The following is a 57,671-nucleotide window of genomic DNA, read 5'->3' as shown; positions in this document are numbered from 1 at the left end:
GGTACGATTTCAGTGGTAAAGCCTTGGTCTTTTAGCGAGGTGCCCGCCATACAACGCGCGGCGATTTGCGCTAGTGATGTACCGATGCATTTAGACACAAACGGTACGGTACGCGCAGCGCGTGGGTTGACTTCAAGGATATAAACGGTTTCACCTTTTACAGCAAATTGCACGTTCATTAGACCGACAACACCAAGCTCTTTTGCCATGGCAATCGTTTGCGCGCGCATGACGTCACACAATTCATCAGACAACGAGTAGGGTGGCAATGAGCATGCTGAGTCACCAGAGTGTACGCCTGCTTGTTCGATATGCTGCATGATACCGCCAATCACGACGTCTGTACCGTCGCTAACACAGTCCACATCGACTTCGATCGCGTCATCTAAAAAGCGGTCTAACAATACTGGCGCTTCGTTTGATGCTTGTACGGCGGTGCGCAGATAATGTCTTAACTCGTCTTCGTTGTAGACGATTTCCATCGCGCGACCACCGAGTACGTAAGAGGGGCGTACGACCAATGGATAACCCACGTCTTTTGCTTTTATCAAGCCGTCTTCTAAGCTCGTGGCCAAGGCATTGGTTGGTTGAATAAGGTTTAATTGTTGAATCATATGTTGGAAGCGTTCGCGATCTTCTGCGCGGTCAATCGCATCAGGGCTAGTACCGATTATTTTGACCCCAGCAGATTCTAAAGCGCGCGCCAGTTTCAATGGTGTTTGACCACCAAACTGCACAATCACCCCATCAGGATTTTCGATACGCACAATTTCTAATACGTCTTCAAGCGTAATTGGCTCAAAATATAGACGGTCAGAGGTGTCATAATCGGTTGAAACGGTTTCAGGGTTACAGTTGACCATGATGGTCTCATAACCGTCTTCGCGCATCGCAAGTGCCGCGTGGACACAGCAATAGTCAAACTCGATACCTTGACCGATACGGTTAGGACCACCACCGATAACCATGATTTTTTTGTTATCCGTTGGGTTGGCTTCACATTCGCTATCATACGTTGAGTACATATAAGCGGTACTGGTGGCAAATTCTGCGGCACAAGTGTCGACGCGCTTATAAACGGGATAAACGTTTAAGTCCCAGCGTTTTTTACGTAGCTGCTTTTGTGACACACCAAGCAACTTCGCCAAACGTAGGTCAGATAAGCCTTTACGCTTAAAGCTACGTAATTTTTTCTCGTTCAAACCGCCAAAGCCTAGTGCTTTAACCGTTGCTTCAGTGTTAACGATATCTTCGATTTGCACCAAGAACCATGGGTCGATTTTGGTTAAGTTAAACACCTCATCGACGCTCATACCAATACGGAAAGCATCAGCAATATAATAAATGCGTTCAGGCGTTGGGATGGTCAAGCGATTGGTAATCTCGCTACGGGCCTTTTCAATACTTACTTTTGATAAGTCAATTTGCTCATCAAAACCATCATTGCCGGTTTCCATACCACGCAGTGCTTTTTGCATGGATTCTTGGAAGTTACGACCAATCGCCATCACTTCACCAACCGACTTCATTTGTGTTGATAATACACTATCGGCTTGTGGAAATTTTTCAAAGTTAAAACGAGGTATTTTAGTGACGACATAATCAAGCGCAGGCTCGAAGCTGGCTGGCGTTTTGCCACCAGTGATATCATTTTGCAATTCATCTAACGTATACCCAATGGCCAGTTTGGCAGCGATTTTGGCAATCGGGAAGCCAGTGGCTTTTGACGCCAATGCTGATGAACGTGAGACGCGTGGATTCATTTCGATAACGACCATGCGACCGGTCTCAGGGTTGATACCAAACTGGACGTTTGAGCCGCCCGTTTCGACACCAATTTCACGCAGTACAGCTAATGAAGCATTACGCATGATTTGGTATTCTTTATCGGTCAAAGTTTGTGCTGGGGCAACCGTGATTGAGTCGCCGGTATGCACGCCCATTGGGTCAAAGTTTTCGATGGCACAAATGATGATGCAGTTGTCGTTTTTATCACGAACTACTTCCATCTCATACTCTTTCCAACCGATTAATGATTCATCGATAAGGAGTTGATGGTTTGGTGATAAATCAAAGCCTCGCTCACAAATCTCGATAAATTCATCACGGTTATACGCGATACCGCCACCGGAGCCGCCCATGGTGAATGACGGACGAATGATACACGGATAGCCCATTTTTTCTTGGGTAATAAACGCTTCTTCCATGGTTTCAGCGGTTTCAGCGCGTGGACACTCAAGGCCGATACGCTTCATGGCTTTATCAAATAAGTTGCGGTCTTCTGCCATCTCGATTGAATCTTTGGTCGCGCCAATCAGCTCACAATTGTATTTGGTTAATACGCCGTGCTTATCCAATTCGAGCGCACAGTTTAGCGCCGTCTGTCCGCCCATCGTGGGCAAGATCGCGTCAGGACGTTCTTTGGCAATGATTTGCTCAACCGTCTGCCAAGTAATCGGCTCGATGTATGTCGCATCAGCCATGACAGGGTCGGTCATGATGGTCGCTGGGTTTGAGTTGACCAAGATGACGCGGTAACCTTCTTCTTTTAGCGCTTTACAGGCTTGGGCACCTGAATAATCAAATTCACACGCTTGACCGATGACGATAGGGCCTGCGCCAATGATAAGAATGCTTTTTATGTCGGTACGTTTTGGCATAGTTAGGGCTACCTTCGTTAGTATGATGTTTTAATTGATTGATAATTCGGATAAAAATGTGTTTGAACAGTGCTATATTTTAATAAGGCTATATCTTAATCAAACAATGTTGTTTTGCGTGGGTCAGCTTAAACCATCGTTTGTGATCTAAGCTGTATAACGAATATCTATTTATTACTAATGACTTATACTTAAAAGCTACTTAACAATTTATACTTTAGCCGCTGCCATCAACTCTGCAAATTTATCAAACAGTGGTGCGGCATCATGCGGTCCCGGACTGGCTTCTGGATGACCTTGGAAGCTAAAGACTGGCTTGTTGGTCAGCTCGATACCTTGGTTAGTACCGTCAAACAACGAGCGATGGGTCGACTTAACGTTGTCTGGCAAGGTGTCTTCATCAACCGCAAAACCATGATTTTGACTGGTAATCATAACCGTACCAGCAGCTAAATCCTGTACTGGATGGTTGGCACCATGATGACCGGTTTTCATTTTGATGGTTTTTGCGCCGCTGGCAAGACCAATTAATTGATGACCTAAGCAGATACCAAAGGTTGGAATATTGGTTTCTTCAATGATATGACGTACCGCATCGATAGCATAGTCACAAGCAGCAGGGTCGCCAGGACCATTTGATAAGAAGATACCGTCTGGATTCATTTTGATAACGTCAGCAATAGGCGTTTGCGCTGGTACCACTGTTACATGACAGCCGCGGTCCACAAGCATACGTAGAATGTTGGTTTTGCTGCCAAAGTCATAAGCGACTACATTGTATTTTGCTTCAACATGGCTGCCAAGCTGTTTAAAGAAGCCGCCCGTACCGCTATCATGGCTGCCAGGTATATCACGGTTAAGCAGCGTATCTGATAAATCCCAGCTACCGGCTGTCCACTCAAACGTCGTTGGCGTACAGCATTCTTTTGCTAAGTCCATGCCTTCTATGCCAGCGAATTCTTGCGCCAGTTTAATCGCTTGTTGCTCATCGTCGCTGCTAATCGTTTCACCATTAGAAGCAGTCATGATACAACCGTTTTGCGCCCCTTTATCACGTAGCAAGCGAGTCAGCTGACGTGTATCGATATCAGCGATAGCGACCGTGTTATGATTTTGTAGGTAATCGCTCAGTGATTCTGAGTTGCGGAAGTTTGAGGTGACCATCGTCGCATCACGGATGATAAGGCCGTCAGCCCATACTTTATGACCGTTGCCAGACTCTGTGTCTTCAGTGTTGGTACCGGTATTACCTATGTGCGGATAGGTGAGGGTGACGAGCTGACGTGCGTAACTTGGGTCGGTGAGAATCTCTTGATACCCTGTCATGGCTGTATTAAAAACCACCTCACCGACACGATGACCGAGACTGCCGATACTCAAACCATGAAAAATCGTACCGTCTGCTAGTGCCAAAATTGCTTGTATTTCTGTCGATGAATTCAAGGGTTGTTGCCTCCGCTGTTATTAGTGAGTGCCATGATTTTAATGATGAAAATTTTGCGCTAAAATAGCCTTTTATCTCTATTTAACTGCTGCTAAATAACAATAAAAAAAGAGCCAGAGCCAAAATTTTTCCACAAAAAAGCGAGAAGACATTATTGATGGAAACTACAAAACCCACTAGATAGTGAATAGGTAACTTGCATCATGTCCGCTCGCTTTGGCACAGATTTTGCGCATTATACTAGAGTTTTGCGTTAAGGGCTAGCATCTTAACTAGAGATAGGCTAATAAAATGCATATACAACCTAAAGCTTGCTTATTTATTCATAATACCTGTTATTTATTAAAAAATTGCCTCAGTTATTAATAGCATTTCTAAACGAATAAAAACTATAGAACGAATAAAAATCAGTAACAGCTTTAAAAATTATAATGAACCGATAAGCCGTAGTAATCTGGAGATAGGTTAGTGGCGATATGCAGTTGATCATCATAATAGCTTTTTGTTAAATACATGCTACTGGCAACCCCTAGGGCTGCACCAGCCAATACATCAACCGTATCATGTTCATCGGCTTCGACACGGCTATAGGCAACAAAGCCTGCGCTGATATAAGCAGGAATGCTATATTCTAAACCATAGCGTTTATGAATAAAGCTAGCACCTTGAAAAGCCCTTGAGGTATGACCAGAGGGAAAAGATTTATCATCGCTGCCATCAGGTCGTTCTTTATCAATCATCGTCTTTAAGGCATAAGTAGCGGCAACATTGGTAGCAAATGAGTAGTAAAATTGCTGTCGACCCTCTTTATCATCCATATAATAAGTGCTACCGTAAGCAACGGCAGGTATGGCAAAGGATAGAATGTCTCCTGCTTGTTCAATACCAGAGCTATTGGCTGCATGAGCAGGGGTAGCGACAATGATGCTACTGGATAACAATATAATCGCTGAATGTTTTTTGCTGATCATGGCGGCGAGCCTAAATAGGGTTTATTGGCGGCATTATACTATAGTCAGTTCCATGTAAAAACGACACAGTAGGGCTGGAATGAATTTTTCATAGCCTCTGTCGGCGTAAGCACAGCAAGCTAGAAAAATTTATAGCAGTCGTACGTTATCACCTAATGTATCTGTTTTTATCGAGTATCGACTATACAGAACAGAGCTTTTATTTTTGAATGTTCAACACGGCCTAAGCTTTACGATTATCGGGCTTTACAACATATTTTTATAAAAAATAACGACTAAGGATAGATTATGATTTATCAATATTTAGATAAGGTGCCTGAATTTGCAGTACCTTTTAATGGTTGGGTGGCAGATTCCGCGCAAGTCATGGGTGATGTATATTTGGGTCATCAAGCCAGTATTTGGTTTGGCGCGGTGCTGCGTGGCGATAACGAGCGTATCCATATCGGTGATTATAGTAACGTCCAAGAAAACAGCGTGATTCATACCGACGCAGGGATTGAGGTTAAAATCGGCAACTATGTGACGATTGGTCATTTAGCGATGCTGCATGGCTGTGAAGTCGGTGATAATAGCTTGATTGGAATTGGTGCTGTGGTTTTAAATAACGCCAAAATCGGTAAAAACTGTATCATTGGTGCCAAAGCCTTGGTTACAGAAGGCAAAGAGATTCCAGATAATTCGCTGGTGATGGGTGCCCCTGCAAAAGTGGTTAAGACATTAACCGACGAGCAAGCAGCGATGTTAAAGCTATCAGCCATGCATTATGCGGAGCGTTGTCAGCAGTTTAAAACAGGCTTAACAGAGATAGCGATGCCTGATTAATTGTTAGCGCAGTAAGAAGGGTTTTATCAAAACAATAGGATAGTATGATAATAGCCTATCCTCTTTATGTCTTTTATAGCGCTTTATAGTTGTACGTCATGGTGATAAATGCACCGAGTTTTATACCATAAGCATCATAATCAGCCAAATAATTGCAAAGATAATAATACCGATGATAAGTCCGCGAAATATATCATGGCGTATAGAGTGGTCACTAAGATAAGTGTTGTTGCCTGTTTTGTCGATGTTTAAAGCATTGACGCTCTCAGCACCAGCGCTTTTACCAACGATGAAACCTATTAACGCGCCAAGCACTAACATAAATGGGGTAAATAGCCAAAATATATCGCCATTGCCCATACCGGCTATTGAGCGAATGACCACGATGGCAAGGTCGATAAGTAGGCCGCCAAAACCGTACAGTAGTGCATTTAAGAGCGCATACAGTATGCGGTCTAAAGGCGACTGATAGCTCTTACCTAATTGACGTCGTCTGATTTCTCTGATTGAGCGAGCAGGGCGTCGTGGTCTATTAAGCGAAGCGGTTTTATCATTAGACGCTTTCATGAAATTCTCTATTTTTATTATTAAGTAGATTAAAGGCATGCTAAAGCAAATAATTTACCATAGTTTTGTTCGGTGAACAGTAGTGTTCTCGAAAAGTATTTATATTAAAGTCTATTCAGAAACTATCAACATCAAAGATTATAATTTTACACCACAATAATAAGGCTCCACTATGCAAGCGACACAAGCACAGAACTCGCAAAAAGAACTGGCGTTATTTGATTTAGACCATACTTTACTCGATGTCGATAGCGACTATCTATGGGGCGAGTATATCGTCAAGCACAACCTCGTCGATGAAGCTGAGTATCGCACGGCCAATCAGAAGTTTTATCAAGATTATATCGAAGGCACGCTTGATGCGACGGAATATAATGAATTTGTGGCGCAGTTCTTGAGTAGCTTACCAATGGACAAGCTCCATGCGCTGCGAGAAGACTATATTAAAAGTGAAATTGAGCCACATATTCGCCCAAAAGCGATGGAAGTGCTGTGTCAGCATATCGAAAAAGGTCATAATGTGGTGATTATTTCGGCAACCAATGACTTTGTGGTTTCGGCGATTGCCAAGCGCTTTGGTGTAGCAGATGCCAATGTGTTATCGACCCCACTTGAGATACAAAATGAGCGCTATACGGGCAAGTTAACTGATAAGCCAAATTTTAAAGAAGGGAAGATTTACCATTTAGATAAGTGGCTCAATAAACAGCAATTGGCTGGTATTACCTTTGATAAGACTTATGCCTATTCAGATTCCAAGAATGATATTCCGCTGCTCGAATGGGCAGATGTGGCTATCTGCGTGTCACCCGATGAGGCGCTACAGGCGCATGCGTTAGCCCATCGCTGGGCAGTTGAAGATTGGTCAATTTAGGCTGTTTTAATGATGAGCAATAAGAAATAATCAACCATTTAACCTCAATCTCATTTAAAATAGCACCAGATTCGTTGGCTATTTATCTTAAAAACACAGGAACCTTTATGGAAATTAATCCGTATCAAGAACAAATCAAAGATTTATCAGAGCGTGGGCAGGACTTGCGGAGGTATCTTTGACTTCGATGGTAAGCAAGAACGCTTGGAAGAAGTCAACCTAGAGCTAGAAAATCCTGAGCTATGGAACGATCCAGAGCGCGCGACCAAAATTAATAAAGAAAAAAGCCAGCTTGACGGTGTTATCGACGTCGTAGTGTCGCTTGAGACCACCTTAGAAGATGCGTCTGCGATGCTAGAGTTAGCCGAAGAAGCAGAAGACGAATCACTGCTTGCTGATGTGCAAGCCGAGCTCGACAATGCTGAGAAACGCGTGGCTGATTTAGAATTCCGCCGCATGTTTAGCGGTGAGATGGATCCGAACAACTGCTACTTAGATATTCAATCGGGCAGTGGCGGCACAGAAGCGCAAGACTGGGCAGAAATGCTGCTGCGCATGTATACACGCTGGGCAGAAGCGCACGGTTTTAAAGTTGATGTGATTGAAGTGTCATCTGGCGGTGTCGCTGGCATTAAATCAGCGACGATTGAGATTAAAGGCGATTATGCTTTTGGTTGGTTGCGTACCGAAATCGGCGTCCATCGCCTCGTACGTAAATCCCCATTTGATAGTAATAACGGTCGCCATACGTCATTTGCTGCCGTATTTGTCTCACCTGAAGTCGATGATAATGTCGAGATTGATATCAATCCGGCTGACTTACGCACGGACACTTACCGCTCATCAGGTGCAGGCGGTCAGCACGTCAATACCACGGATTCTGCGGTTCGTATCACTCATGAGCCAACGGGTGTGGTGGTGACCTGCCAAAACGAGCGTAGCCAACACGGTAACAAAGCCACGGCAATGAAAATGCTGCGTGCCAAGTTATATGAGCTTGAGATGCAAAAACGCATGGAATCACAGCAAGCGGTCGAAGACAATAAATCTGACGTCGGCTGGGGCAGTCAAATTCGCTCTTATGTACTGGATGATTCACGTATCAAAGACTTACGCACGGGCGTTGAAACCTTTAATACGGGTGCTGTACTGGATGGTGATTTGGATCAATTTATCGAAGCCAGTTTAAAGGCTGGATTGTAGTTGACACTATTAATATTGAAAGCAAGTGACATACATAAATTATGTCATGCATGATGTAATAAAGAACACTCAACTCCGTTGTTCGCAAGCTCTCAAAGTCGTTCGCTTAGCTTTATTAAATCAAGCCTAAAAAGGGTGTGCTGTACTTATATAAAGCTAAATTTAGTTTATTCTCTGAAATAAATATAGTTTAAGGAAAATTATGCCAAGCGTTAATCATTATTTTGATAATAAAGTCACTTCTATTGCCTTTCAAACGGCTACTAGGCCTGCGACCGTTGGTGTTATGGAGATTGGTGAATATGAATTTGACACCAGTGAGTTTGAAACCATGAGTGTAGTCAGCGGTGCATTAACAGTAAAGCTGCCAGAAAGCGATGAGTGGCAGACTTTTAATGCTGGCGAGCAATTTACCGTTGAAGCCAATCAGAAGTTCAACGTTAAAATTGATGTCGAAAGCGCTTATCTATGTGTATATGGTAAATAGCTACTTCTCACGCTAGGGCGTGTACTCAATTCAAGCGATTGTATCTAAATGGGCTAAAAATGGCTAAATTTTGCCAAATATCGTCAAATAGCTGATTAATATCCCGATATTATTTGCGCTATTTTCCTCGTTTGACTGCAATTTATCTCATTTTTATAACCATTTTTAAAATGAGGACACGCCCTAGTGTAATCGTTAAAAAAACGCCAAGTTTATGCTTGGCGTTTTTTTTGTATTTTACACATCGATTACATTTTGGCCGTGGCAAACACATAGCAAATACTGCTGTAGTTAACTATGCTAAAACAACTATTTTATTAAATGAGTGTTTTTATGGCGACGTTAAATGAACAGATAAATACGCCAGATGTGCGCCATGATTATGAGCATTTAGCGCGCTTGGCGAATTTGCGCTACGTTAGCGATGATGAGCTTGGGTTTACGCGCAGACGTTGGGGGCGCGGTTTTACGTATCGAGATGCGACTGGTAAAACGGTCAAAGACAAGGCACTGCGTCAGCGTTTTGATGCGTTAGTAATACCGCCCATGTGGTCAGAGGTTTGGATATGCCAAGATGAAAAAGGACATCTACAATCGACAGGTCGTGATGACAAAGCCCGTAAGCAGTATCTGTATCATCCAGAATGGAATCGCGTGCGTGATCAGGCTAAGTTCGATGCGATGATAGGTTTTGCCGAGGCGCTGCCTAATCTACGAGCGCAAGTTGAAAAAGACTTAGAAGCAGAAGAGTTATCCCATGATAATGTGCTAGCAGCAGTGGTTAAATTATTAGAGACGACGTTAATTCGTATTGGAAATAGCCGCTATGCAAAACTCAATAAAAGCTACGGTTTGAGTACGTTACGCAGTAAACATGTGAGTGAGACAAATACGGGCTTGGCGTTTGATTTTGTCGGTAAAAGTGCCAAAGCACATCATATAGAGCTGCAAGATGAGCGTTTGATTGAGATAGTACAAGCCTGTTCTGAACTACCTGGTTATCAGATTTTCAAATACTTGGATGACAATGGCGATAAGCAAGTGATTGATAGCGCCGATATCAATGATTACATACGTCAGCATACTTGCGCTACTGATTGCGAAAGTGAAGTGTATAGCGGAAATTTATACAGTGCAAAGGATTTTCGCACATGGATGGCCAGTGTGTTGGCTGCCAGTTATCTTTATGACGAGTTGCAAACGTCAGTTGGCAATGCGATATTAACCAGTGAGTCTAACAGCCCTGAGCGCCAGCAGTTGGTCATTGATATGGTCAAAGAAGTCGCAGAGGAGCTTGGCAATACGCCTGCTGTCTGCCGTGCTTCTTATATCAATCCTATGATTATTGAGTGGTTTTTGGCAGGAAAGTTTTTTGACACTTATAAACAAGCGCGGCGTGGTCGCACCAAAAAACACCAAAGCTGTGAGGAGAAGGCGTTACTTGGGTTTTTGAATGCCTTGCAGTAAAGTTTATATCCGTTAGTCATTAAATAATGATACGTTATGTATTGAAATAAGTAGAAAAGTACGTTACTAATAGACTATCTTAAATATTAGGATAGGAAATGGTCTATAGGATATGTCCGTTTTGTCTATATGGCATGTTTTCTATCACTTACTTAACATTGCTAAAGGATTAGCTTATGAACACCTCAGTTTCAAATACGACTACGCATACTGCAAGCACGCTAACGAGCTATAGCGATTATTATAATAATTTTGATATCAATGCGTTATTGACAGAAATCTTTGGTGAGCATTTAGACGATCGTTTAAATGCCTATATGGCATGCTGCGGTCGCCATGTGCGTGACGGCCGCGCGGATAAGCTTGCGTTAGTGCATGAAGATACTAATGGCAATGTGACGCGGATGAGCTTTGCTGAGCTGGATAAAGCCAGTGCGCAAGTAGCCAACTTACTACAATCTTATGGCGTAAAAGTAGGCGACCAAGTAGCGACTATGTTGCCGCGTACTCCCGAATTATTAACCATTGTATTAGCAATTTGGCGGATTGGCGCGGTATATCAACCGTTATTTACGGCTTTTGGCTATGACTCTATTAAGTACCGCATGGACAAAGCCAATACCAAGGTGGTCTTTACCAATCAAGAGAATCGTGACAAGTTTAAAGATCTAGCTGAGCAAACCAAAATGGTATTGGTAGGCAATAAAGTAGATGCGCAAAGCTGGGGGGATGATAGCTATGCTGAAATGATAGCAGGGCAGCCGCAAACCATAGAAGCGGTTACTTTGAATACTGATGCGCCATTTTTACAGATGTTTACCTCAGGCACAGTAGGTAAGGCAAAAGGTGTCAGCGTACCATTAGCCGCTTTATCAGCCTTTTATTTATATATGCGCTATGCCATTGACTTACGCGAGGATGATCATTACTGGAATATGGCCGATCCAGGCTGGGCGTATGGTTTGTATTATGCGATCACAGGTCCTTTATTATTGGGCGTCACCACTTATTTTAATGAAGCGAGTTTTGATGCTCAGAATACTCGTGACTTTATGGTACGTCACAAGATTACCAACTTAGCCTCTTCACCAACGGCATTTCGTATGATGAAGTCGAGTGGCGTTTTTGATGCATCGTCCGCAAATGATGACCATGCATTGTCTTTACGCTGCGCTAACTCGGCAGGAGAGACACTGAATACCGAAGTGGTAAGCTGGGTCGAAAATAATTTGGGCTGCCAAGTCTGCGATCAGTATGGGCAGACAGAAACCGGTATGACTTGCTGTGAGCATCATGCGCTGGCACATAAATGCCCAGTTGGATCGATGGGTATGCCACTACCAGGGCATACGCTGGTGGTATTAGATGATGATATGAATGTATTGCCAGATGGTGAGCAAGGGCAGTTGGCAGTGGTGGTCAGTCAATCGCCGGCGTTTTATTTCCGAGGTTATAGCTGGAATGAAAAACAAGCGTTCGTTGATGATTACTATTTAACCGGCGATGTGGTCGAACGTCATAGTGATGGCAGTTACTGGTTCTCAGGGCGTGATGACGACATCATTACTACTGCTGGTTATCGCGTGGGTCCAACCGATGTTGAAAACACGGTGCTCGAACACGATGCCGTTGCAGAGTCAGCCGCCGTCGGTATACCTGATGAAGTGCGTGGTCATACCATCAAATCTTATGTGGTGTTGAAGAGCGGTATCGAAGGAACTGAAGAGATTGCGAAGGAGATTAAGGACTTGGTACGTAAACGTCTATCGGCCCATGCTTATCCGCGTGAAGTTGAGTTTGTGTCTGAGTTGCCAAAGACGCCAAGTGGTAAGATTCAGCGCTTTTTACTGAGAAGTTTATCCGCTTCTTAAATACATCAAATTATTAATCAGATAACAAATTAGACAGTTAAATAATAATACCAAGGAATAGTTATGCAAATTGAACAATACAGCTTTTTGGTTACTGGCGGAGCGTCAGGTTTGGGTGAGGCAGTGGTTCGCGCTATTGTCGCTAAAGGTGGCAAAGCCGTTATCGCTGACCTTAACGAGTCAGCAGGGCAAGCATTGGTCGATGAGCTTGGTGACAATGTCCGTTTTGCACGTTGTGATATCACCAGTGGCGATGATGTGCAAGTAGCTGTCGTTATGGCTGAAAAAGAGTTTGGTGGTCTGCAAGGGTCGATTAACTGTGCTGGTATTGCGGTGGTACAAAAGCTATTAGACCGTGAAAACAATCCAGCCGATCTTGATGCTTTTAGCCGTGGGGTCAATATCAACCTCGTTGGCTCTTTCAATGTCGCGCGTCTGGTCGCAGCCAGTATCGCTAAGCGTGTGGCTGCTCAACCATCAGATGAAGCCAATGCTGATAACGGAATTATTATCAACACGGCCTCTATTGCTGCTTTTGATGGGCAAGTAGGGCAAGCCAGTTATGCTTCATCGAAAGCGGGCGTGGTCGGTCTGACTTTACCACTGGCTCGTGAGCTGGCGCGCCATGGTGTTCGGGTAATGACGATTGCACCGGGGGTTTTTGCTACTCCGATGATGGAAAGTATTCCAGAAAAAGCGCGCGAACAGTTAGAGGCAGGCGTTCCTTATCCTAAACGTTTGGGCAATCCCAATGAATTTGCCAAACTGGTCATGCATATCATTGATAACGCCTATTTAAATGGTGAAGTTATTCGTCTTGATGGGGCCATTCGTATGGTTTAGTTTAGCAACTGTCAGAACTCATTTTTATCTTATCCATAACTTTTGCACAGAGTTGAGCCACCAAACATGGCATAGTGCTTTGATATATTATGACTCATTGCTATTACGCGTTGATTATAAGGATTAAAGTCTATGTCGTTTTTTCGTCAAAATTCTAGTAAGTATTCAAGTTGGTTGTTTATCGTAATAGGGCTTAGTTTTGCTACTATTATCGGCACGAGTGCTATCGCTGCTGCTAAGGATGCCGCGAAATATCCGCAGCCTATTTCCAATGAAGACATTATCGATAAAGTCTTTGTCGATAAATCCGAGCGTCGTCTACAGTTAATGAGCGGTGACAAAGTGATTAAGTCTTACCATATTGCACTCGGTGGTAGTCCGATTGGACATAAGCAACAAGAAGGCGATCAGCGTACACCGATAGGGTCGTATACACTCGATTATAAAAACGAAAAATCTCAATATTATCGTTCTATGCACGTTAGTTATCCCAATGCTGTAGATAAGGCTAAGGCGAAATCACGCGGTGTGAGCCCAGGTGGTGCGATTATGATTCATGGACAAAAAAATGGTTTTGGTGCATTAGCAATGCTTAACCAACAACGCGATTGGACGGCAGGCTGTATGGCGGTTACCAATGATGAGATGGATGAAATCATGGCAGCCGTCAAGGTTGGTACCCCTATTGAGATTGTTGAGTAAATGGTCTTTATACAGCCCCTAGATTCATTTTAAAATAGTACAGCGCTATTGGGATTAATTATTCGTAGCCTCTATCGGCGCAGGCACAGCAAGCAAGAAAAAAATCTATCCCAGTAGTGCGTTATAATACTTTTATTTAGGACTGGCTATACCCTGTCTATACTTATCTTGTTTTTTAACCCCCGTTCCTCTTTCTTAAACCCTCATATTTCTTTCATTTATTCTCTTGAAATACTTGCCTAATGTGCCTATTAAGACTTTATAGTCGATATCATTGTTAATAGTAAGGTTTAATGTAAAAGTGTTATTTCTCATGGGCTTTTGCTCATATTGGCTTACTTCAATCAGACACTAGCTATTATTGACCACAGTTAAATTGATATTGAAATATTACTCAATAAACCCTATATAGATAACAACCAAAAGCTTGCGGTAACGTTAAATACTTATAAAAAACCGCAGCTATTACTTAATTATATAGGCTTAGTTATATAAGCAAATTATAAGAGGACACAAATATGAGGTTCGAAAAATTTACCCAAAAGTTGCAATCAGCGATTCAAGAAGCACAAAGTCTGGCGCTAGGTCGTGACCATACTGGTATCGATCCGGTGCATTTGCTTGCGGTATTACTGCAAGATGAATCCAATCTGTCTATTTGTCAGCAAGCGGGCGCGTCTATTCCAGCGTTGAAAAATGGCGTGGCAAAAGCATTAGACAATCAAGCGACGATTAGCGAGCCGACAGGTGATGTCAATCTAAATCCAAACTCGGTTAAAATTTTGAACTTGGCAGATCGTCAAGCACAAAAAGAAGGCGATGATTTTATCGCCACCGAATGGGTGATATTAGCACTTGCTGAGCAAGGTGAAACCAAAAAGATATTTGAAAGTGCTGGCGTGACCGCGACCAAATTAAAAGCGGTGATTGAGCAGTTGCGTGGTGATGACACCGTGAACAATCAAAATGCGGAAGATCAGCGTGATGCGTTGAATAAATATACCATTAACCTGACTGAACAGGCGGAACTTGGCAAGCTTGATCCGGTGATTGGTCGTGATGAAGAGATTCGCCGTACCATTCAAGTGTTGTCGCGTCGTACCAAAAATAATCCGGTGCTCATCGGTGAGCCAGGTGTGGGTAAAACCGCTATCGTCGAAGGCTTGGCGCAAAAAATTATCAACGGTGATGTGCCAGAAGGTCTACGCCGTAAAGAAGTGCTGTCGTTAGACTTGGGTGCGCTTATTGCAGGGGCAAAATTCCGCGGTGAGTTTGAAGAGCGGCTCAAAAGCGTACTGAGCGATTTGGCCAAGCAAGAAGGTAACGTCATCTTATTTATCGATGAGCTGCACACTATGGTGGGCGCTGGTAAGTCAGAAGGGGCGATGGATGCCGGTAATATGCTCAAACCTGCGCTTGCTCGCGGTGAGCTGCACTGCGTTGGTGCGACGACATTGGATGAGTATCGCCAATTTATCGAAAAAGATGCTGCGCTTGAGCGTCGTTTCCAAAAAGTATTGGTCGATGAACCGACGGTCGAAGATACCATTGCGATATTACGTGGTCTCAAAGAGCGTTATGAGCTGCATCACGGTGTCGATATCCAGGACAGCGCAATTATTGCGGCGGCGCGGATGAGTCATCGTTATATTACCGATCGCAAATTGCCTGATAAAGCGATTGACTTAATTGATGAAGCAGCCAGTCGCTTGCGTATGGAAATGGACAGTAAGCCTGAGTCGTTGGGTAAGCTTGATAGCCGTTTGATTCAGCTAAAAATGCAGCGCGAAGTACTCAAAAACGAAGAAGATGCTGGCGCGCAAGCAGAGCGTAAGGTGCTTGATAGCCAAATCGAGGAATTAGAGAAAGAATACGCGGATCTTAATGAGATTTGGCAAGCCGAAAAAGCCTTGGTTAAAGGTAGTCAGCAGCTAAAAGACGAGTTGGATAAAGCGCGTATTGCTTATGACAAAGCCAGCCGCGAAGGCGACTATGAGACCATGAGTAAGCTGCAATATGAGACTCTTCCGCAGCTTGAGCGCCGTATTCATGAATCTGATCTGGCAGAGCAAAAAGAGCAGAGCGGTGAAGATAGCGGTATAAAGCTGCTACGTAATAAAGTAACCGATAATGAAATTGCCGAAGTTGTTGCCGCAGCGACCGGTATTCCGGTCAGTAAAATGATGCAAGGCGAGCGTGACAAAATGCTAGCAATGGAAGAAAAACTCCATGAGCGCGTCATCGGTCAAGACGAAGCGGTCGAAGCCGTGGCAAATGCTGTACGCCGTAGTCGCGCTGGCTTGTCTGACCCCAACCGCCCTTCAGGTTCGTTCTTGTTCTTAGGACCTACGGGTGTGGGTAAAACAGAGCTGACCAAATCACTGGCAAACTTCTTGTTTGATAGTGAAGACGCCATTGTGCGTATCGACATGAGTGAATATATGGAGAAGCACAGCGTCAGCCGTTTGGTGGGCGCGCCTCCAGGCTATGTCGGTTATGAAGAAGGCGGTACTTTGACCGAAGCAGTACGTCGTAAGCCTTATAGCGTGCTACTGTTTGATGAAGTTGAGAAAGCGCATCCTGATGTGTTCAATATCTTATTGCAAGTATTAGACGATGGTCGTTTGACGGATTCGCAAGGTCGCGTAGTAGACTTTAAAAACACCGTTATTATCATGACCAGTAATTTAGGTTCGCATAAGATTCAAGAGATGGTCGGCGAAAGTTACGAGGATATCAAGGCTGAGGTGATGGATTCAGTTGGACAGCATTTCCGTCCAGAGTTCGTTAACCGTATTGATGAGATTGTGGTATTCCATCCGCTTGGTATGTCGCAAATGGCAGGTATTGCCGATATTCAATTGGATCGTTTACGTCAGCGTATCCAAGAGCGTGAGATGGATATCGAGCTGTCATCTGAGGCGATGAACAAACTGGTAGCGGTCGGTTATGATCCAGTATATGGTGCGCGTCCGCTAAAACGTGCTATCCAGCAAGAGATTGAAAACCCATTGTCATTAAAGCTACTAGCAGGTGACTTTGTCGCTGGCGATATCATCAAAGTCGATGTTGGCGCTGATGATAAACTAACCTTTGATAAGCTTAGAATGAGCTAATAGTAAACTTTAGCTATTATTTTAAACGTTACATTGAACCCCTTATCTGCTAAGGCAAATAAGGGGTTTTTCTATAGACAAACATAACCTGTACCAGAATAGATAAAGTCCTTGTTATATTATAAAAAAGCGCACAAGGATGGCTAGTATGACAATTATAAAAATGGCGATAGATAGGCATACCGCTCAGAACGCTAAAAATAAAATATTGAAAAAACACGTGGCACCATTATTAGCAGCAATGTCATTGTTGTTTAGCACGGCTGCTTGCTCTGACCAGTCAATCATTGACACCAATGGCGATTTGGCAAAATATCAAGAAGCAGAAGATTCAGTCGTCAATGAGTTTTTACATGCTGAGAAACCTACCTTTACCACCAAAACAGTTGCCACTTTTAATGAGCCTTGGGCGATGACTGCACTTCCTAGAGAAGGTGATGAGTCGTTAAAACTGCTTGTGACTCAAAAGACAGGAGAGTTATTTGTCGTCGATGCAGCAACAGGTAATAAGACAGCCATCACTGGTGTGCCCAAAGTGGCTTATGGCGGGCAGGGTGGTCTTGGCGATGTTATTCTGGCGCCAGATTTCGCAACGTCTAATAATATATATCTTAGCTACGTCGAAGCTGGTACAGGACCTGACAGTCGTAAATTCGGTGCTAAAGTCATCAAAGCCAAACTGTCAGGTTTGGACGTTGGTCAACCAAGCTTGCAAGCCATTAGGCCCATTTGGCAGCAAACACCAAAGATGAAAGGACAGGGTCATTACAGCCATCGATTGCTATTCTCACCTGATGGAAGGTATCTATATATCAGCTCAGGTGAGCGCCAAGAAAAAACCCCAGCGCAAGATATGAGTGTCAACTTGGGTAAAATAATCAGGTTAAAACCTGACGGTACTGTGCCAGCCGATAATCCATTTATGGATAAAAACAATGATGTCTCGGCACAATTTTGGACAATCGGTCATCGCAATGTGCTCGGTATGGCATTTGATGATAAAGGAAAGTTATGGGCGCATGAAATGGGACCACGCGGCGGCGACGAGTTTAATCTCATTGAAAAAGGCAAAAACTATGGTTGGCCACTAGTATCCAATGGGTGTAATTATACAGGGACGGACATTCCTGACCATGATACCCGTCCTGATTTTGCAGCGCCAAAAATTACTTGGACGCCTGTGGTATCGCCTTCATCGATGAGCATTTATAAATCTGGTAAACATAATGATTTTCCAGCGTGGCAAGGAGATGTACTTATCAGCGGTCTATCATCAAAAGCGCTTATTGTGGTTAATCTGGATGACAATGATAGTGATAATGACAGCGCTTCTGAGCGTTATCGTTATGATATGGGTAAGCGTATTCGTAGTGTGCTAGCAGTAGATGGTGAAGTGTGGTTATTAGAAGATGGTGATGAGGCTAGGCTGCTGCATTTATTTCCTAAGTAAATACTGATTGAATTCCAAAATAAAAGCAGTGACATATAGTGGGTTCATTTTAAACCGAGACAGTACTATTGGTGATAAAAAATAAATATTTGTACGGTTTTTACTTTAAGTTTATCTTTCTTAATATTAACCCATGAGTGCCGGTTAAAACTACAGGGTATTGAATCAGGTTTGATAGTTTGTACGTATCTTGTTAAGGTAGGCACCTTAAAAAATTGAGATGACTAAATGGATCATGTGAAAGTTGGCCGATTGGGCCCTTTTCCACGGGTAAGTAAACCTGTGTTTTTAACTTCTGCGCTGTTAATTCTTGCGTTTATTATATTCGGTGCCTTTTTTAATGATTTGGCAAGCGAAGTCTTTGGACAGGCAAAGGCATTTGTGTCTATACGCTTTGGCTGGTTCTTTATTGTTGTTGTCAATCTAGTACTGGTCATGAGTATTTACATGATCTTTAGTCGCTATGGTGACATTAGACTTGGCCATCAAACAGAAAGACCAGAGTACAATCTAGTTTCTTGGATTGGAATGTTGTTTTCAGCGGGTATTGGTATTGGACTACTATACTGGGGCACCGCCGAGCCGCTACAGCATTTTATGGCACCGCCAAACGGTGACCCCGAGACGATTGCTGCTGCCAAACAGGCAATGAATATCTCATTCTTGCATTATGGTTTGCATGTATGGGCAGTCTACGGCATGGTGGCGTTGGCATTGGCCTATTTCCACTATCGAGTCGGTTTGCCATTGGCCATTCGCTCAACGCTGTACCCTTTGATTGGTAAAAAAATCTATGGTCCTATGGGCCATACCGTTGATACGCTAGCGGTGTTCGGTACGATGTTTGGGGTGGTGACCACCTTGGGTTTGGGTGTATTGCAGATTAACTCTGGTCTTGAGACGCTGTTTGGTGTTCCAAATAACATCACCGTACAGATTATTTTAATTGCCTTTATCACCATGCTAGCAGGGTTATCTCTGTTTATGGGGCTGGATAAAGGGATTAAGCGCCTCAGTGATATTAATATACTATTTACGGTCGTATTGCTAAGCTTCGTGATTATCTTAGGGCCTACGCAGTTTATTTTTAATAGCTTTGTCGAAAATATTGGTAATTATCTGCATCAAGTCATACCATTAGGAACGTGGACCGAGTCTTATAACGGCGAAGAAAACTGGCAGTCATCGTGGACGATTTTCTATTGGGCATGGTGGATTAGCTGGTCGCCATTTGTAGGTGTATTCGTCGCACGTATTTCTCGTGGGCGTACTATCCGTGAGTTCATATTAGGCGTACTGTTGATTCCTATTACCATTTTGTTCTTATGGTTCACCGCTTTTGGTGGCTCAGCAGTACATATGGAGCTGATGGCAGCGGTTGATCCTAATATCGCAAGCCCTGGTTTAGTTGAAGCAGTCAGGGCTGATACCGGTAGTGCTATCTTTAAGCTGATGGAGTCTTATCCATTAACTTCAGCATTGAACTTGCTAATCGTGGTAATGATTGTACTTTGGTTTGTCACTTCATCGGATTCAGCCAGTTTTGTCATTGATATGTTGACCTCAGGTGGTGATACCAATCCACCAAAAATTCAGCGTTTGTTTTGGGCAGGTACTGAAGGTGTTATCGCCGCTGTATTATTAGCAGCAGGTGGCTTAGGTGCACTGCAAGCAGCGTCTATCGTGTCAGGTTTTCCTTTTGCTATTGTCATTGTTATTATGATGTACTCCTTATTGCGCGGCTTAAGTCGAGATCGGTTGATTTTATATCGTAATCAGCAGTGGTTTATCACTGAAGAATCAGCAGAGCACAACTCAGCCAATGAGTTCCGTGATGAAGAACTGCTAACAGGTCCGCCTGATTTCGAAAAATCTGATAATTAAGTATTGTTAAAGTAAAAAGTAGCAAAGCTCACCTAAAAGCCCCAGCTTATGATTAAGCTGGGGCTTTCTTTATTTAGTTCGGCAGTGTTATTTGTTTTATTGGCTTACGTTTACGTCAGGTTGTGCGCACTGTCCTTTAACGTAACCGATTGCCACCGTTGTGCCACAAGCTGAACATGCATTACCCGCCGTGCGATAGCTGATACCTGAGCGGTTTTTTATTTTGACACAGACAGGGTCATATTGCATGGTACACATCGTTTGTTCAGGATTGTAAGGTGGGCACTTAGTAAAAGGGTTGTCGTTAGATATCTGCTGGTTGTATTCAGTGGTATGCATAGGAGGCGTGTCAGGTGTATTGACGCTTTGGATATTGTTACAGCCAGCCAAAGCCACTGTTGCTGATAATCCTAATAATGACAAGCATAATCGCCATGACTGAAATAAGTGTTTCATAACAATATCTCCTTATAGGTAGCAACTGATAACTTCCTGTTATCAAAAACGATTGCTTTAATACTTATTAGCAATAGGACGGGTTAAACTCATAATAGCTTATTTCGGGGTAGTGAGCCACCAAATTATAGCCAATAAAAAACCCAAGCTTAATCGTAAGCTTGGGTTTAAGTCTTGGTGCTACAAGAACTTTTGAAAAATTAGCTAAGTCTTTTCGTCTTATTCGCTAGGCTTGTCGTCTTTATTAAGCTGGACATATTTGTCGAAATTTTGTGCGTAATCAGTCAAGTTGTCACTGAGCATTTGACGGTATTGTTTGGTATAAAACTCAACAATATCGTCTTTTTCTTTGGCGAAATCATCACCTTTTACAAAGCCAATAGAAGCAACAGATGCGCTATAACGTGCAGCAGCATAAAGTAATGAAGCACCTACTTGGCCTGAATGCGCCTCAGGACCTAGTTGGCTGTTTGCTACGCCAATAATAGCGTCGGCACGTTGGTAAAACGCCTGCATTTCAGGGGTGATTTCAAGGCTAGTGTCAATATTGTCATTTTTGTTTTGAGCGTCGTCTGGAATGTTATCTTGAGACATAAGCGACTCCTAATAATGGTAGGTAAGTTTAAAGGTCTAAATTAAATGAAAGTATATTTCACGCGAGGTTTATAAACCCGCATCTGCTTTTAAGATTTCAGCTTTGTCTGTTTTTTCCCACGTAAAGGCGGTTTCAGAACCTTGGCGACCAAAATGTCCGAAAGTAGAAGTTTGCTGATACATTGGTTGTAATAAATTCAGCATACGAGTAATACCATAAGGGCGTAGATCGAAATGGGTACGAATCAAACGAATGATTTCTTCATGACTGATTTTATTGGTGCCAAAAGTATTAACCGAAATAGACGTCGGTTCAGCAACGCCAATCGCATAACTGATTTGTACTTCACAGCGCTCAGCGATGCCAGCGGCAACCAAGTTTTTGGCCACATAACGCACAGCATAAGCGGCACTACGGTCTACTTTTGAAGGGTCTTTACCACTAAATGCACCGCCACCATGACGAGCCATACCGCCATAAGTATCAACGATAATTTTACGTCCAGTCAATCCTGCATCACCAACGGGACCGCCAATAACAAACTTGCCAGTTGGGTTGATGTGGTAACGCGTACCAGCGTGCAATAAATCTGCTGGTAATACTTGCTTGATGATAGATTCCATCACCGCTTCTTGTAAATCGGCTTGTGAGATACTTGGATCGTGCTGCGTGGATAATACCACTGCATCAATGGCAATAGGGTGGTTGCCTTCATATTTTAAGGTAACTTGCGCTTTTGCGTCTGGGCGTAGCCAAGGCAGTTCGCCTGCACGGCGTAACTCAGACTGACGCTCCATTAAACGATGAGCATATTCGATAGGCGCTGGCATTAAAACGTCGGTTTCATTACTGGCATAGCCAAACATCAGCCCTTGGTCACCAGCGCCTTGCTCTTCAGGGTCGCTACGATCGACGCCTTGGGCGATTTCAGGAGATTGTTTACCAAGCATATTGATAACAGCACAGGTCTCGCCATCAAAGCCTAAGTCTGAATGGTGATAACCGATACCGTTTACCGTATCGCGTACAATACGTTCAACATCGATATTTGCGGTCGTGGTCACTTCACCTGCTAATATCACCGCACCTGTCTTAACCAGCGTTTCGCACGCCACGCGCGCATGTAAATCTTCACGTAAGATGGCATCAAGGATAGCGTCTGATATTTGGTCAGCCATTTTATCGGGATGGCCTTCGCTCACAGATTCTGAGGTAAATAAGTTGTATTCGCGCATAATAGGATCGCTTAATTGAATCAATAAAGGTAGGGAAAAGCATAGCGTCTGGGCGCTGCTTTAATTAATATTGGCCAAACAAATCAATTGCTCGGTGATAAGGTGATAAATAGGTACTGCTCAATTCACTTGATAATAAATGCATGTATCAATTAGATATTGAAAAATATGTGGTTAAGCTTAGTCTGGTTTCATGCTTTAGTAGAAGTGCTATTTAATAATAAGCATTTGCCAACATGGTGATTGTTGCCTGATTATATGACAGTAATTAATCTGGCTTATCAGCGTTAAAATAGGCTTATTTTAACTCGAAACGTGATAAAACTCTAGTGAGCGTCGCTTGTTCTTCTATAAGTAATATTCAACAATGGCATTATAATTCTAAAAACTTAGCTTTATCTTTAAACATACATTCGTCATAAACAGGGCAAGCGCCACATTTGGGCGTGCGTGCCTGACAAGTATAGCGCCCATGCAAAATGAGATAATGATGGGCATCAACGATAAAGTCATCTGGAATACGTTCGACCAGTTTTTGCTCGACAATTAAGACGTTTTTGCCAGTCGCGAGACCAGTACGGTTACCCACTCGAAAGATATGGGTATCGACTGCCATCGTTGGTTGTCCAAAAGCAGTATTTAACACCACATTGGCCGTCTTACGGCCAACGCCCGCTAGAGACTCTAAGTCTTTGCGATTATCTGGGACAGTACTGTTAAATTTCTCTATCAAATCATGGCAGGTTTTAATGACGTTTTTGGCTTTGGCATTATATAGCCCAATGTTTTTGATATAAGATTTTAGACCGTCTTCACCCAATGCCAATATCGCCTCAGGGGTGTTCGCTACAGGATAGAGCTGATTGGTCGCAATATTGACGCTGACATCGGTTGCCTGTGCGGATAATATAACGGCGATCAGTAGCTCGAAATTACTACCATAGTTTAACTCTGTAACTGGTTCGTCAATCGTTGCTGCCAATTTTTCAAAGAACGGGCGCACGTCGCGATTGGGTAGTCGCCTCGATGGCGGGGTATCGGCAGTTTTATGTTTGACGGTTTTACTCATGGTATTTTGACTATTATTTTATCTAATGGTTATTCAAAAGCAGATGGTCGCTATTAAAATTGTGCGAGCTCAGCTTGCAACGCTTCAAGTTCTGTCTGTTTGTTCTCATTAGGGCGTACGCTAAGCTGTTTTTCTAGTTTTTTAATTTTACTGCGTAGCTTGGCGGCGGCAATGGTATTTTTTGCTTGCGCTTCGCTGATATTCAACGATTGGCTAGCAGCATTATTCAGTTTTGCTTCTACCATACTGACCACAGGCTTGCTATTGCTGCTATCAGCCAGCTGTTCGGTGACGCGCCTAAGGTGAGTATGATAGCGCTGCCTCAAATCATCTTGTTCTGCTTCACGCTCAGAGATAGACAGCTCGCGCTCGATAGTGACCAAATCAATACAGTCAACTGGGCAAGGGGCGATACATAGCTCGCAGCCTGTGCACAAATCCGTAAAGATAGTATGCATGTGCTTGCCAGTACCGACAATAGCATCAACTGGGCATGCAGGGATACATTTGGTACAGCCGATACAGTCATCTTCACGGATAACGGCGCGTACCTCGGTAGGCCTAGACGATATGGCATCTATTGGCCATTGAGAAGGCGCCGCGCTCAGTATCGATTCATCACTGTTTATATCGATAATTTGGGCGATGGCATTGGTAACAGGTTGACCACCAGGCACGCATTTATTGTATGGCTCACCGTCTAGCACGATAGCAGCTGCATACGGTAAGCAGCCATCTGGATGGTCGCATAAACCACACTGTGTTTGCGGTAGGCAAGCATCAATATCTGAAATCTTCGTTTGTATATCAGCAGGTAGTGCTTTTATGTTCAAGCTATCGAACAATATTGGCAGATTGACTAAGCGGATATTGGTGCTACTTTGCATTTAATTAGGAACCTTAACGTCAGTGGTCAGTGCTGATATTAGAATAAATATAGTGATAGTAAGGGTTAGGGTGTAAAGCGTTAAATCGTCATACCTTGCTCGTTCATAATCTGCGCAATCAGCTCGTAAGCAATACTACCTTTTGATGGTATTTTGGGCAAGTTTGAAAGGTCAAAAAAGTCGGCGTGTGACAGCTCGTCTTCTTGAATAATAAGTTCGCCACCTGCATAAGCCGCCCGAAAGCCGAGCATCAAATTAGATGGAAACGGCCATGGCTGGCTACTCACATAGCGAATATCCGTTAGGCTAATATTAACCTCTTCGGCCACTTCACGAACGACTGCATGTTCCAAGCTTTCACCGACCTCTACAAACCCTGCAATCAAACCATATTGTAGCGTTTGCTGCGGTGTCTTTTGCTGTCCGTAACGGTGGTGATGGGCCAGTAAAATCTGCATTTCACCCGTATGTGGGTTTGGTCTTGTGATGGCTGTGATGACACAAGGCTGTACGCGCGGGTATTGGCGCAATCGACAAGCTGGGCAGACCATCGAACGCTCATTTTGTTTGGCATGAACGGTTGGGGTAGCGCAGCGGCTACAAAACTGTGTGTCTGCCTGCCAGCGCAATAACTGCATGGCTTGACTAAGCTGATCTGACACAGCAACAGGCAACTGGGTAATCAGCTGGCGATACGGAACAAAAGCCTTACCGCTACTCTCAGCGATGATAGGCAGCGCAATCTCGTTTGTTATTGCATAATCATAAGTAATGGCACTGGCCGCTGGCGCAGTAAAGGTGTCATCAGTCTCAATTGACTTACCTGTATTCTTACCATTCTTATCAGCACCGTCTTGAGCAGACAACCAGTGACTCGGGGCTAGGCTTTCAAGTAGCGCGACGTGGCCAAGCTGATACGCTTGTTGATACTCGCTATGGCTTGTATTTGCATTAGATGGTGATAATTGAACCTGCAAAGGCCACCAGCCATCAGACGTTTGGCGGCACAGAACAGTATCATCACTAAATACAAAAGCGTTGGTCATATATAGAATTCCAAACTGTTTAAGGCAAGTATGCATCAGTGTTGATACAGACTTTTTTAAATTGAAATATAGTCAATCCATTATAAGTCGGATACGGTGTCCAAATTATATTAAACCAACTATATATAAATGAAGGGCGATGGCAGAAAAGCCGCCGCCATCAAGGTATCGTTGCCATTATTAAGTGTTTATTGATCGCTATGGTGGTTAAGCAGCGAGTAGATAGCTCAAGCTCTGCTGACCGACATCTAGCGCTTGTTTACTGACAGGACGATTATGTTCAAAACCATCTAAATGATGATCGACTGCCATAATGACATCAGCGATATAGGCGAGCGTACTGTCTTCAATACGTCGGCCACCTTCGATGCGCTGCTCCATATAGTTGGCCAGTTGGCTGAGCATGCTGGCAGGTGTTGGTAGCTGCAAGAAGCGTACAGCCCCTGCAACTTGGCGCATCATTTCAGGAATGTTTTGAATATTGAGCATGTCTCGCTCTGGCTCAGCCAAATAATCATTGATGGCTTGTTCGGCACTGGCAATGGCGGTACGACTTTCTTGTATCAAAGTGTCGTTGGCCGTATTGAGCTGATGCAATGAGATATGGGGATTATTCAATGGTAAATAAATCGCCCCCGGGGTATGCATTTCGGCCATCGCAATGGTGGCGTTTTCTGCATGCATCAATGCCAGCAGCAAATGGTCAAAGTCATCAGGCGAAGGTGCTTGCCAGTTTTTGACAGCATTGGCCGCTGTATCGAGGCTGTTGGCGGCATTGGATAAACCCAGCAAGCGTAGCGCCGAACTCAATGTCATGAGGTCTTCGATAATTTGCGCGGTTTGCATATCAGCAGGATTGAGCGAATCGCCACGCGCGTAGCTGTCTACATTTTCTTTGATAGTATTAATCTGGGTTTGAATGATGGTGTTCAACGTATCGGTAAGCGCTCGGTTAGGGCCTAATAAGAAACGTTTCATTTGCTCCAGCTGAGGACCTTCCAACCGATTGTTGGCATATTGCTCACGCAATATGTGCGCCGCTTCGTTATCACGCTGACAAGCAAAACTGACCAAATCGGCAAAGCGCGTATCCATCACGGGCAAATAGCTTTGGAACTGCTGCTCTAAATAAATAAGCGTATGTTTTTGGCTGAGATTGAGCGGCAAGATCGTTGCAATATCAGTAACGGCTGCAGTAGCTGCTTGCCAGAACATACTATTGCTGTTTGATGCTATCAAAGCACACGCCGCACTCATGGCGTCAAGTTTTTGCTGATCATCTGGGCTAATGGTGCCATCTTGGTTAAGCAGAGCGACACCAAGACCACTACGATATGCATAGGTCAGTAATTCACTGTCTAAATTAAGCTCGTTGAGTGGTTGGAAGTTCTGTTCAGGGTTGGCGATACTGACGCTGCTGCTACCAAACGTCGAAAAATAATCTGCTGTGATAGGAGACTCTTTCCCGTGAGCGTTGAGTTTATTGATAACCGGTAGTAATAAAATGGGCTCCACTGATTCGGTCAATAGCACAAACTCGACATAACGTTCTAGTGTCATGATGGCTTCTGATAAATCCATGATCAAGTCGACATCGTTATTATTGCCATTATCATAAAGACGCTGTAAACCATTGACGATGGTTGTGTTTAGCGTTTCCGCCCCGACTAAGGAAATCAGCTCAAAAATACAAGACAGCTGCTTTAGTACAGTGATTGAGTCCAATAATAAATGCGCCTGACTACTATCGTCATTAAACTCACTCAGATGAATCTCAGTATCTTTTAAGGTTACGATGATTTCATCATACAACAAGTGTAGAGATGGTAAGTTGAAATCAGTAACACTAAGCGTTGGGGCGGTTAACTTCATTTGCGCAGACTGGTCCATAGGTGTTTTCCATAATGTACTAATGAGAATGACGATGGTTTAAACGGTGTTTAGAAAGCATTTATTAGTATGTTTTAACGCTTAATATAACAATAATCAAGGCTATATTATACAAATGTTATTGCGCAAATGCTCGATATCATCAACGTTTTAAATGACGTTACATGTTGGCTTTTAGCTCAGGGTAGTCTTCGGCAAGTGCTGTATACCAGCTTTGACTGGCGCTCTCATTGCTGCTCGATTCTAGTAATAAAGCGGCTAAATTAGCAAGATTTGCATGAGCGGTATGTCCGCCATCGGCTTGGGTATCTTCTTCGATGGCTAGCGTAACTTGACCGCCAGTCATCGCCAGATAAACTTCAGCTAAAATTTCAGAGTCAAGTAAGGCCCCGTGAAAAGTACGGTCTTGCTTACCCACATCCAAGCGACGAACGAGAGCATCTAGGGTGTTTTTTTGCCCTGGGTATTGCTGCTTTGCCATCACCAGTGAATCGGTCACTTGTACCCGCTCGGCAAAGTCATTCATACCAACTTTGGCAAACTCCATATTTAAGAAGTTCATATCAAACGTGGCATTGTGAGCGATAATCTCAGCACCATCCATAAACTCATAGAGTGCCTGAGCGACTTGATCAAAGGTTGGTTTATCGGTTAAAAATGCTTCAGAAATACCGTGAATGCGAATAACTTCCTCGTCCATACCGCGCAGTGGGTTGATGTAGACGTGTAGCTTTTCACCGGTAAATTTACGCCCGATCATCTCTACAATACCAACTTCGATAATACGGTCGCCTTTTAGTGGATCAAGGCCTGTAGTCTCGGTATCCATAATAAGCTGACGGTCAGACTCGTGACGGTGGATAGGCTGAGGTAACAGCGGTATAAAATGCGGATTGGCTCGACTGGTATCACCATCGAATTTTGGTGTATCCGCTACCTTATTAGCTCCTATATCAGTTTCTGTCTCTGGTATTTGAGTATTTATTGTAGTATCAGTCATAAAGGTCTGTGGTTCCGGCGTATCTGTAGGATTCTTTGGGTCGCTAGCAGTATCCTGGTAGCGATTCGTGTCTACTATAGCGTTGTTATCTACCATGCTATTAGTATGGTTTTTATCGTTATCGCTTTTTGATAGCGCTGCGTCAGACTCGTTATCAGGCTCATCATCTTCTATCATATCAAGACCCAGCGGGTCGAAACTTAGCCAATCATCGCTAGCGGTTGGTTTAGTTTCTACTATTTGGTCTTTTTTTTTAGCCGCTGCTTGGGTGTCTATCACCGATAAATTGTCACTGCTGGACGTCACGCCTAGGTTTGCCAGCTCATCTGCTTTTTCATTACCAGCATGTCCCGCATGACCTTTGACCCAGTGCCAATCTACATTACGCTGTTGGCAAAGCTCATCTAATTGTTGCCAAAGGTCTTGATTGGCGACGGGTTTTTTACTGGCTGTTTTCCAGCCGCGTTTTTTCCAGCCTTCAATCCATTCGGTGATGCCTTTTTTGACATAGCTTGAGTCTGTCCAAATCTCAAGTTTCTGCTCAAGTGGACTGTGTCTCAATGCTTGTATCGCACCCATTAGCTCCATGCGATTATTGGTCGTCTCGCTATCGCCACCATATAAATCCTGCGTTTGACCATCGCTGAATATAAGATGCGCACCCCAGCCGCCAGCACCGGGATTGCCTTTACAAGCGCCGTCCGTGTAAGCAACGATCGTGTTTGCTTTAGCGGCCAACGGATTTATGGCGTTATGGGTATTGAGCTGCTGTGCTGGGGCTTGATTGTCTGACATAAAAATGTATTGACCTAATATATAAGAAGCGTAGGGTAGCGTAAAAAAGCTTCTGCTAACGTTGTTTTAACGAGAGCTAGCACTTTATATTTTAGGCTTGAGTATAGCAAATCTATGATTGATATGGGCAGTCGCAATACACAAAATCGTAAAACCAGCTATTGCCAATTCTCTGACACCTATCATCACGCTTTTCTTGTCCTAAAATGGCAACTAATAGTGAGTTCAATATAAAAGCGGTACAGCATCCGCGTCATATCATAACGTATCTTTTTTATTTAGAACCGACTATATTAAGGCGAACATGACAAGAAAAACAGACGGGGTTTCTGTTAAAATAGACGCAGTTTAAAAGAAGAGTCTACTATAAAACTGAAAACTATCGGCGTTACAGCACTGTATCGTTGTTAAAGTGAATCCACTATATTTTGAACAATAACGCGCTTAATAAAAGCCTTTCATGCACGAATGCAGGATAACCTGATTATGTCCTTACGCTCAAACATTTCTTATAAAAGACTGTCACATTTGATGGTTGGTATTGTGGTGAGTAGCGCGCTACTTTTGAGTGCTTGTAATGATAGCAACACTCAAGCCGATACTGAAATGGTTGAGCCGGCAGCGGATTTATCAATATTTGAGGGTTGCTATACCGTCAGTGATGACGAGCCGGCGCAAATCAAAGTCAGTCAACAAGATGGTGCGTGGGTGATGCAAATGAAGGAGCCTGCAAGCACCAAGCGTGTTTGGGATGATGCTGAACCGTTAGAAGGGATTGAAAAAAGCGATATTCCAACGTTTTTCTCTATTGACCCTGATAATGTTGATGCCGTCATTGGTCGCCCTGATAGGGTACTGGTATTAGCACATGTCAAACCTGTCTATGCTAATATCGATCCGTTATTAGACAGTGAGTATCTATCCTATATTTATCGCGGTGCCAACACCATTTATCGCGTGGAATGTGACGACGTTAATACCGACATCTTAGCCAATCCTCATGCCAATATTGTGATTGATAACGTTAATGATAGTGTCTAGGTAGCCGTTATAAAACAGTATTGAATAAACGTCATTTATTATAAATAACCATATCATCAGAGTCAGGCAATATGAATTTTTTTAGTTATGTAGTGTTGGGTGGGTTTTGTTATGCGGCTGGTTGGGCAATCAGAACGCGTGTATTGGACAAACAGCCTAAACCTGAGCAGCCTTATAATCTAAAGCATCCAGCAATATTGGCGTATCTCGGCGGATTTTTTATCATTATGCTAATTGTCTCGTGGCTGATCGGTCGTTACGCATTAGGGCACACTAGCATTGATTTGCCTTTTATTATCGTCAATAGCCTCGTTGGAACCTTTGTTTATTCATTTGGTCTCAATCCTGAAAAATCTAGTTATGATGTGCCAGGCTAGCGGCTGATGCTCACTGGGTATGTTAAAAAATCTTAAGACGTTAAAAAAGCCACGACTGATAAATGCTTATCGGTCGTGGCTTTTTACTATGCTCGTTTAAAACTTATAACGGGTACAAGGCTAAGCGTTTTTCTTTAAGTCAGTGGTAGATTTGGCAGTTGATTGAGCTTTCTTCCAGGTTTGATATTTTTGCAAATCCTTTTCAATCAGTTTTAAGCAAAATGCCAGTACTAGTGCGTCGTCGATATGACCGATAAAAGGGATGAAGTCTGGGATGATATCGATCGGGTTCAAGGTATAAAGCAAGCCGACGACACCGGCCGAGATGGTCTTGTAAGGAATATCGCGATAATTGCCTTTATAATAATCCTTAATTAAACTCACAAACAGCATCAAGTCTTTGGTGAAGCGTTCAAGATGGCTACTATCTTGTAGTTTTTCTTTGAGCTTTTCTTCTTCATTTATAATGTATTCAAGATCTGCATCTAGGATGTCATCTTTTTTTTGTTTGTCAGTTGCTTTATCAGCCATTGTTATTATCCTTATTTCACAGCATTCGGTATTCTTATACTATAACAAAGTTATGGCGTGTGCCAATATCGTGCCATAACGATTTGTTGGGTTTGTGGTGGTGAGTATGCAAGTTGCTTGAGCCATTTTATGCCATAAAGTAGCGAAAAAGTAAATATAGGCAAAGATTGGGCAACTTTAAACGCTGATAAACAAGCTACAATGCGATGTCTCGATGTTATAAGTCAGTTAATAATAAAGATAAAAATCACTTAAAACGATACCAAGATAAAAATTGATAGGTAGCAACAAAATATGGCTTCAAAAACACCTTCTGTACAATCATTAAAAAATAATAAAAATGAGAGTGAGCACAAAGCGGCTGAATCACCTATAAAAAGTATGGCTGGGCTGAATCGCCGCCAGTTTTTACGTCAAATGGGTGTCTCTACTGGTGTAGGGTTATTAGCGACCCAAGGTATTACTCAGGCACTAGCATCTAATAATATTGCTCAAGATAATGGCACACAGCTGACCAAAGATGATTTGCCAACGGCATTTTTTGATGAGAGTTCGGTATCCCAAGCAATACCTTCTCAGACATTACAACCGCAAATAAGCTGTATCACGCCAAGTATTGAGACGAGGCTTTTTGCCAGTTCCAACGTCGGTGGTAGTAATGAGCGCAATCAGTTGGCATTAGATCGCTTGGCCTGTGCAGGTTTTAAAGTGGACAATCCTACGATTACTAAGCGGCAGTATCTGCGTTTTGCCGGTACTGATTCACAGCGAGCAAGCGATTTACAAAACATTGCCACCGGTGCTATCGCAGCCCCTAAGCTGCTACTGGGTGTACGCGGTGGTTATGGTGCGATGCGTTTATTACCGATGGTTGATTGGTCAACGCTGGGTCGTATCATGAAAGAGCGCGGTGCTATACTCGCAGGCTTTAGCGATGTGACCGCTATCCAGTGTGCATTACTGGCAAAAGGGGATATGAGCTCGCTTGCCGCGCCGATGCTATATAGCGAGTTTGGCAAAACTAAACCCGATCAGGTCAGCTGTCGACAGTTTGCAGAAGCACTAACCAATCCCAATTTGGTGATTAATATAAATGATGCATCTTTGACCAGTCCGAATTTACCCAGTATCTTAACAACTGCAGAACCAAAAACCTTAACCGGTACTATCTGGGGTGGCAACCTAAGTATAGTATCAGCGCTGGCAGGCAGCGAGTATTTACCACGTATTGACGGCGGCATTGTGTTCTTAGAAGATGTGGGCGAGCAAACCTATCGTATTGAGCGCATGCTGTATGATTTGTATTTAGCAGGCGTGTTTAAAGGGCAGCAAGCGATTATATTTGGTGCGTTATCGGGCGCAGGTGAGGACAGTTATGACAAGCGCTACGATGTGGCTACAGTGATTCGTCAACTGCATAAACTCACAGGATTGCCGATTTATAGTGGCATGAGCTTTGGTCATATTGGGCAAAAACACAGTTTTCCACTTGGGGCGAGCTGTCAAGTTAGCCCAAATACAGTCGGTGGTTATCAATTGGCATTTAGCGATTATCCAACGATTAAGCCTGATTCTATTCATGTCGAAGGGTTATGGCAAAATCTTTAGTCATTAGAGAAATCAGCAACAAAGAAAACCTAAATAGCCAATCGCGAAAATTTATCCTGATATTCTTTTGGGGTCAGCTCGGTGGCGCGTTTAAACAGGCGAGTAAATGAGGAGATATCATCGTAGCCGACTTGATGCGCCAGCGATTTTATCGTCACATCGCCCAACTCCAATAAACGTTTTGCCTGTTCAACTCTCACCGCTTGAATATACTCAATCGGACGCATAGCGACAGCGGATTGAAAGCGTCTATTTAATGTGCGCGGTGTGATATTAACCATGGCTGCCAAACTGCTCACTTGTAGAGGCTGATTGAAGTTCTCTTCAATGAACTCTTGTACTTGCTGAACCAATTGGTCTGCATGCGGTTTATGCAAAGTCACATTGGTATAGCTGTTCTGATTACCTCTTTTGCTATCGATGATTTGAGTTTTTGCCACTTGGGTAGAAATCTCACGCCCGCAATAGCGCTCTATTAATAACAATCCCAAATCATAAAAGGCGCTTCCTCCCGCCGCACAAAAGATATTGCCCGACTGGGTTATTGAGTCACTTTTTGACTGGCTTTTTGATTGATTCTTTGATTGATTCTTTGATTGAGTGACAAACTGGTTTTCTTGCAAATCAACCAGTGGAAAGTCTGCCTTAAATTTACTCGCATAGCCCCAATGGGTGGTGGCTATTTTATTATCGAGCAATCCTGCCTTTGCTAAAAAGAAAGCACCGCTACAATTACTAGCAATATCTGCTTTGGTACTTGCCAACCGCTGTAAATGTGGAATTAACTGGCTATTTTGGCTCAATACCTTATCGATAGAATCGCCAATGGTTGGGATTAATAATAAGTCGCACTCCGTCACATCTCGAATATCGCAATGCGCTTGCATGATTAAGCGATTGCTACATCTAATATCTGCGCCGCCTAGGCTTGCTATCTGCACATTAAATCTAGGCTCTACGGCTTCACCCGAAAATCGTTGCCAACTGACACCGGTAAATGAAAACAGGTCTAACGCGCCAGCAAGCACGCTACCAAGCACCCCATCGAAGCCAAGAATAATCACTTTAAAAGGTTTGAAATAGGGCATAGTTATCTGTTTTCCTTTATCTTTTTTTAATGGCTGTTTTTTGATAACTGCGTTCTAAGATAACTTATTTCTTAGCTGTATTTACTTAGCTCGGCGGCTTATAAATGTCTTATTTGACCGTAATTATGTCATAAATGACAATACGGCAACGTGCTAAATTAGATTAATATCAATTGATAACCAAATTTAATTAGTTAGCGAGAACACTATGGCAGCAGATACGCTTATCAACGATTTTGAATTACCGTTTCAACTCTACGATGTATTGGGTACTGAACATTTAACCGAGCATCCTAAGTTTGCAGAACACAGCCGCGAAACGTTCGATGCGGTATTGGACACTGCCAATAAAATTGCGACTCAGTTATTTTTGCCGCATAACCATGTAGCGGATAAAAACGAGCCGCAGTTCGATGGCAAAAAGGTAACCATGATAGACGATGTGAAAGTCGCCTTTGATGCGTTTCGTGAGTCAGGCTTTATCGCTGGTCGTTATAGTTTCGACGATGGTGGCATGCAATTACCTGAAACCGTGATGACCGCGGTGGCAGGCTATTTTATGGCGGCCAATCCATCGACTACTGCTTATCCATTTTTAACCACGGCGGCGATTAATGTCATCTCACATTTTGCCAGTGATGAGATTAAAAACGCCTTTATGCCGCGTATGTTAACCGGTGAATTCACTGGCACCATGGCATTAACAGAGCCACATGCTGGCTCCTCACTTGCTGATATCAAAACCACTGCTATCAAACAAGACGATGGCAGCTATCGCGTAAAAGGCAGCAAAATTTACATTTCAGGTGGCGATCACGAACTGTCTGACAATATTGTGCATTTGGTTTTAGCTAAAGTGCCGGGCGGTCCCGGTGGTGTCAAAGGTATCTCTTTATTTGCCGTGCCAAAGTATCGTTTAAATGAGGATTTATCGGTTGGCGCGCGCAATGATGTGCATCTAACCGGACTGATTCATAAGCTTGGTTATCGAGGCGCGACTTCTACCGCACTGAGCTTTGGTGATAAAGGTGACTGTCAGGGTTATCTTATCGGTGAAGAGCATTTTGGTTTGCGCTATATGTTTAAAATGATGAATGAAGCGCGCATTGCGGTTGGTTTTGGCGCAGCGATGATTGGTTATCGCGGTTATCAATATTCGCTCGATTATGCCAAGGACCGCACGCAAGGTAGAATCGCACCGAATAATAAACCTGAAGATCCAGCAACCGCTATCATTCAGCATGGTGATGTGAAGCGTATGTTACTGGCGCAAAAAGCTTATAGCGAGGGCGGCATTTCCTTATGCTTATACGGCTCAAACCTGATTGACCGTATCAATACTTGTGAGGATGCGACTCTAAAAAATGAGCTTTCAGAGTTATTAGATTTGCTCACGCCCGTATTAAAAGCATGGCCGTCTGAATATGGTCCTAAAGCCAATGATTTGGGTATCCAAGTATTGGGCGGCGCAGGCTATACGCGTGAGTATCAAGCCGAGCAATTTTGGCGTGATAACCGTCTCAATCCTATCCACGAAGGCACAAATGGCGTACAGGCATTAGATTTGTCATTCCGTAAGTTATGGCAAAATAAAGGGCTTGGTATTGAAATTCTAAAACGTGAAATTACTCAGGATTTAGAAAGCACAACCACTCTAAAAACCACGCCCGAGACTGCCAAATTGGCAGGTAAATTGATACCTTATATGGCTCATTTACATGAATTGTTGGTACATTTAAGTAAAATTCTACAAACAGAAAAAGCAATCACGCTTACCGGAAATGCCCAAGCATTGATGAATATCTTTGCTTCAATCGTAGTGAGTTGGATTTGGATTCGCCAAGCCAGCAAAGCTGAGCAATTATTAAGTGATACAACCGACGTCGAAAAACAAAACTTTTATCAAGGCAAAATACAAGCGGCAAAGTACTTTATCGATTGGGAATTACCATTAATCAATCGCGATATCGAGCTGTTAAATAATGACAATGCGGTATGTATCGATATGCAAGCAGAGTGGTTTTAATCGATTTTCAGTCATGTTTGATATTAACAATTTTAGTATTAACAAAAAATACAAACTTAAAGGAATAAATAATGACAACAATGAATAAGCAGTGGCGTTTAAAAGCGAGACCCGTTGGCGAGCCGAGCGCTGATACTTGGGATTATACCGAGTCAGAACTACCGACTGTTTCAGACGGTGAGTTACTGATTAAAATCGAATATATCTCTATCGATCCAGCGATGCGTGGTTGGTTAAACGACGCCAAATCTTATATCGCACCAGTACAGATTGGCGAAGTGATGCGTGCCGGTACTGTGGGTGAGGTTATTGAAAGCAAGCATGAGAAGTTTGTAGTCGGTGACTATGTCGCAGGTCACAATGGCGTACAGTCGTATGCAATCAGTGATGGTACTGGACTACATAAAGTTGATCCAAGCCTTGCGCCGTTGTCTTATTATTTAGGCGTGCTCGGTATGCCAGGTATGACCGGCTACTTTGGCTTATTAAAAACGGGTCAGCCAAAAGCTGGCGAGACAGTTGTTATTTCTGGCGCTGCCGGTGCGGTTGGTGGTTTGGTTGGGCAAATTGCCAAAATCAAAGGCTGCCGCGTCGTTGGTATCGCAGGTGGTTCTGAGAAATGTAAATTCTTAGTCGATGAGTTAGGTTTTGATGCGGCAATCGACTATAAGAATGAAAATGTAAAAAAAGCGTTAAAAGAAACCTGTCCAAAAGGCGTCGATGTCTATTTTGACAACGTTGGCGGCGATATTTTAAATGACGTACTGACTCAAATTAATCTGCATGCGCGTATCGTGATTTGCGGGGCGATTAGCCAATACAACACCACGACAGAAGTAAAAGGGCCATCGAATTATCTGTCATTATTGGTCAATCGTGCACGGATGGAAGGCATTGTGGTCTTTGATAATATTAAAGAATACCCGACGGCGATGAAAGATATCGCAGGCTGGATTCAGTCAGGTGATATTAAAGTAAAAGATCATATCGTTGAAGGTATCGAGACTTTTCCTGATACGTTGATGATGCTCTTTAAAGGTGAAAACTTCGGAAAACTGGTACTTAAGGTAGAGGGATAAATCATGACATTAAATACAAATGGACTTGAGTCAAATAATTTAGCAAATTTACCGGCTTCAAACGTCACAGGTAAACGTATCTTAATCACAGGCGGTGCGTCTGGCATCGGTGCGGCTAGCGCGTTACTACTGGCAAGTCGCGGTGCCAAAGTAATCATTGGCGATTTGGCAGAAGAAATGGGTGCTGCTGTTGCCAAGCAAGCCCAAGACGCTGGTAATAGTATTGTCTTTCAAAAGGTCGATGTCACTAGCGGCGATGAAGTTCGTGTATTGTTTGCCTTTGCCATGGACACTTTAGGCGGTCTAGATGTGGTGATAAATAATGCTGGTATCGATCATAAGCCTGTACCGATGCATGAGCTTAGCGATGAGGATTTTGACCGTAATATCGCTGTTAACCTAAAAGGTGTCTGGCATTGTATGCGTGCCGCTGTTGCCTGTATGGCACCGAATGGCGGTGGTCATGTGATTAATGTGGCCTCGATTGCTGGCTTGCGTTCTGCGCCTTTATTGTCAGCTTATAGCGCTGCTAAGCATGGCGTGATGGGACTGACCAAATCTGCTGCTCATGAATATGCCCGCGTCAATATTCGCTTTAATGCGGTATGCCCAAGCTTTATCGATACGCCAATGGTACGCAATACTATGGCTAATATGGATGAGCGTGCGCAGCAAGCAACCATTAAAGCCAGTCCAATGCGCCGTTTAGGTAAGGTCGATGAAGTATCTGGCGCGATTGCATGGCTGGCTAGTGATGAGAGCAGCTTTATGAATGGTCATGCTTTTACCCTTGATGGCGGTATGCTGGCTTAATAGTCAAATAACTGCTAAATCATTACGGTGTTAGCCTCGCTCGATTTACTATACGTAATATCTACGCTCGGCTGCCTTGTAATGGATTTGCAGTTTTTCAACTATAATTTATTAAGTAGTTACGATAAAAAATTGAAAACTGAATAGCTAATTTAAAATATAAGGAATAATAATGAAAGATTTATTTGATTTAACCGGCAAGATTGCTTTAGTCACGGGCGCTAGCCGTGGTATTGGCGAATCTATCGCCCGTCTTTTGGCCTCAAGAGGCGCACACGTTATTGTCTCTAGCCGTAAGATTGATGCTTGCCAAGCGGTTGCCGATAGCATTGTCGCTGATGGTCATAAAGCCAGCGCCTTTGCCTGTCATGTGGGCGAGATGGAGCAGATTGACGCAATTTTTGAGCATATCAAAAGCGAATTTGGTCAAATTGACATCTTAGTCAATAATGCCGCTGCCAACCCTTATTACGGGCATATCCTAGATACGGATTTAGCCGCTTTTGATAAGACCGTCGAAGTCAATATTCGTGGTTATTTCTTTATGTCGACGGCTGCTGGCAAAATGATGCGCGAGCAGGGCGGCGGCGTTATTTTAAATACCGCCTCGGTCAATGGCTTAGTCGCGGGTGATAAGCAAGGTATTTATTCAATCACTAAAGCGGCTGTCATCAGTATGACCAAATCTTTTGCCAAAGAATGCGGACCGTTAAATATTCGCGTCAATGCGTTATTACCAGGTTTAACCGACACTAAATTTGCCTCTGCTTTGACTACCAATGATAAAGTCTTAAAAATGGCATTACATGCAATCCCGCTAGGGCGCGTGGCGGATCCAGATGAAATGGCTGGTACGGTATTATACTTAGTGTCTGACGCTTCAAGTTATACCACGGGTACAACCGTCGTTGTCGATGGTGGGATGCTTGCTTAGTTATGAATAAGTAGTTTAAAAAATAGAAACAATATTTGAAAAACCGCATGACATTGAATGTTATGCGGTTTTTCTTATTAAATGAATCTGTCTTTTAATGAGTTTGATATTTCATTTATTAATATATATCGATGCTTTTGCTAAGTTAATAAAAAAGGCGCGGTAAGACTTTCTTTTGACTTTGCCACATCCATAGGTTTGCCTTCTGCCACAATGAGACCACCTTCATCACCAGCGCCAGGACCCATATCGATAATCCAGTCGCTGTTGCTAGCAACCTGCATATCGTGTTCAACCATAATGACGGTATTGCCAGTTTCAACTAGCCCATTTAGTTGTGCCATGAGCAAGGCGATATCAGAAGGGTGTAAACCCGTCGTTGGTTCATCCAGCACATATAGCGTATTACCGCGCTGTGACCGCTGCAGTTCAGTGGCAAGTTTAATCCGTTGCGCTTCGCCACCAGACAATTCGGTTGCTGGCTGACCAAGCCTTAGATAGCCAAGTCCAACTTTTAACAGAGCATCTAGGGCGCGCATTATTGGGGCGTCATCAACAAAAAACTCAGCAGCGGCTTCGACGGTTAAATCGAGCACTTCAGCGATATTTCTACTTTGATAAGTAATCTCTAAGGTTTCGTCGTTGTAGCGTTGTCCATGGCAAACTTGGCAAGGCGAATAAACACTTGGCAGAAATAGCAGCTCAACACTGACAAAACCAACACCTTCGCAATTTGGGCAACGTCCTTTTTTAACGTTAAATGAGAAGCGTCCTGCATCATAGTGCCGTGTTTTTGCTTCTTTGGTGGCGGCAAATAATTTGCGCACATGATTGAACAGTCCAGTATAGGTCGCAAGGTTTGAGCGTGGCGTACGCCCAATGGCTTTTTGGTCAACGGTGACTAAGCGTTTGATATGCTCCATACCATCAACTATCTCTCCACCTATCGGTGTTTCTTGCTCTTGTTCCAGTAAATCAGCCTCACCCGTAGGCGCTTCAATGACGGTTTTTTGACCCAGTTGGTTATAAATTAGCTCAACCAAAGCCTGACTGACCAAGCTTGATTTACCCGAACCTGAAACCCCCGTTACTGTTGTCAATACGCCTAAAGGAAACGCTACCTCTAAACCTTGTAAGTTATTGCGCTCAATGTTAGCAAGTTTTAGCCAAGCGTTAGGTTGCCTGGATTGATGGCTTCCTGATTCGCTGTTTACTGTGGCGTCATTAGTAAAAAGATATTGTCCAGTATATGACTCCGAGATATCACGCAAGCCTTCTACAGGGCCGCTATAAATAATTTCACCACCGTGGCTGCCAGCTTTTGGTCCGACATCGACTATCCAATCGGCATGTCGAATCACACTGACATCATGCTCAACAATAAACAATGAATTGCCCGCTGCTACCAGCTCATCTAATGCCGCTAGTAGCGCTTGAGTATCCGCGGGATGTAGTCCAGCAGAAGGTTCATCGAGCACATAAACCACGCCAAATAATTTAGATCGAATTTGAGTCGCTAGCCTTAAGCGTTGTAACTCACCCGGCGATAAAGTGGGTGTGGTGCGCTCAAGCGATAAATAGCCTAAGCCAAGCTTGGTTAACGCTTCAACACGCAAGAGGATGTCGCTAGCGATACGCTGTGCGACGATGGCTTTTTCTCGGTCATGGGTAGTATCGGTGAGTTTTTTATGAGCAGCACCCTGAAGCTTAAGTGCCAATTCAGTCAGGGTTAATTGAGACAGTTCACCAATATCAAGCCCGGCAAACTTAACCGATAGTGATTCTTTTTTTAGTTTTTTACCATGGCAGCTTGGACATTCTGATATTTGCATAAACTGAGCCACGCGTTTTTTGGTGCGTGGACTTTGGGTAGTAGCAAAAGAATGTAAGACGAAGTTTTTAGCACTGGTGAATGTGCCTTTATAATTGGGTTTCTCACCTTTTTCAATCGCCGCGCGTACTTGTTCGAGGTTGTATTCTGGATAGACCGGTACTTCAGGGGTATCATCGGTAAACAGAATCCAATCGCGGGTTTTTTTTGGTAAAGTATCCCAAGGCTTATCGATATCATAGCCGAGTGTGGTGAGTATCCGGCTTAGGTTTTGTCCCTGCCATGCGGGTGGCCATGCAGCAATAGCGCGTTCGCGAATGGTTTTTGTCTTGTCAGGTACCAAGAGATCTTCTGTCACTTCAAACACTCGTCCGATACCTGAACAAGTAGGGCAAGCACCTTCAGGCGTATTTGGCGAAAACGCATCGGCATACAGCATTTCCTGTCCAGCAGGATATTCACCAGCCCGCGAATAGAGCATACGTAAGCCATTTGAAATGGTGGTCACGCTACCGACTGATGAGCGTACAGATGGTGTGCCTCGTTGTTGTTGGAGAGCAACAGCAGGCGGCAATCCTTCTATCGAATCGACATCAGGATCACCAACTTGATCGATTAACCGTCTGGCATAGGGTGATACTGAATCAAGGTAGCGACGTTGTGATTCGGCAAACAAGGTGCCAAACGCTAGTGAAGACTTGCCTGAGCCTGATATACCAGTGAAAACAACCAGCGCATTACGAGGTAAATCAACATCTACATTCTTTAAGTTATGAACCCGCGCGCCCCTTACCTGAATGCTGTTATCAGCAGGAATCTGGTAAGTCATAAAAGAAGCTTTGGGTTTTTTATTATTGTTCGTCATAAAACGCTTATTCCTATCGAATCGTCGTTTGAGTTTTAAAAGTATGAGCAAAATATTGGCTAAGAACTTTATTATTAAGTAGGTAGTAAACTAAGCAAATATAAAAGGTATCGTGACAATTTAAAATTATCCTAACATGGCAAAAAATAATCTTCGGGTAAGCTTACGCTTCACAGACAGTTGACAGACATAGTGACGTCAAACGATAACATTTATGAGGTTTAACTGACGGATTGCCACTTATCGTTTTTAAAAAATAAACTTTAAGAAATAGCCTTTAAGAAACAGTTTTTAAGAAATGCGGATTTTGAAGTTGGTAAGCTTAGAAGTGGCGAGTGAATTGATAATGGTTTATCATCGACTATACTTATTAATGATTTATAAAAGCATTTTATGATTTTTATCAGCAATACCATTAGCCTGAATGACAGCGACGTTGAGATTAGCGCGATACGGGCACAAGGTGCTGGCGGGCAAAACGTTAATAAAGTCTCGTCTGCGATTCATCTGCGTTTTGATATCCATTCGTCTAGCTTGAGTGATGTCAATAAACAGCGATTACTTGATAGTAAAGACAGCCGAATCACCAAAGAAGGTGTGCTCATTATTAAAGCGCAGCAATTTCGCACCCAAGAACGCAATAGAATTGACGCGCTTGAGCGCCTACAAAGCTTTATCAACAAAGCCACGCACATAAATAAAACCCGTAAGCCTACCAAACCAAGTAGAAATGCTAAACGTAAACGCGTCGACAAAAAAACCCAACGGGGTAAGACCAAAGCTTTACGTGGCAAGGTGGATTTTTAGATGGGCTAACTTGAAGTTTTCTCTTTTTAAGTAAACCAAAATCAAAATGCCAGCCCATGTAAGTGGCTGGCATTTTTTTACGCGTATTTAACATCAGCTTTTTAGCTAGCCAAGCCTTCTGCTTAATTCAGGAAAGCGTTTTATCATAAATAGCATTAGTAGCAGCGCCACACTGGCGATAGCCGCACCCACATAGCCCACACTTGATATTGAGATATGCGTCACCGCATAACCACCAAATAAAGCTCCTGTACCAATTCCTAAGTTAATAATCCCTGAGAACATCGACATCAGCATATCTTGCGCGTTGACATCGACCATGATAACTTTGGCTTGCATCGAGATAATAAGCAACATCAGTGCGGCGCCCCACAGTAAGGCAATCAAGCTCAGCGCCCATACCGACGTTACTGCTAATAGCAACACGAGCATAGACAGTAGCATTAATATCGTCGATATCAGCATCAATCTGGTATTAAAACGATCGCCCCAGCGACTGAATATGATACTGCCTACAATCCCTGCGACCCCAAATAATAGCAGTACAAAAGTGGCGGCGTTTTCACTAACTGAGCCAACTTGGCGCATAAAAGGCTCGATATAAGAATAAGCGGTATAGTGCGCGGTAAAGACTAACAAAATAAGTAGATACAGACAGACGAGTAATGGGTTTTTGAGCAGCTCTGGAATTTTTCTAAAAGAGCCTTCAAACATACTTGGCAGCGTTGGTAATAATCTTGCTTGTAGAATAAACACCATAAAAGCAATCACGCCAATACCGCCAAAGGTCGCGCGCCAGCCAAACCATTGACCGATTACGCGTCCCAATGGCACACCAAGTACCATCGCTAACGATGTACCGGTCGCAAGTACACTTAGCGCCAATGCCTTTTTGCCTTCAGGTGCCACGCGTATCGCAATCGCGGCGGTGATTGACCAAAATATCGCATGGGTTAGTGCAATTCCAACTCGGCTAATGAGCAGCACTTGAAAGCTCCATGCAAACACTGATAGCACATGGCTGGCAATAAATACCGCAAACAATACTAATAATAAACGTTTGCGCTCAAAGCGACTGGTCAATAGCATCAATGGCAATGACATCGCCGCAACAATCCAAGCGTATAGTGTCAACATCCAGCCGGTTTCTGCCGTGGTGATAGAAAAGTCTTGAGCAATATCACTTAATAAGGCAACTGGGACAAATTCTGTGGTATTCATAATAAAGGCGCTAACCCCCATCAAAAATACTTGGAAATACTGAGTTCGGCGAGCGTCTGAGCTCACCTCAAGATTATGTTTCATAAAGTTCAACAGTTAGAAAAGTGCTAAAAAATTAGCGTAAGAACGAGGCAGGATTATGTGGCGATATAAAAAAGGAGAGAAGATAGCAACTCAATGGCTATAGTTAAAGGAGTTTTCAGTATTTATTTTCTATCAACTGATGTGCTATCATCATTGAATCACCTATCGTGGGTTTAACAGTTTTGTTATCGCCAGCCATTATTATAATTAATGGTGGCGTACAAACCTTGCAACTTCCAGCACGATATAAAACAATTCTGGTAAAGCGCATGAGCCTGTACTCCGACATCCTCATTTGTGCCTAATTTTATTTGCCTACTTGGGCTTATTTCAACCTTTTTTGTCGGAGTTACAGGAGTCTAAGGTGTTCAACATCATGAGCCACATTGCCAACCAATCCAAATACACCCGTCATTATCATCCACGCCACCTTTTAGCACAATACGCGATTAATCAAATAGCAACACTTGAACTGCGTTCGCAAGATATTGTCAAAGCCATGGGTTACCCTCTAAAGCATACCATACCTGCCTGTGAGCGCCTGCGTCATGTACTGTCAAATAAATACCTTGGGCTTGATGGCAGCTATATCGATAAGTATTTTACAGCCGATGAGTTTTTAGCAACGCTATTTACGGTGCTGGAGTTACCTCATACACCGTTTGCAGATGACATCGCACAGATTAAAAACGACTTAGCGCATTGTCAGCGCTATGAGAAATATTTACCATATGATGGTAATATCACAGGCCATCACCTGATTTTTGAACAGAATGATGAAGTAATCGATAGAGTAGAGCATAAGCTAAAAAAATCTAAGGCATGTTGAGTGTTGAGCATTAAGTTTTAAGCAAAGCCTCACTTTTAAATTTATGAAACTTATCATCATTGCGTTTGGTACAATCTACTATTACATAGGGCTAATTCCTTCAATACTAATTATTGCTCTAAGCCCTATTTACTTTCTATTATACTTCGGCTTCTATAAAAAAGTTATTGTCTTACCTTCTCCTGTTGGAGCTCTTTGCATAATTATATCAATCTCATTATCACTTTTTATGATAGTGATATTTTTTATGGTTAGTGCTTCTATAGGAATGTGGGGTTAATTATAAAAACCTCTCTTTTAGCGTTCAAAGTCCCTGTCTTTGCTCTGTTGCCGTGCGCTAGCTCTGCTTGCTGTCTTTGCTTAGTCAGCTCTGCTCTATAGTGGGGGGGGAGGGATTCGTTGTGGAATTTAAAATTTGGCGAGTATAAATTGTCAGGTTATATAAGTAATTCTATACATTAGGCTTAGACATGGCTCGCCATAACATTACGAATAAAGCATCAAACTCTGTATTAATGGTGTATCCGTCTGACGAATAATATGCATCAAACCTAAGCGACAGCAGTTGTCGCGAGTGTTGTTTTCGACCCTTTCTTTTTGTCAGTGTTTATACTATAGTTATTGAGTCAGGCAAAAATAACGCGATATAAAGTTAATCCTCGAAGCGCAATGCTTCACTTCTTAACTGACGTATCTTAACTATTTTAAAAGGTTATTTTCGTTTATTCGTAAACCGCTGTACCTGCCAAAACCTCCTATTATCTTAAATCCAAAGCACATGATTAAAAAAGAGAGTTAGCATTTTAAAAATGCTGATAACGTACTTCTTTTTGTTAAAAATGTATTCAAGCAACCAATAAAAACACGGGTGCTTCAGCCACACTCAATCACTCATTTTACCTTTATCACGCCACTTAAAAAACTGGTGAATAGACGCGGCTGACTTAAATTTGATTTGAGAAAAAATTAAAAATGCTGCTACCAAAAAAACTAAAAAATTAAGGAAAACTTTATGACAAACACTACTGACGCTTTTGAACCAAAACGTATAGACGATATACACTGGTCAGGTGGATCAAAACTGCCTAAATCCATTCAAGATAAGGGTCAAACTAAACCAAAGGTTCCGCTGTTCTATCTGCATAACGAGTCTATCAATGACTATGAAGAAGATATTTATTTTGTGAACAACAGCGATGAGACATTAAGCTTTGTTGCTCCCTATGAGCTGATGAAGAGGGAACCAGACTGCCCTGAGGTGATTGTTGCTGTCGAGCCAAGTGAGCGCGATAAAGCCTTTACCTATACTGATGTATTACCCAAGCAAGGCGTGAAAATTGATCGCCAGCACATCATTTATGATAGTGATTATCTCAATCAAATCATTGTCTATACCATGAGTTGTGCTAGTAAGGAGATGTGGGGAGTATGGCGTTTGAGTGTGTGCGAAAAAGGTATGTTTTCGTCGTCTTATCCGTTGTTATGGGAAGAAGGGTCTAAACCTTCATTTGTTGTAAGTGCCGATAAACTAAATGATCCCAAAGATCGACCTATTTTACCGCCAGTATTGCCCATACGTCAGCAGTTATACCAGCAATGGGCTGACCATTATGACGACTCGCGTGCGAGCTTTATGACCGCTATCACAGATGTGATTTATCGTTATGATTTTGGCATGGTGGGCTGTTATTTCAACCATATGTGGGATGAATATAGTAGTGAGGCGGAGCAGACCGCCAATCGTCTCATTAAAGATAATGCCGATAGCGTAGATGATGTTTTGGTGCTGATGACTGCGGTTTATGACTCATCGTTTGGCGCTGGATATACCACAGTGCCTAAAGAGGTCGCCGAGATCATCTATGGTCTATGGCTAAGAATAGGACATAAAGATACCGTTAATAAATAAAAGAAATAATAATAAAGGAGAAAGCCATGATGTTTCCCATTGAAAATGACGACACATTTTTACTATTCTTTCACGGTCTTGATTCAAGCTGTGAGACCAATAAATACACCTGTATTAAACGTGAGCCCAAATATTGCCAAACCGTCAATTATCGAGAGGATTTCAACGAGATTTTCGATATTTATGACACACTAATACAAGAGAAAATGAGGCAGTATCCGCGAGTGGTTTTGGTAGGACATTCACTGGGCGGTTGGTTTGCCAATCACTTTGCTCATAAATATAATTTGCGTACGCTATTGATTGCGCCTTGCATTTATCCTAATGAAGTTTTGGTCGATCGCATACCACAAGTCGCTGATATGAAACTGTCATTTCCCACCTCAAATACTGAGATGGTACGGGTCATGCTTGAGGTCGAAGACGAATGTTTGGATGTGGCCGTTGCCAGACGCACGCTGGTCGATTTACCTGAGAGCTGGGAAGTGGATTACTTTGAGCGTGGTCATCATCGGATTGCCCGTGACAGTGACATTTGGTATCACTTAGTTCACCTGTGCGAAGATCCTATCGTTTGGATGGATGAGGCGACGTATCATGGTGAAGACTAAATACATTAGATACATTTTTTTGACGCGTGACTGGTATTAATTTTTCTTGCTTGCTGTGTCTACGCTGACAGAGGCTGCAAAAAACTAATACCAGTCGCACTGTATCTTTTTTACATCGAACTGACTACGTTATAAGAAAGCTATCGTGGGTTTAATGGTTTGCCAAGTTGTTCAATAAAAACTTAGGACACCTTGCAACTTCCAGTACGATATAAAATAACTCTGGTAAAGCGCATGAGCCTATTCTCCGACAAGGTTATCCATGCCTGATTTGACTCGCCTATTTGGGCTTAATCTTATTTATTGTTGTCGGGATTTAGGAGTCATTTATGTCTAATATTAACAGTAAAAATTCTGAGCAATCCAAATATAGCCGCCGTTATTCGCCGCGTCACCCGTTAGCAAAACATGCTGTCAGCCAAATAGCTAAGCTGGAGCTAAGGACGCAAGATATCGTTCAAACCATGGGCTATCCTGCAATACATACTATTCCCGCCTGTGATCGTCTGCGCCATGTCTTATCTAGTGAGATATTGGGGTTGAATGATAAGAATGTTGATAGCTATTTTACGGCTCATGAATTCTTAAAAGCGTTATTGCTGGTGCTGAATATCCCATACCAAGCTTATTCAGATGATATTGAGAAAATCGAATATGACTTGGCACATTATCCTTATCCACTACCCAAATACAGCTTGCGCGCTGACGTTGACTTTACGTGGAGTGGGGGCGCAAATTGGATGTCGCGTGGTGTCGCTAGCAGTAAGGCGAATGTTCATTTACCGCAAAATATTGCCAAGATGAATGAGACAGAGCGTGAGGCGATAGTGCAACAGTGTATCGAGGAGCATTATCAAAAGTATCATGCTCATCTACCCTATAACGGTGTGATTAAAGGTTATCGACTTGTTATTAAGCAGCGTAATGAGATTATTGATAGAGTCGAGTATGGGTTGCCAAAATCTAGCATTACCTAAGAAGCGCTCGGATATTAGACCTTTAATAATATGCCCTAATGCTCGTTTTAATCTTAAAAAGTGAATCACTTTGACTGTAACCCCCTAACCATAAGACACTGATTAAATAGAATTAATCTGCGTAGCTTAGTTTTTGCATTGATGTAGCTTTGAAAGCGAAGAGTACAACAACAAGTAAACCAGCTGATAATTATCTCTTATCGTATAATAATAACCAGAAGTCTTTGAAGGGTGATTTAGCTCTCCAAAGGCTTTTTTTATGCAGTAACCTAAAAGTCGTTTATGACAATAGTGCAGCCGCAGGAAAGTAGCTGTCTGTGAAATAGTGATATGTGAAATGTTTGTCTATTTAATAGCTGTCTGCTAAATGATTAAGGCTAAAATAGTAAGAATGAGGTAACATTAAGGTTAGGAATGAAGTGTAAATTTAGATAAAAAGGGAGTTTAAAAATGAAAGGAATCACACGCTTCTCGAATAGCTTAATGGAAAAGTATTTACCAGATCCATTTTTATTTGTCATTATTTTAACATTGGTTATTTTTGGGTTGGGCTTAGGCTTAACGGATTCCTCCCCTGTACAGATGGTGGCGTTTTGGGGTGAAGGGTTCTGGGCGTTACTGGCGTTTTCTATGCAAATGGTATTGGTGTTAGTCACCGGTTTTGTATTAGCCAGCAGCCCAATATTTAAAAAAGGCTTGGGCAAACTTGCCAGTCTTGCAAAGTCACCAAGTAGTGCGATTATCTTAGTGACTTTAGTATCCCTTGCCGCAAGCTGGATCAACTGGGGTTTTGGCTTGGTTATTGGCGCGTTATTCGCCAAAGAATTGGCGAAGCGTGTTGCAAATGTCGATTATCGCTTACTGATTGCCAGTGCGTATTCTGGCTTTATCATTTGGCACGCCGGATTTTCTGGCTCGATTCCATTGTCTATTGCGACAGAAGGCCATCCGTTCGTTGATAAAATTGGGGTAATTCCAACGAGTGCAACCATCTTTGCTAGCTACAACTTAATCATCATTGCTGCATTGGTTATTATTGTGCCTTTGTTAAACCGTCTGATGATGCCAAAAAAAGAAGATACGATTACCGTCGATCCAAAAGTTCTCGTTGATCCAGTAGTTGAAGAACTTCCAGCCAAATCGGATATGACACCAGCCGAGCGTTTAGAAAATAGCTGGGTTTTGTCAATGATTATCGGCGCACTAGGACTTGCTTTTATTGTTTATTACTTCGTCCAAAATGGATTTTCCTTAACGCTTGATTTGGTTAACTTTATGTTCTTGTTCCTTGGGATAATATTCCACGGAACGCCTCGCAAGTATCTGATTGCGGTTCAAGAGGCGGTCAAAGGAGCAGGTGGTATCATCGTCCAATTCCCGTTTTATGCAGGTATTATGGGAATGATGACTGCCTCTGGTTTGGCGGGAGTGATGTCAGAAGCCTTTGTCAGCGTTTCGACAGCGGATACGCTACCACTGTTTTGCCTTCCTAAGCGCAGGACTGGTTAACTTTTTCGTCCCTTCAGGTGGTGGACAATGGGCGGTTCAAGCGCCAATTATGCTGGAAGCGGCAGAGATGCTTGGTAGTGATCCAGCAAAAGTCGCCATGGCGGTGGCATGGGGTGATGCTTGGACAAACATGATTCAGCCGTTTTGGGCATTACCAGCACTGGCAATTGCAGGATTGAAGGCCAAAGATATCATGGGTTTTTGTGTGATTGTGCTGGTTGTCAGTGGTGTTGTGATTGGTTTAGGATTGTTGTTTTTGTAAGTAAAATCTAGGGCGTGTCCTCATTTTGAAAATGGTAATAAAAATGAGATAAATTGCTGTCAAACAAGGGAAATAGTACAGATAATATCAAGATATTAGCCAGCTATTTGACGCAGTTTGGCAAGATTTAGCCATTTTTAGCCCATTTAGTTGATTTCGTTCAGATTGAGGACATGCCCTAGAGTAATGGCCTTGCCTGTTTTATAGGCGAGGCTTTTTTCTGTTTATACGGCTGCCAAACACTGTTTAGTGTTTGGCGGTTTTATCATTATCATTTAGCTTAAACGATAATATTGCACGGTTCATTATATTACCCTGTATTACGCAGACCCGCTGCCAACGCATTAATACTACGTATTAATGGATCTTCAACGGCAAGATCACCATGGTTAACGTCACCTGTCGCATCTTTTCGCCTGGCACGTTTTAGTAGCTCTATTTGGATGTAATTAATCGGGTCTAAATAAGCGTCGCGCCATTCAAGGGAAGCAGCAAGGTTCTGCTGGTGCGCCAATAACGATGTCTGGTTAAGCAAAGAATTTAAACCTGAACAGGTCAGTTGGTGTTCATCGATTACCGCGCTCATAATCTGTTCACGTAAAGTCTCATCGTCACATAACTGGCTATAAGCCTGAGCAATACTCATCTCAGATTTGGTAAACGCCATTTCAATATTGCTAATAAACACATTAAAAAACGGCCAGCAGTCATTCATCTCTTTCATCAGGGCTTCGTCTTTTTTGACACTATGTAAAGCACTACCGACGCCATACCAAGCAGGCAGTGTAAAGCGTGCTAATGACCAGCCAAATACCCAAGGAATTGCGCGCAAAGTCGTCTTACTTGGCAGGCCTTTGTTACGGTGCGCTGGGCGTGAGCCGATATTTAATAAGGAAATTTCCTGCACCGGAGTCACTTGGGAGTAGAATTGGTAAAATCCTTCGGTGTGGTCAGTCAGCTGACGATAACGCTGCTCACCTGCATCTGCTAAACGGGCAAAGAGCGCTTCATAATTTGGCAATTCAGGCGGTTGCACCACAAACCTTGAGGAGCAAGCTTTAAGCGTGCCGGTAATGCCCATGGTTAGCTCAAACACCGCAGTATCGGTGTTGGCATATTTGGCATAAAGGACTTCGCCTTGCTCGGTGACTTTGATTTGTCCGTGCAGTGTACCGGCAGGTTGCGCGGCAATTGCGTTATGTGTTGAGCCGCCACCACGACTGACAGAGCCACCGCGACCATGGAACAAGCGGGTTTTGATGCCATATTCAGCAGCGATATGGTTAATGGTTTGCTGAGCGCTATACAGCTGCCATGCAGAGGTAATAATGCCGCCATCTTTTGATGAATCTGAATAGCCCAGCATGATTTCTTGGGTGTTATCTGAGTGCGCAAGCAACCCGCGATACAGTGGGTTGTTCAACACGGCAGGTAAAATTTTATCGATATTTTTAAGGTCTTCGATGGTTTCAAACAAGGGAGCTACTGGTAAGTCAGCAGACAGTTGCCCCTTATCATCAATCTTGCATAAGCCTGCAAAACGCATTAATAGTAAAACTTCCAATAATTGACTGGCATTATTGGTCATCGAAATAACATAACTGCCGAAAGTATCTTGTCCGACCAGTTTACGTAATGTGGCCACAGAGTTCATCAAGGCCAATTGTTCGCGTGTTTTATCGGTTAAGTTATCGGTATAAATAAGCGGTGTGCCCGGCTTTTCAAGCAAACGCGTCAGCCACTGTTGGCGCTCGGTTTCAGTGAGGGCGTGATAGTCTGGTAAATTTGAGGCATTGGCGAAAATATCGGCTATCACTTCACTATGATAAGACGACTCTTGACGAATATCGAGCGCTGCTAAATGAAAGCCGCAAGTTTTGACCAGACGAATCATATCGAGCAATAAGCCTTCGCCATGTGCTTTGTCATGAGTATTGACGCTTTTTCGGATGATGCGTAAATCTTCTAATAGCTGTTGTGGGTTGGGATAAGCATCTTGGGCAGCTTCAAGATCTGTACCTTTGCTTTGAATATGGCTATTAGTCGCTTTTATTTTGGCCAGGATAATCGATAACAGCCTTCGGTACGGCTCATTGTTGTAATCGTCAGGGTTATAATGGAATACTTTTTGATCGAGACCGGCGTATTTCTTTATACGAGCATAAACGTCTGGTGCAATTTCAATAATGGTATCGCTATGAATCAGTTCACGGCGCAGTTTCTTGAGCAAGACTTGATAGTGCCGCAAAACGGCATTGGCATGCATTAATACGGCCATTTCTGTGGTGTCATGAGTGACAAAGGGATTACCGTCTCTATCGCCACCGATCCAAGAACCAAAGCTCATGAACGCCGGTAATGGGTAATCTGTTAACTCTGGATAGATATCAACAATGGCGTCTTTAATATTGCGATAAACCTTTGGGATGGCGCTAAATAAACTGGCATTGAAATAGTGCAGACCATTATTTATCTCGTCATAGACTAGAGGCTTACGCGTACGTACTTCATCCGATGACCATAATAAATCAATCGTTTGTGCCGTTTTTTCTTTCGCTTGCTCGTAGGCGAAACTGTTTTCAGAAAGATTGTTTAAGGCATCGCTATGCGTAAATAGGCTTTGCAATAGATTCATGGTCGTACGGCGACGTGCTTCGGTCGGGTGGGCGGTAAATACTGGGATAAATTTCAGCTGATCAATCAGCTCTTGCATTTGGGCAGGTTCAATATTGCGTTCACGACACTCCAGTAAAGTACGGCGAAACGATCCTTCCCAGCTGTGCTCCGATTGCATACGTAAGGCTTGACGCTGCTCGCGTAAGTAATTTTCTTCACTGAGATTGGCTAAGAAGAAATAGATAGAAAAGCTGCGGATGACATTTTTTAAGGTTTGATTGTCTAACGAGGCTATGAAGTCGATGAGTTGTTGCTGGTTCGCTTCGTTAGGCGCGCGTCGTTGTTGAATAAAACCTTTGCGCAGGGTTTCAATCGTCTCGAGCGTCTGTTCACCAGTCTGGCGAGAAATCGCATCCCCTAGAAATGATCCTAATAAGCTGATGCGCTCACGTAATACGTCGTTATCTATAGTCATCCTTAACCTTCTCATCAAATTAGTGGGTAAAAAAATAGAAGTAATGTTGAATCTGTAAATTCCCTCAATTCCGCTCTCTACCATAGCAAGAATTTTACGGTTGAGTGCTATATTTTAGGGCGTGTCCTCATTTTAACCCATTTAGTTGATTTCGTTCAGATTGAGGACATGCCCTAGTGCCATGGATATAGTTGATTCACTTTAAAGCCGATACGAGTGCTATCAGGAGTAAACTTTTCGCAGCCTCCGTCGCGCTTGCTAACATCAAGTAAGGAAAACTTATACCCATAGTGCGTTATAATATTTAACCTTACTTTACCTTGAACTGACTATCTGAATATAGTCAGTTCAAGGTAAAAACGATACAGTGGGGCTGGTATAAAATTTTTGCAGCATCGAAACGGCATAGGTACAGTAAGCCAGAAAAATTTATACCAGTCTCAGTCTATAAGGTAACGTACCTATTTTATTTAGTATTGACTATCACCATACTTAAGGAACAAAGCATGCAAACCTCTATTGATAAAGACACCACTGCTTTGACGGTTGGTTTGAGCAATATTCATACTTGGTTATTTGTCCCTGCCACGAGAATGGAACGAGTCACAAAAGCATTCGCTAGTGGCGCAGATGCGGTGATTGTCGATTTAGAGGATACTATTGCTCAAGCCGACAAGGCACAGGCTCGCGACGCATTACGAGAATATTATCTCAGCAGCGAATATCAACCGGTCTGGATACGCATCAATCAAGCTGGTAGCACAGACTATGCTGAAGATATAAAACTATGCGAGCAGCTGCCCAATCTTGCTGGGATAATACTGCCTAAAGCAGAGCAGGCTGCAGATATTGAATATATTCATCATCTCAGTGGCTTATCAGTAATAGCGTTAGTCGAAAGCGCTGTTGGCTTGTATAACCTTGATAACATGGCCAGCGCTTCAGGGTTGGTCGCTTTTAGTTATGGATTTCTGGATCTTTGCAATGATTTGCAGGTACAAGTAGGTACGGCAGCGGCGGATATTATCGCCAATCAAATTCGCTATCAGTTACTTATTAGCTCAAAAGTACATCAATTATCGGCGCCTATCGACACGGTCTATCCAGAATTTAATGACAGCGAAGGCCTTAGTCAGCGCGTACAGTTGTGGTCACAAATGGGCATGTCAGGCATGCTCTGTATCCATCCTAAACAAGTCGCCACCGTCAAAGAGTCCCTCAGGCCTTTAGACGCCGAGATTGATTTTGCAAAACGTGTTATAGCAGAGTACGAAAGAACTGGAAAGGCAGTATTTAAAGTAGAAGGTAATATGATAGATGCACCGGTCATTCAACGTTGTCTGCAATTATTAGGTAAATAGGTATATCAAGATATAACGGTAATAATCTATGCGCTGTATATCTAAAATTAGCTGAATAAGAGACAATACGCCCATCAAAGTTAATCCAAATAAAAGGCCGTCCTGAATGACCAATACTAACCCGTATAATTTTTTACCTTTGCAGCCTACCGGTAGAAACGAGACTGATACTGCCAATACCTATGCGCCTGAAGATATGATTAAAATATATGAGCAGCAGTTCCTCATTCAAGTACCTGAAGAAAAGCTGACTGAATTTTTACCCGCTTTAAAGAGCTTCTATGATATTGACAATCATACGTTAGATGTCAGTGCCATTATCTTTGACGCAATCGCCGATTCCTCTATCATTTATAATCATAAGATTAAAGTAGGGGGCTATCAAATACTAGGTGAATTGGTAGAGGAGGCGATTGAATATGATGAAGACGATAAAGATGAAGAAGCCGTTGAAGATAAAGACATTAAAGCCTATACACTAGAATGCCAGCGTACTTTTTTTATTAATGAGGTAGAGATACCTTACCATTTCAACTTATTTATTTATGGTGACGGTTATTCTACTTTGACCAAAAAAGAAACCGTGCTAGAAAAAATGTACTGGTTCGTCAGAGGACGATTCGAAGAAAATCTACTAGACGACTCTGAAGACAATGACAGTTTAGACTCTATTAATAAGCAATTAGCTCACTTAGATATTCGAGAAATGGACTTGACCACCATAGATGAGATAGTCAGCTATGTGGAAGACAACATCATAGATGATGCCATGGTGGACGAGCTTAACAAATTATTGGATGCTGCTGAGTAGTCAGCAAGAAATTAGGGCATGCCCTAATTTCGAACGACAGTTATCTTAAAATACTGTTTATGCCAGAGTAGTTGTAAAAAACAGCTATAAAAGACCTGCTATAAAAGAACATTTATACAAGACGATTGATATAAGGCAAATCGCTATGCAACAAACACAGAACTCTGTGGATCAAAGACAAGATGCTGTAGAGCACAGACCGGTATTCATGCCTAGAGTCAATAGTGACAATTTGGTAAAAACGGACATGGTTAGATTTGAGCGGCATGTGGGGTTTGCAAGTCGACAAAAGAAAAAATCCATCAATGATATGCATCAAGTTATTCGCAAAAAGTATGGCTTTAGTCATGTCTTAGAGCTATCTAGTAAATCTGGCAATAAATTGAGTTTTCCGCTCAGTCCATCGAGCTTAAAGCTCACGAATGAGCATGATGGCAAGCAGTATAGTGTCGAAAATGCCTTTCAAAGCAGTATGGTTTTTGAGGACGGTGGCCCTTATACTGATTTGCTAACCGCGCCGCCCAGACAAGCCAAAAAGGACGAGCGTTTAATAACCTCGGGCGAACTGATTGGCTATGATTACTTTGGCATGGAGTGGAGCGTAGAGCCATTGACTACATTTTATGACTGGCTGTATGTGAATGCCCTAAAGCAAAACCCGCATCTGCATGAGGAGGTCATGCAATATCAGGCCTTTACAGATCGTGAGTTTAATCCAAAAAAATCTATCCATTGTGCTGCGTATGCGCTGGCAATGTTTGTGGCGCTCAATAAACGCGAGTTGCTTGACAATGTTGAAGACCCAGCAGTATTTTTTGACTTATATCATGAATTTAAAGTGAGCAATACTGAGCATCTTTTGGAGCCGGGTTGGATCTAATAGCTAAACCAATATTATTCTTTTAATAAGAAAGCCAGCTACACAAGGGTATCTGGCTCATTGAAATGCAAGACGACATAAAGATATAGTCAGTTCTAAATAAAATCGACACGTCAATAATCCCGTGCTACTGGTGCTAATTTTTCTTGCTTGCTGTTCGCAGGCGTGACAGAGGCGGCGAAAAATTTACTCCAGTAGCACTCGTATCAGTTTTAAAGTGAATCAGCTATAGTATAGTTAAATCCAGCGTCTCCTAATAAACTTACCATCTAGGCCTTATTCTTTTTCTCGTAGGCTTCAAACGCGTCTTTACTTTTAGGGTCTGGACAATTTATAACCTCAATACCTTGCTGTCCAAAGTCTTTCTTCAAGCTTTCATATAGAGGTGTTGTACCCCACCCATAGGCATCGCCTAACGCTTCATCTGCTGCGAATATTACACGTGATATTTTGACTTGTAACATGGCTGCCATACACATACCACAAGGCTTGCCGCTCGCATACATAGTAATGTCAGAGTCACGTGGAAGATTCAGAGTTTCTCCAGATTGGCGAATGGCTTGCATTTCTGCATGCGCTGTAGGGTCTTGATCTATATAAGCTTCATTGACCGCTTCAGTAATCACTTCTTGGCCCTTTGTCAAAACTGCGCCAAAAGGTTCACCGCCTTTTTCTACGTTAGCAATCGCAAGATCAATAGATCTTTTTATCATTTCTTTATCAAAATCGGTTAACTGAGCGTCCATTATTTTTCCTTTTCCATTAATAAGTATTATTTTTATTTCAACATTCAACTAAAGTAATCACTACAGCTGCTGTCATATGAACATACTTAATAAGCTTAAGCTGTAGACAGTACTTTTGTAAGGGTTCTAAGCTTCCTGGCTTCGTACTCCCGGAACAGAGTATCGCCATCTCTATGAGGGTTGTCAAGGCAACTGAGAAATGCTGTCGAACCTGCAGATATTAAAACTTGGGTGATATTTGGGAAGTTTTAAGTACGTAGCCTGACGGTGGAAATCAAAAAACATGGGTTTCGGTGTTTTTTAGCGAGAAGCTTGTCTTCGAATATCAGATAGATAAGTAGGGTATAAGTAGCTAAGTTATATATGTTTTTCAGCCATTCTTATCGCTAGTTTCAACAGCTCATCGGTTGTCATATCTTTTAAAGGTGCTGCTTTAATTGTATCGTCTTTTTTCAGAACTTGTCCCATTACGTCCTGTTCGGATTGCATGTTGTGGTTTTTAGAGGTGTTAATATAATCTTGCATCAACTCGCGTAGAACAAGTGACTTGGTGTAGCCATTTTGCTCGACTACTTGCTTAAATTCATTGGCTAAATCGTAATCACAACGAATATGAATGGACGCCTGTTTAGATTTACTCATCAGTAGTGAACTCCTTTTACAAAATCAAAGTTTCTGTCGTAACTTATCTTGAAGCTATGATATTAAAGCGATGGTATGCATAGCTCTACTGTACCACTTGTAGCCCACTTTGCAACACATAGTCAAAATAGTCGATTATCGGCAAGATAAGATGAATAACAACATAAAAGGGTACTGTCATTGCCTTAGGGCGTGCCATCCATTAACATAATTGATGCAATGGAAATAGTTATACCAAACCCAAAAAATACGATTAGCGGCTTCAAACTCGTTTAGTCTACAAGACGTAGGACTTACACTCGTTTTCCTTGCTATTCTAATTTTTGTGAATGGTATTACTTTAATTCTCTTATACTATAAACAAAGTAATTGCTGCCTTAGATAGTTTGAATAAAGAAATA

47 protein-coding genes (1 of these 47 running past the window's edge) are annotated in these 57,671 nt (G+C 42.8%); 28 read left to right on the top strand and 19 right to left on the bottom strand.

The window, feature by feature from the left end; all coding sequences use genetic code 11:
- From carB to ACT3TU_RS00225, 3 genes are all read right to left on the bottom strand, one after another.
- Positions 1–2,660 carry the 5' portion of a carbamoyl-phosphate synthase large subunit gene (gene carB, locus ACT3TU_RS00235; RefSeq protein ID WP_444783880.1) on the bottom strand. Its footprint begins 595 nt before the window's first position, so the window shows 2,660 of its 3,255 coding nt (coding positions 1–2,660); it begins with the start codon at positions 2,658–2,660; its stop codon lies beyond the left edge, outside the window.
- A 210-nt stretch (positions 2,661–2,870) separates the two neighbouring features.
- Entirely contained in the window at positions 2,871–4,103 is a 1,233-nt protein-coding gene (gene carA / locus ACT3TU_RS00230) for a glutamine-hydrolyzing carbamoyl-phosphate synthase small subunit (protein WP_444783879.1), read from the bottom strand.
- Between the two features lie 420 nt (positions 4,104–4,523).
- Positions 4,524–5,075 (bottom strand): phosphatase PAP2 family protein, encoded by a 552-nt coding sequence (locus tag ACT3TU_RS00225; protein ID WP_192523244.1) that lies wholly within the window; start codon positions 5,073–5,075, stop codon positions 4,524–4,526.
- A 288-nt stretch (positions 5,076–5,363) separates the two neighbouring features.
- Here ACT3TU_RS00225 and ACT3TU_RS00220 point away from each other — a divergent pair, with 288 nt between their 5' ends.
- The gene (locus ACT3TU_RS00220) at positions 5,364–5,900 is read left to right on the top strand and encodes a gamma carbonic anhydrase family protein (RefSeq protein WP_192523245.1); all 537 of its coding nucleotides are present in this window, start codon (positions 5,364–5,366) and stop codon (positions 5,898–5,900) included.
- A gap of 120 nt (positions 5,901–6,020) precedes the next feature.
- On the opposite strand, the gene ACT3TU_RS00215 is transcribed toward ACT3TU_RS00220, so the two are convergent.
- Positions 6,021–6,467, bottom strand: a complete 447-nt coding sequence (locus ACT3TU_RS00215) for a hypothetical protein (RefSeq protein WP_192523246.1) — start codon at positions 6,465–6,467, stop codon at positions 6,021–6,023.
- A 172-nt stretch (positions 6,468–6,639) separates the two neighbouring features.
- Between ACT3TU_RS00215 and ACT3TU_RS00210 the strand changes: the two genes are divergently transcribed.
- From ACT3TU_RS00210 to ACT3TU_RS00165, 10 genes are all read left to right on the top strand, one after another.
- A complete protein-coding gene (locus tag ACT3TU_RS00210) occupies positions 6,640–7,341 on the top strand; it encodes an HAD family hydrolase (protein ID WP_444783878.1) in 702 nt (233 codons plus the stop codon).
- Between the two features lie 107 nt (positions 7,342–7,448).
- A protein-coding gene (prfB, locus tag ACT3TU_RS00205) for a peptide chain release factor 2 (RefSeq protein ID WP_444783877.1) occupies positions 7,449–8,544 on the top strand; the annotation gives its coding sequence in 2 pieces (ribosomal slippage) (positions 7,449–7,520 and positions 7,522–8,544; 1,095 coding nt in all).
- Between the two features lie 202 nt (positions 8,545–8,746).
- On the top strand, positions 8,747–9,031 hold the full coding sequence (gene ppnP, locus ACT3TU_RS00200; RefSeq protein WP_192524978.1) for a pyrimidine/purine nucleoside phosphorylase: 285 nt from the start codon (positions 8,747–8,749) through the stop codon (positions 9,029–9,031).
- 333 nt (positions 9,032–9,364) lie between these two features.
- The gene (locus ACT3TU_RS00195) at positions 9,365–10,498 is read left to right on the top strand and encodes a DNA topoisomerase IB (protein WP_444783876.1); all 1,134 of its coding nucleotides are present in this window, start codon (positions 9,365–9,367) and stop codon (positions 10,496–10,498) included.
- A gap of 176 nt (positions 10,499–10,674) precedes the next feature.
- Entirely contained in the window at positions 10,675–12,369 is a 1,695-nt protein-coding gene (locus ACT3TU_RS00190) for an AMP-binding protein (protein ID WP_192524850.1), read from the top strand.
- Positions 12,370–12,432: 63 nt separating this feature from the next.
- Positions 12,433–13,212, top strand: coding sequence for an SDR family NAD(P)-dependent oxidoreductase (locus ACT3TU_RS00185; protein ID WP_444783875.1), 780 nt, complete (start codon positions 12,433–12,435; stop codon positions 13,210–13,212).
- 132 nt (positions 13,213–13,344) lie between these two features.
- On the top strand, positions 13,345–13,914 hold the full coding sequence (locus ACT3TU_RS00180) for a L,D-transpeptidase family protein (protein ID WP_444783874.1): 570 nt from the start codon (positions 13,345–13,347) through the stop codon (positions 13,912–13,914).
- Between the two features lie 518 nt (positions 13,915–14,432).
- Entirely contained in the window at positions 14,433–17,030 is a 2,598-nt protein-coding gene (clpB, locus tag ACT3TU_RS00175; protein WP_444783873.1) for an ATP-dependent chaperone ClpB, read from the top strand.
- A gap of 205 nt (positions 17,031–17,235) precedes the next feature.
- A complete protein-coding gene (locus tag ACT3TU_RS00170; protein ID WP_444783908.1) occupies positions 17,236–18,480 on the top strand; it encodes a PQQ-dependent sugar dehydrogenase in 1,245 nt (414 codons plus the stop codon).
- A 228-nt stretch (positions 18,481–18,708) separates the two neighbouring features.
- Positions 18,709–20,364 carry a BCCT family transporter gene (locus ACT3TU_RS00165; RefSeq protein WP_444783872.1) on the top strand — a complete coding sequence of 552 codons (1,656 nt, stop codon included), beginning with the start codon at positions 18,709–18,711 and terminating at the stop codon, positions 20,362–20,364.
- 96 nt (positions 20,365–20,460) lie between these two features.
- Here the strand turns inward: ACT3TU_RS00165 and ACT3TU_RS00160 are convergent, their stop codons facing one another.
- The 8 genes from ACT3TU_RS00160 to dnaQ form a co-directional block, all read right to left on the bottom strand.
- A complete protein-coding gene (locus tag ACT3TU_RS00160) occupies positions 20,461–20,820 on the bottom strand; it encodes a hypothetical protein (RefSeq protein WP_444783871.1) in 360 nt (119 codons plus the stop codon).
- Positions 20,821–21,039: 219 nt separating this feature from the next.
- Positions 21,040–21,336, bottom strand: a complete 297-nt coding sequence (locus ACT3TU_RS00155; protein ID WP_192524352.1) for a DUF3144 domain-containing protein — start codon at positions 21,334–21,336, stop codon at positions 21,040–21,042.
- Between the two features lie 147 nt (positions 21,337–21,483).
- Positions 21,484–22,650 (bottom strand): methionine adenosyltransferase, encoded by a 1,167-nt coding sequence (gene metK, locus ACT3TU_RS00150; protein ID WP_192524346.1) that lies wholly within the window; start codon positions 22,648–22,650, stop codon positions 21,484–21,486.
- 373 nt (positions 22,651–23,023) lie between these two features.
- A complete protein-coding gene (nth, locus tag ACT3TU_RS00145) occupies positions 23,024–23,719 on the bottom strand; it encodes an endonuclease III (RefSeq protein ID WP_192524345.1) in 696 nt (231 codons plus the stop codon).
- A gap of 53 nt (positions 23,720–23,772) precedes the next feature.
- Positions 23,773–24,606 (bottom strand): RnfABCDGE type electron transport complex subunit B, encoded by an 834-nt coding sequence (locus tag ACT3TU_RS00140; protein ID WP_444783870.1) that lies wholly within the window; start codon positions 24,604–24,606, stop codon positions 23,773–23,775.
- An 80-nt stretch (positions 24,607–24,686) separates the two neighbouring features.
- The gene (gene nudC, locus ACT3TU_RS00135; RefSeq protein ID WP_192529124.1) at positions 24,687–25,652 is read right to left on the bottom strand and encodes an NAD(+) diphosphatase; all 966 of its coding nucleotides are present in this window, start codon (positions 25,650–25,652) and stop codon (positions 24,687–24,689) included.
- Positions 25,653–25,859: 207 nt separating this feature from the next.
- Positions 25,860–27,542: a hypothetical protein gene (locus ACT3TU_RS00130; protein ID WP_444783869.1), complete on the bottom strand. Its 1,683-nt coding sequence runs from the start codon at positions 27,540–27,542 to the stop codon at positions 25,860–25,862.
- Between the two features lie 160 nt (positions 27,543–27,702).
- On the bottom strand, positions 27,703–29,337 hold the full coding sequence (gene dnaQ / locus ACT3TU_RS00125; RefSeq protein ID WP_444783868.1) for a DNA polymerase III subunit epsilon: 1,635 nt from the start codon (positions 29,335–29,337) through the stop codon (positions 27,703–27,705).
- Between the two features lie 486 nt (positions 29,338–29,823).
- On the opposite strand from dnaQ, the gene ACT3TU_RS00120 reads away from it, so the two are divergent.
- Both ACT3TU_RS00120 and ACT3TU_RS00115 read left to right on the top strand, forming a co-directional pair.
- On the top strand, positions 29,824–30,378 hold the full coding sequence (locus tag ACT3TU_RS00120) for a hypothetical protein (protein ID WP_444783867.1): 555 nt from the start codon (positions 29,824–29,826) through the stop codon (positions 30,376–30,378).
- A gap of 71 nt (positions 30,379–30,449) precedes the next feature.
- The gene (locus tag ACT3TU_RS00115; protein WP_192524486.1) at positions 30,450–30,755 is read left to right on the top strand and encodes a hypothetical protein; all 306 of its coding nucleotides are present in this window, start codon (positions 30,450–30,452) and stop codon (positions 30,753–30,755) included.
- A 120-nt stretch (positions 30,756–30,875) separates the two neighbouring features.
- Here ACT3TU_RS00115 and ACT3TU_RS00110 read toward each other — a convergent pair whose 3' ends face one another.
- The gene (locus tag ACT3TU_RS00110; protein WP_192524487.1) at positions 30,876–31,286 is read right to left on the bottom strand and encodes a YkvA family protein; all 411 of its coding nucleotides are present in this window, start codon (positions 31,284–31,286) and stop codon (positions 30,876–30,878) included.
- Between the two features lie 381 nt (positions 31,287–31,667).
- Here ACT3TU_RS00110 and ACT3TU_RS00105 point away from each other — a divergent pair, with 381 nt between their 5' ends.
- Positions 31,668–32,894 (top strand): LD-carboxypeptidase, encoded by a 1,227-nt coding sequence (locus ACT3TU_RS00105; RefSeq protein ID WP_192524494.1) that lies wholly within the window; start codon positions 31,668–31,670, stop codon positions 32,892–32,894.
- A gap of 29 nt (positions 32,895–32,923) precedes the next feature.
- On the opposite strand, the gene ACT3TU_RS00100 is transcribed toward ACT3TU_RS00105, so the two are convergent.
- Complete coding sequence (locus ACT3TU_RS00100; protein ID WP_192524488.1) at positions 32,924–33,982, bottom strand: GlxA family transcriptional regulator; 1,059 nt, start codon at positions 33,980–33,982, stop codon at positions 32,924–32,926.
- Between the two features lie 208 nt (positions 33,983–34,190).
- Here ACT3TU_RS00100 and ACT3TU_RS00095 point away from each other — a divergent pair, with 208 nt between their 5' ends.
- From ACT3TU_RS00095 to ACT3TU_RS00080, 4 genes are all read left to right on the top strand, one after another.
- Positions 34,191–36,008: an acyl-CoA dehydrogenase gene (locus ACT3TU_RS00095; protein ID WP_192529127.1), complete on the top strand. Its 1,818-nt coding sequence runs from the start codon at positions 34,191–34,193 to the stop codon at positions 36,006–36,008.
- A gap of 71 nt (positions 36,009–36,079) precedes the next feature.
- Positions 36,080–37,087 (top strand): NADP-dependent oxidoreductase, encoded by a 1,008-nt coding sequence (locus ACT3TU_RS00090; protein WP_192524490.1) that lies wholly within the window; start codon positions 36,080–36,082, stop codon positions 37,085–37,087.
- Positions 37,088–37,090: 3 nt separating this feature from the next.
- Positions 37,091–37,900, top strand: a complete 810-nt coding sequence (locus ACT3TU_RS00085; RefSeq protein WP_192529128.1) for an SDR family NAD(P)-dependent oxidoreductase — start codon at positions 37,091–37,093, stop codon at positions 37,898–37,900.
- A 172-nt stretch (positions 37,901–38,072) separates the two neighbouring features.
- Entirely contained in the window at positions 38,073–38,834 is a 762-nt protein-coding gene (locus ACT3TU_RS00080) for an SDR family oxidoreductase (protein WP_192524492.1), read from the top strand.
- Between the two features lie 140 nt (positions 38,835–38,974).
- Here ACT3TU_RS00080 and uvrA read toward each other — a convergent pair whose 3' ends face one another.
- Complete coding sequence (gene uvrA, locus ACT3TU_RS00075) at positions 38,975–41,530, bottom strand: excinuclease ABC subunit UvrA (RefSeq protein ID WP_444783866.1); 2,556 nt, start codon at positions 41,528–41,530, stop codon at positions 38,975–38,977.
- A 393-nt stretch (positions 41,531–41,923) separates the two neighbouring features.
- On the opposite strand from uvrA, the gene arfB reads away from it, so the two are divergent.
- Positions 41,924–42,337 (top strand): alternative ribosome rescue aminoacyl-tRNA hydrolase ArfB, encoded by a 414-nt coding sequence (arfB, locus tag ACT3TU_RS00070; protein WP_192529130.1) that lies wholly within the window; start codon positions 41,924–41,926, stop codon positions 42,335–42,337.
- 105 nt (positions 42,338–42,442) lie between these two features.
- On the opposite strand, the gene ACT3TU_RS00065 is transcribed toward arfB, so the two are convergent.
- Positions 42,443–43,642 carry a sugar transporter gene (locus ACT3TU_RS00065; protein ID WP_192529131.1) on the bottom strand — a complete coding sequence of 400 codons (1,200 nt, stop codon included), beginning with the start codon at positions 43,640–43,642 and terminating at the stop codon, positions 42,443–42,445.
- Between the two features lie 376 nt (positions 43,643–44,018).
- Here ACT3TU_RS00065 and ACT3TU_RS00060 point away from each other — a divergent pair, with 376 nt between their 5' ends.
- The 6 genes from ACT3TU_RS00060 (at position 44,019) to ACT3TU_RS00035 (ending at position 49,739) form a co-directional block, all read left to right on the top strand.
- Positions 44,019–44,471: a hypothetical protein gene (locus ACT3TU_RS00060; protein WP_192529132.1), complete on the top strand. Its 453-nt coding sequence runs from the start codon at positions 44,019–44,021 to the stop codon at positions 44,469–44,471.
- 1,012 nt (positions 44,472–45,483) lie between these two features.
- Entirely contained in the window at positions 45,484–46,380 is an 897-nt protein-coding gene (locus ACT3TU_RS00055; protein WP_192529133.1) for a hypothetical protein, read from the top strand.
- A 26-nt stretch (positions 46,381–46,406) separates the two neighbouring features.
- Entirely contained in the window at positions 46,407–46,991 is a 585-nt protein-coding gene (locus ACT3TU_RS00050) for an alpha/beta hydrolase (protein WP_192529134.1), read from the top strand.
- 329 nt (positions 46,992–47,320) lie between these two features.
- Entirely contained in the window at positions 47,321–47,968 is a 648-nt protein-coding gene (locus ACT3TU_RS00045; protein ID WP_192529135.1) for a hypothetical protein, read from the top strand.
- Positions 47,969–48,418: 450 nt separating this feature from the next.
- Entirely contained in the window at positions 48,419–49,477 is a 1,059-nt protein-coding gene (locus tag ACT3TU_RS00040) for a short-chain fatty acid transporter (protein WP_444783865.1), read from the top strand.
- On the top strand, positions 49,413–49,739 hold the full coding sequence (locus ACT3TU_RS00035; protein ID WP_444783864.1) for a TIGR00366 family protein: 327 nt from the start codon (positions 49,413–49,415) through the stop codon (positions 49,737–49,739). The genes ACT3TU_RS00040 and ACT3TU_RS00035 overlap by 65 nt, the downstream gene beginning before the upstream one ends.
- Positions 49,740–50,049: 310 nt before the next feature.
- Here ACT3TU_RS00035 and ppc read toward each other — a convergent pair whose 3' ends face one another.
- The gene (gene ppc, locus ACT3TU_RS00030; protein ID WP_192529137.1) at positions 50,050–52,830 is read right to left on the bottom strand and encodes a phosphoenolpyruvate carboxylase; all 2,781 of its coding nucleotides are present in this window, start codon (positions 52,828–52,830) and stop codon (positions 50,050–50,052) included.
- A 506-nt stretch (positions 52,831–53,336) separates the two neighbouring features.
- Between ppc and ACT3TU_RS00025 the strand changes: the two genes are divergently transcribed.
- The 3 genes from ACT3TU_RS00025 to ACT3TU_RS00015 all read left to right on the top strand — a co-directional run bounded on the left by ACT3TU_RS00025 (position 53,337) and on the right by ACT3TU_RS00015 (position 55,882).
- Positions 53,337–54,191 (top strand): HpcH/HpaI aldolase/citrate lyase family protein, encoded by an 855-nt coding sequence (locus tag ACT3TU_RS00025; protein ID WP_192523525.1) that lies wholly within the window; start codon positions 53,337–53,339, stop codon positions 54,189–54,191.
- Positions 54,192–54,297: 106 nt separating this feature from the next.
- Positions 54,298–55,002, top strand: a complete 705-nt coding sequence (locus tag ACT3TU_RS00020) for a hypothetical protein (RefSeq protein WP_192529138.1) — start codon at positions 54,298–54,300, stop codon at positions 55,000–55,002.
- Between the two features lie 145 nt (positions 55,003–55,147).
- Positions 55,148–55,882 (top strand): DarT1-associated NADAR antitoxin family protein, encoded by a 735-nt coding sequence (locus tag ACT3TU_RS00015; RefSeq protein ID WP_225735233.1) that lies wholly within the window; start codon positions 55,148–55,150, stop codon positions 55,880–55,882.
- Between the two features lie 269 nt (positions 55,883–56,151).
- Here the strand turns inward: ACT3TU_RS00015 and ACT3TU_RS00010 are convergent, their stop codons facing one another.
- Positions 56,152–56,628: a nucleoside deaminase gene (locus ACT3TU_RS00010; protein ID WP_192529139.1), complete on the bottom strand. Its 477-nt coding sequence runs from the start codon at positions 56,626–56,628 to the stop codon at positions 56,152–56,154.
- A gap of 357 nt (positions 56,629–56,985) precedes the next feature.
- Positions 56,986–57,270: a hypothetical protein gene (locus ACT3TU_RS00005; protein WP_192529140.1), complete on the bottom strand. Its 285-nt coding sequence runs from the start codon at positions 57,268–57,270 to the stop codon at positions 56,986–56,988.
- Positions 57,271–57,671 lie beyond the last annotated feature (401 nt).

The sequence above is a fragment of the Psychrobacter sp. AOP3-A1-26 genome (genome assembly GCF_052378235.1).
Taxonomy (GTDB): Bacteria; Pseudomonadota; Gammaproteobacteria; order Pseudomonadales; family Moraxellaceae; genus Psychrobacter.
Note: the sequence above shows the minus strand (reverse complement) of the source record. Positions and strands in the feature narration are given on the sequence as shown.

What these genes read in the sequence shown, in the direction of transcription:
- nudC (WP_192529124.1), bottom strand. Translation starts at nt 25,652, where the DNA reads ATGACCAACGCTTTTGTATTTAGTGATGATACTGTTCTGTGCCGCCAA.
- nth (WP_192524345.1), bottom strand. Translation starts at nt 23,719, where the DNA reads ATGAGTAAAACCGTCAAACATAAAACTGCCGATACCCCGCCATCGAGG.
- ACT3TU_RS00025 (WP_192523525.1), top strand. Translation starts at nt 53,337, where the DNA reads ATGCAAACCTCTATTGATAAAGACACCACTGCTTTGACGGTTGGTTTG.
- ACT3TU_RS00105 (WP_192524494.1), top strand. Translation starts at nt 31,668, where the DNA reads ATGGCTGGGCTGAATCGCCGCCAGTTTTTACGTCAAATGGGTGTCTCT.
- ACT3TU_RS00160 (WP_444783871.1), bottom strand. Translation starts at nt 20,820, where the DNA reads ATGAAACACTTATTTCAGTCATGGCGATTATGCTTGTCATTATTAGGA.
- ACT3TU_RS00020 (WP_192529138.1), top strand. Translation starts at nt 54,298, where the DNA reads ATGACCAATACTAACCCGTATAATTTTTTACCTTTGCAGCCTACCGGT.
- ACT3TU_RS00120 (WP_444783867.1), top strand. Translation starts at nt 29,824, where the DNA reads ATGTCCTTACGCTCAAACATTTCTTATAAAAGACTGTCACATTTGATG.
- ACT3TU_RS00130 (WP_444783869.1), bottom strand. Translation starts at nt 27,542, where the DNA reads ATGGACCAGTCTGCGCAAATGAAGTTAACCGCCCCAACGCTTAGTGTT.
- ACT3TU_RS00015 (WP_225735233.1), top strand. Translation starts at nt 55,148, where the DNA reads ATGCAACAAACACAGAACTCTGTGGATCAAAGACAAGATGCTGTAGAG.
- ACT3TU_RS00210 (WP_444783878.1), top strand. Translation starts at nt 6,640, where the DNA reads ATGCAAGCGACACAAGCACAGAACTCGCAAAAAGAACTGGCGTTATTT.
- ACT3TU_RS00080 (WP_192524492.1), top strand. Translation starts at nt 38,073, where the DNA reads ATGAAAGATTTATTTGATTTAACCGGCAAGATTGCTTTAGTCACGGGC.
- ACT3TU_RS00140 (WP_444783870.1), bottom strand. Translation starts at nt 24,606, where the DNA reads ATGCAAAGTAGCACCAATATCCGCTTAGTCAATCTGCCAATATTGTTC.
- ACT3TU_RS00115 (WP_192524486.1), top strand. Translation starts at nt 30,450, where the DNA reads ATGAATTTTTTTAGTTATGTAGTGTTGGGTGGGTTTTGTTATGCGGCT.
- clpB (WP_444783873.1), top strand. Translation starts at nt 14,433, where the DNA reads ATGAGGTTCGAAAAATTTACCCAAAAGTTGCAATCAGCGATTCAAGAA.
- ACT3TU_RS00050 (WP_192529134.1), top strand. Translation starts at nt 46,407, where the DNA reads ATGATGTTTCCCATTGAAAATGACGACACATTTTTACTATTCTTTCAC.
- arfB (WP_192529130.1), top strand. Translation starts at nt 41,924, where the DNA reads ATGATTTTTATCAGCAATACCATTAGCCTGAATGACAGCGACGTTGAG.
- ACT3TU_RS00215 (WP_192523246.1), bottom strand. Translation starts at nt 6,467, where the DNA reads ATGAAAGCGTCTAATGATAAAACCGCTTCGCTTAATAGACCACGACGC.
- ACT3TU_RS00195 (WP_444783876.1), top strand. Translation starts at nt 9,365, where the DNA reads ATGGCGACGTTAAATGAACAGATAAATACGCCAGATGTGCGCCATGAT.
- ACT3TU_RS00010 (WP_192529139.1), bottom strand. Translation starts at nt 56,628, where the DNA reads ATGGACGCTCAGTTAACCGATTTTGATAAAGAAATGATAAAAAGATCT.
- ACT3TU_RS00065 (WP_192529131.1), bottom strand. Translation starts at nt 43,642, where the DNA reads ATGAAACATAATCTTGAGGTGAGCTCAGACGCTCGCCGAACTCAGTAT.
- ACT3TU_RS00110 (WP_192524487.1), bottom strand. Translation starts at nt 31,286, where the DNA reads ATGGCTGATAAAGCAACTGACAAACAAAAAAAAGATGACATCCTAGAT.
- ACT3TU_RS00045 (WP_192529135.1), top strand. Translation starts at nt 47,321, where the DNA reads ATGTCTAATATTAACAGTAAAAATTCTGAGCAATCCAAATATAGCCGC.
- ACT3TU_RS00220 (WP_192523245.1), top strand. Translation starts at nt 5,364, where the DNA reads ATGATTTATCAATATTTAGATAAGGTGCCTGAATTTGCAGTACCTTTT.
- ACT3TU_RS00005 (WP_192529140.1), bottom strand. Translation starts at nt 57,270, where the DNA reads ATGAGTAAATCTAAACAGGCGTCCATTCATATTCGTTGTGATTACGAT.
- ACT3TU_RS00185 (WP_444783875.1), top strand. Translation starts at nt 12,433, where the DNA reads ATGCAAATTGAACAATACAGCTTTTTGGTTACTGGCGGAGCGTCAGGT.
- ACT3TU_RS00165 (WP_444783872.1), top strand. Translation starts at nt 18,709, where the DNA reads ATGGATCATGTGAAAGTTGGCCGATTGGGCCCTTTTCCACGGGTAAGT.
- ACT3TU_RS00155 (WP_192524352.1), bottom strand. Translation starts at nt 21,336, where the DNA reads ATGCAGGCGTTTTACCAACGTGCCGACGCTATTATTGGCGTAGCAAAC.
- metK (WP_192524346.1), bottom strand. Translation starts at nt 22,650, where the DNA reads ATGCGCGAATACAACTTATTTACCTCAGAATCTGTGAGCGAAGGCCAT.
- ACT3TU_RS00085 (WP_192529128.1), top strand. Translation starts at nt 37,091, where the DNA reads ATGACATTAAATACAAATGGACTTGAGTCAAATAATTTAGCAAATTTA.
- ACT3TU_RS00090 (WP_192524490.1), top strand. Translation starts at nt 36,080, where the DNA reads ATGACAACAATGAATAAGCAGTGGCGTTTAAAAGCGAGACCCGTTGGC.
- ACT3TU_RS00040 (WP_444783865.1), top strand. Translation starts at nt 48,419, where the DNA reads ATGAAAGGAATCACACGCTTCTCGAATAGCTTAATGGAAAAGTATTTA.
- ACT3TU_RS00190 (WP_192524850.1), top strand. Translation starts at nt 10,675, where the DNA reads ATGAACACCTCAGTTTCAAATACGACTACGCATACTGCAAGCACGCTA.
- dnaQ (WP_444783868.1), bottom strand. Translation starts at nt 29,337, where the DNA reads ATGTCAGACAATCAAGCCCCAGCACAGCAGCTCAATACCCATAACGCC.
- ACT3TU_RS00100 (WP_192524488.1), bottom strand. Translation starts at nt 33,982, where the DNA reads ATGCCCTATTTCAAACCTTTTAAAGTGATTATTCTTGGCTTCGATGGG.
- uvrA (WP_444783866.1), bottom strand. Translation starts at nt 41,530, where the DNA reads ATGACGAACAATAATAAAAAACCCAAAGCTTCTTTTATGACTTACCAG.
- ACT3TU_RS00225 (WP_192523244.1), bottom strand. Translation starts at nt 5,075, where the DNA reads ATGATCAGCAAAAAACATTCAGCGATTATATTGTTATCCAGTAGCATC.
- ppc (WP_192529137.1), bottom strand. Translation starts at nt 52,830, where the DNA reads ATGACTATAGATAACGACGTATTACGTGAGCGCATCAGCTTATTAGGA.
- ACT3TU_RS00060 (WP_192529132.1), top strand. Translation starts at nt 44,019, where the DNA reads ATGAGCCACATTGCCAACCAATCCAAATACACCCGTCATTATCATCCA.
- ACT3TU_RS00180 (WP_444783874.1), top strand. Translation starts at nt 13,345, where the DNA reads ATGTCGTTTTTTCGTCAAAATTCTAGTAAGTATTCAAGTTGGTTGTTT.
- ACT3TU_RS00095 (WP_192529127.1), top strand. Translation starts at nt 34,191, where the DNA reads ATGGCAGCAGATACGCTTATCAACGATTTTGAATTACCGTTTCAACTC.
- ACT3TU_RS00055 (WP_192529133.1), top strand. Translation starts at nt 45,484, where the DNA reads ATGACAAACACTACTGACGCTTTTGAACCAAAACGTATAGACGATATA.
- ppnP (WP_192524978.1), top strand. Translation starts at nt 8,747, where the DNA reads ATGCCAAGCGTTAATCATTATTTTGATAATAAAGTCACTTCTATTGCC.